The sequence below is a fragment of the Plantactinospora sonchi genome (assembly GCF_036422035.1).
Taxonomy (GTDB): domain Bacteria; phylum Actinomycetota; class Actinomycetes; order Mycobacteriales; family Micromonosporaceae; genus Plantactinospora; species Plantactinospora sonchi.
In genome coordinates this window covers 113,472-171,142 of record NZ_JAZGQK010000011.1, presented here as the reverse complement: position 1 = coordinate 171,142, position 57,671 = coordinate 113,472, and the positions used below count along the sequence as shown (strand labels likewise).

49 protein-coding genes and 1 pseudogene (2 of these 50 cut by a window edge) are annotated in these 57,671 nt (G+C 72.1%); 16 read left to right on the top strand and 34 right to left on the bottom strand.

Features of this window, described 5'->3' with window-relative positions:
• From V1633_RS13940 to V1633_RS13930, 3 genes are all read left to right on the top strand, one after another.
• Positions 1-178: the end of a DNA primase gene (locus tag V1633_RS13940; protein ID WP_331214701.1), read on the top strand. The gene continues 806 nt to the left of window position 1, outside the view; 178 of the gene's 984 nt are visible here — the last part of the coding sequence; its start codon lies beyond the left edge, outside the window; its stop codon occupies positions 176-178.
• A 37-nt stretch (positions 179-215) separates the two neighbouring features.
• Positions 216-2,579: a transposase gene (locus V1633_RS13935; RefSeq protein ID WP_331214700.1), complete on the top strand. Its 2,364-nt coding sequence runs from the start codon at positions 216-218 to the stop codon at positions 2,577-2,579.
• Between the two features lie 514 nt (positions 2,580-3,093).
• Positions 3,094-4,302 (top strand): ABC transporter substrate-binding protein, encoded by a 1,209-nt coding sequence (locus V1633_RS13930; RefSeq protein WP_331214699.1) that lies wholly within the window; start codon positions 3,094-3,096, stop codon positions 4,300-4,302.
• A gap of 486 nt (positions 4,303-4,788) precedes the next feature.
• Here the strand turns inward: V1633_RS13930 and V1633_RS13925 are convergent, their stop codons facing one another.
• The 5 genes from V1633_RS13925 to V1633_RS13905 all read right to left on the bottom strand — a co-directional run bounded on the left by V1633_RS13925 (position 4,789) and on the right by V1633_RS13905 (position 11,354).
• The gene (locus tag V1633_RS13925) at positions 4,789-5,349 is read right to left on the bottom strand and encodes a GTP-binding protein (protein WP_331214698.1); all 561 of its coding nucleotides are present in this window, start codon (positions 5,347-5,349) and stop codon (positions 4,789-4,791) included.
• Positions 5,350-5,376: 27 nt separating this feature from the next.
• Complete coding sequence (locus V1633_RS13920; protein WP_101371820.1) at positions 5,377-5,754, bottom strand: DUF742 domain-containing protein; 378 nt, start codon at positions 5,752-5,754, stop codon at positions 5,377-5,379.
• A gap of 107 nt (positions 5,755-5,861) precedes the next feature.
• On the bottom strand, positions 5,862-6,266 hold the full coding sequence (locus V1633_RS13915) for a roadblock/LC7 domain-containing protein (protein WP_331214697.1): 405 nt from the start codon (positions 6,264-6,266) through the stop codon (positions 5,862-5,864).
• Positions 6,263-9,727, bottom strand: coding sequence for a sensor histidine kinase (locus V1633_RS13910; RefSeq protein WP_331214696.1), 3,465 nt, complete (start codon positions 9,725-9,727; stop codon positions 6,263-6,265). The genes V1633_RS13915 and V1633_RS13910 overlap by 4 nt, the downstream gene beginning before the upstream one ends.
• Positions 9,728-10,277: 550 nt before the next feature.
• Entirely contained in the window at positions 10,278-11,354 is a 1,077-nt protein-coding gene (locus tag V1633_RS13905; RefSeq protein WP_331214695.1) for an adenosine deaminase, read from the bottom strand.
• Positions 11,355-11,565: 211 nt separating this feature from the next.
• Between V1633_RS13905 and V1633_RS13900 the strand changes: the two genes are divergently transcribed.
• Positions 11,566-12,453 carry a putative RNA methyltransferase gene (locus V1633_RS13900; RefSeq protein WP_331214694.1) on the top strand — a complete coding sequence of 296 codons (888 nt, stop codon included), beginning with the start codon at positions 11,566-11,568 and terminating at the stop codon, positions 12,451-12,453.
• Positions 12,454-12,567: 114 nt separating this feature from the next.
• On the opposite strand, the gene V1633_RS13895 is transcribed toward V1633_RS13900, so the two are convergent.
• The 9 genes from V1633_RS13895 to V1633_RS13855 form a co-directional block, all read right to left on the bottom strand.
• Positions 12,568-13,248 (bottom strand): DUF4272 domain-containing protein, encoded by a 681-nt coding sequence (locus tag V1633_RS13895; RefSeq protein ID WP_331214693.1) that lies wholly within the window; start codon positions 13,246-13,248, stop codon positions 12,568-12,570.
• Positions 13,249-13,455: 207 nt separating this feature from the next.
• Positions 13,456-14,736 (bottom strand): thymidine phosphorylase, encoded by a 1,281-nt coding sequence (locus V1633_RS13890; protein ID WP_331214692.1) that lies wholly within the window; start codon positions 14,734-14,736, stop codon positions 13,456-13,458.
• Positions 14,737-15,060: 324 nt separating this feature from the next.
• Positions 15,061-15,765, bottom strand: a complete 705-nt coding sequence (locus V1633_RS13885) for a cytidine deaminase (protein ID WP_331214763.1) — start codon at positions 15,763-15,765, stop codon at positions 15,061-15,063.
• Positions 15,766-15,795: 30 nt separating this feature from the next.
• The gene (locus V1633_RS13880) at positions 15,796-17,073 is read right to left on the bottom strand and encodes an ABC transporter permease (protein WP_331214691.1); all 1,278 of its coding nucleotides are present in this window, start codon (positions 17,071-17,073) and stop codon (positions 15,796-15,798) included.
• 8 nt (positions 17,074-17,081) lie between these two features.
• Positions 17,082-18,593, bottom strand: a complete 1,512-nt coding sequence (locus V1633_RS13875; protein ID WP_331214690.1) for an ABC transporter permease — start codon at positions 18,591-18,593, stop codon at positions 17,082-17,084.
• Positions 18,590-20,191: an ABC transporter ATP-binding protein gene (locus tag V1633_RS13870; RefSeq protein ID WP_331214762.1), complete on the bottom strand. Its 1,602-nt coding sequence runs from the start codon at positions 20,189-20,191 to the stop codon at positions 18,590-18,592. Before V1633_RS13870 ends, V1633_RS13875 begins: the two co-directional genes overlap by 4 nt.
• A 295-nt stretch (positions 20,192-20,486) precedes the next feature.
• Positions 20,487-21,551, bottom strand: coding sequence for a BMP family lipoprotein (locus tag V1633_RS13865; protein ID WP_331214761.1), 1,065 nt, complete (start codon positions 21,549-21,551; stop codon positions 20,487-20,489).
• A 360-nt stretch (positions 21,552-21,911) separates the two neighbouring features.
• Positions 21,912-22,253, bottom strand: coding sequence for a hypothetical protein (locus V1633_RS13860; protein ID WP_331214689.1), 342 nt, complete (start codon positions 22,251-22,253; stop codon positions 21,912-21,914).
• Positions 22,254-22,468: 215 nt separating this feature from the next.
• Positions 22,469-23,527, bottom strand: a complete 1,059-nt coding sequence (locus tag V1633_RS13855) for a hypothetical protein (RefSeq protein ID WP_331214688.1) — start codon at positions 23,525-23,527, stop codon at positions 22,469-22,471.
• Between the two features lie 100 nt (positions 23,528-23,627).
• Between V1633_RS13855 and V1633_RS13850 the strand changes: the two genes are divergently transcribed.
• Positions 23,628-24,245: a TetR/AcrR family transcriptional regulator gene (locus V1633_RS13850; RefSeq protein WP_331214687.1), complete on the top strand. Its 618-nt coding sequence runs from the start codon at positions 23,628-23,630 to the stop codon at positions 24,243-24,245.
• Between the two features lie 143 nt (positions 24,246-24,388).
• Positions 24,389-25,144, top strand: coding sequence for a DUF305 domain-containing protein (locus V1633_RS13845; protein WP_331214686.1), 756 nt, complete (start codon positions 24,389-24,391; stop codon positions 25,142-25,144).
• 12 nt (positions 25,145-25,156) lie between these two features.
• Here the strand turns inward: V1633_RS13845 and V1633_RS13840 are convergent, their stop codons facing one another.
• The 4 genes from V1633_RS13840 to V1633_RS13825 are packed head-to-tail and all read right to left on the bottom strand — an operon-like array spanning position 25,157 to position 30,954.
• A complete protein-coding gene (locus V1633_RS13840; protein WP_331214685.1) occupies positions 25,157-27,073 on the bottom strand; it encodes an alpha-amylase family glycosyl hydrolase in 1,917 nt (638 codons plus the stop codon).
• Entirely contained in the window at positions 27,070-27,966 is an 897-nt protein-coding gene (locus V1633_RS13835; RefSeq protein WP_407952016.1) for a sugar ABC transporter permease, read from the bottom strand. Before V1633_RS13835 ends, V1633_RS13840 begins: the two co-directional genes overlap by 4 nt.
• Before the next feature lie 26 nt (positions 27,967-27,992).
• Positions 27,993-29,699, bottom strand: coding sequence for an ABC transporter permease subunit (locus tag V1633_RS13830; RefSeq protein ID WP_331214684.1), 1,707 nt, complete (start codon positions 29,697-29,699; stop codon positions 27,993-27,995).
• Positions 29,700-29,706: 7 nt separating this feature from the next.
• On the bottom strand, positions 29,707-30,954 hold the full coding sequence (locus V1633_RS13825) for a sugar ABC transporter substrate-binding protein (RefSeq protein ID WP_331214683.1): 1,248 nt from the start codon (positions 30,952-30,954) through the stop codon (positions 29,707-29,709).
• Between the two features lie 254 nt (positions 30,955-31,208).
• Between V1633_RS13825 and V1633_RS13820 the strand changes: the two genes are divergently transcribed.
• A complete protein-coding gene (locus V1633_RS13820; RefSeq protein WP_331214682.1) occupies positions 31,209-32,315 on the top strand; it encodes a LacI family DNA-binding transcriptional regulator in 1,107 nt (368 codons plus the stop codon).
• Positions 32,316-32,495: 180 nt separating this feature from the next.
• The gene (locus tag V1633_RS13815; RefSeq protein ID WP_331214681.1) at positions 32,496-34,121 is read left to right on the top strand and encodes a glycoside hydrolase family 13 protein; all 1,626 of its coding nucleotides are present in this window, start codon (positions 32,496-32,498) and stop codon (positions 34,119-34,121) included.
• Here the strand turns inward: V1633_RS13815 and V1633_RS13810 are convergent.
• Entirely contained in the window at positions 34,112-35,152 is a 1,041-nt protein-coding gene (locus tag V1633_RS13810) for a helix-turn-helix transcriptional regulator (protein ID WP_331214680.1), read from the bottom strand. The genes V1633_RS13815 and V1633_RS13810 overlap by 10 nt on opposite strands.
• A gap of 106 nt (positions 35,153-35,258) precedes the next feature.
• On the opposite strand from V1633_RS13810, the gene V1633_RS13805 reads away from it, so the two are divergent.
• Positions 35,259-35,954 (top strand): alpha/beta fold hydrolase, encoded by a 696-nt coding sequence (locus tag V1633_RS13805; protein WP_331214679.1) that lies wholly within the window; start codon positions 35,259-35,261, stop codon positions 35,952-35,954.
• Positions 35,955-36,279: 325 nt separating this feature from the next.
• Here the strand turns inward: V1633_RS13805 and V1633_RS13800 are convergent, their stop codons facing one another.
• A complete protein-coding gene (locus V1633_RS13800; RefSeq protein WP_331214678.1) occupies positions 36,280-36,693 on the bottom strand; it encodes a nuclear transport factor 2 family protein in 414 nt (137 codons plus the stop codon).
• 71 nt (positions 36,694-36,764) lie between these two features.
• Positions 36,765-37,205 carry a MarR family winged helix-turn-helix transcriptional regulator gene (locus tag V1633_RS13795; protein ID WP_331214677.1) on the bottom strand — a complete coding sequence of 147 codons (441 nt, stop codon included), beginning with the start codon at positions 37,203-37,205 and terminating at the stop codon, positions 36,765-36,767.
• A 110-nt stretch (positions 37,206-37,315) separates the two neighbouring features.
• On the opposite strand from V1633_RS13795, the gene V1633_RS13790 reads away from it, so the two are divergent.
• Entirely contained in the window at positions 37,316-37,819 is a 504-nt protein-coding gene (locus V1633_RS13790) for a MarR family winged helix-turn-helix transcriptional regulator (RefSeq protein WP_331214676.1), read from the top strand.
• A 129-nt stretch (positions 37,820-37,948) separates the two neighbouring features.
• Here the strand turns inward: V1633_RS13790 and V1633_RS13785 are convergent, their stop codons facing one another.
• A complete protein-coding gene (locus V1633_RS13785) occupies positions 37,949-38,272 on the bottom strand; it encodes a tetratricopeptide repeat protein (protein WP_331214675.1) in 324 nt (107 codons plus the stop codon).
• A 113-nt stretch (positions 38,273-38,385) separates the two neighbouring features.
• Between V1633_RS13785 and V1633_RS13780 the strand changes: the two are divergent.
• Positions 38,386-38,586 (top strand): annotated as a pseudogene (locus V1633_RS13780) (DivIVA domain-containing protein); the annotation flags it as partial.
• Between the two features lie 310 nt (positions 38,587-38,896).
• Here V1633_RS13780 and V1633_RS13775 read toward each other — a convergent pair.
• From V1633_RS13775 to trpS, 4 genes are all read right to left on the bottom strand, one after another.
• On the bottom strand, positions 38,897-39,334 hold the full coding sequence (locus tag V1633_RS13775) for a hypothetical protein (protein ID WP_331214674.1): 438 nt from the start codon (positions 39,332-39,334) through the stop codon (positions 38,897-38,899).
• Positions 39,335-39,416: 82 nt separating this feature from the next.
• Positions 39,417-40,463 (bottom strand): YihY/virulence factor BrkB family protein, encoded by a 1,047-nt coding sequence (locus tag V1633_RS13770; RefSeq protein ID WP_331214673.1) that lies wholly within the window; start codon positions 40,461-40,463, stop codon positions 39,417-39,419.
• A gap of 65 nt (positions 40,464-40,528) precedes the next feature.
• On the bottom strand, positions 40,529-41,080 hold the full coding sequence (locus tag V1633_RS13765) for a 2'-5' RNA ligase family protein (RefSeq protein WP_331214672.1): 552 nt from the start codon (positions 41,078-41,080) through the stop codon (positions 40,529-40,531).
• A 124-nt stretch (positions 41,081-41,204) separates the two neighbouring features.
• Positions 41,205-42,230: a tryptophan--tRNA ligase gene (trpS, locus tag V1633_RS13760; RefSeq protein ID WP_331214671.1), complete on the bottom strand. Its 1,026-nt coding sequence runs from the start codon at positions 42,228-42,230 to the stop codon at positions 41,205-41,207.
• A gap of 217 nt (positions 42,231-42,447) precedes the next feature.
• Between trpS and V1633_RS13755 the strand changes: the two genes are divergently transcribed.
• The 3 genes from V1633_RS13755 (at position 42,448) to V1633_RS13745 (ending at position 46,188) form a co-directional block, all read left to right on the top strand.
• Entirely contained in the window at positions 42,448-43,152 is a 705-nt protein-coding gene (locus V1633_RS13755) for an RNA polymerase sigma factor (protein WP_331214670.1), read from the top strand.
• Positions 43,145-44,422, top strand: coding sequence for a beta propeller repeat protein (locus tag V1633_RS13750; RefSeq protein ID WP_331214668.1), 1,278 nt, complete (start codon positions 43,145-43,147; stop codon positions 44,420-44,422). The genes V1633_RS13755 and V1633_RS13750 overlap by 8 nt, the downstream gene beginning before the upstream one ends.
• Before the next feature lie 122 nt (positions 44,423-44,544).
• Positions 44,545-46,188 carry an SMI1/KNR4 family protein gene (locus V1633_RS13745; protein WP_331214667.1) on the top strand — a complete coding sequence of 548 codons (1,644 nt, stop codon included), beginning with the start codon at positions 44,545-44,547 and terminating at the stop codon, positions 46,186-46,188.
• Positions 46,189-46,241: 53 nt separating this feature from the next.
• On the opposite strand, the gene V1633_RS13740 is transcribed toward V1633_RS13745, so the two are convergent.
• Positions 46,242-47,291: a hemolysin family protein gene (locus V1633_RS13740; RefSeq protein WP_331214666.1), complete on the bottom strand. Its 1,050-nt coding sequence runs from the start codon at positions 47,289-47,291 to the stop codon at positions 46,242-46,244.
• Between the two features lie 188 nt (positions 47,292-47,479).
• Between V1633_RS13740 and galK the strand changes: the two genes are divergently transcribed.
• Both galK and V1633_RS13730 read left to right on the top strand, forming a co-directional pair.
• Positions 47,480-48,670, top strand: a complete 1,191-nt coding sequence (gene galK / locus V1633_RS13735; protein WP_331214665.1) for a galactokinase — start codon at positions 47,480-47,482, stop codon at positions 48,668-48,670.
• A gap of 228 nt (positions 48,671-48,898) precedes the next feature.
• Positions 48,899-50,011 (top strand): tetratricopeptide repeat protein, encoded by a 1,113-nt coding sequence (locus V1633_RS13730; protein ID WP_331214664.1) that lies wholly within the window; start codon positions 48,899-48,901, stop codon positions 50,009-50,011.
• 14 nt (positions 50,012-50,025) lie between these two features.
• On the opposite strand, the gene cysN is transcribed toward V1633_RS13730, so the two are convergent.
• From cysN to glmU, 7 genes are all read right to left on the bottom strand, one after another.
• Positions 50,026-51,315 carry a sulfate adenylyltransferase subunit CysN gene (cysN, locus tag V1633_RS13725; protein WP_331214663.1) on the bottom strand — a complete coding sequence of 430 codons (1,290 nt, stop codon included), beginning with the start codon at positions 51,313-51,315 and terminating at the stop codon, positions 50,026-50,028.
• Positions 51,315-52,226: a sulfate adenylyltransferase subunit CysD gene (gene cysD, locus V1633_RS13720; protein WP_331214662.1), complete on the bottom strand. Its 912-nt coding sequence runs from the start codon at positions 52,224-52,226 to the stop codon at positions 51,315-51,317. Before cysD ends, cysN begins: the two co-directional genes overlap by 1 nt.
• A gap of 149 nt (positions 52,227-52,375) precedes the next feature.
• Positions 52,376-53,221 (bottom strand): inositol monophosphatase family protein, encoded by an 846-nt coding sequence (locus V1633_RS13715; protein WP_331214661.1) that lies wholly within the window; start codon positions 53,219-53,221, stop codon positions 52,376-52,378.
• A gap of 143 nt (positions 53,222-53,364) precedes the next feature.
• A complete protein-coding gene (gene pth, locus V1633_RS13710; RefSeq protein ID WP_331214660.1) occupies positions 53,365-53,955 on the bottom strand; it encodes an aminoacyl-tRNA hydrolase in 591 nt (196 codons plus the stop codon).
• Positions 53,956-54,081: 126 nt separating this feature from the next.
• Positions 54,082-54,753, bottom strand: a complete 672-nt coding sequence (locus V1633_RS13705; RefSeq protein ID WP_331214659.1) for a 50S ribosomal protein L25/general stress protein Ctc — start codon at positions 54,751-54,753, stop codon at positions 54,082-54,084.
• 335 nt (positions 54,754-55,088) lie between these two features.
• Positions 55,089-56,069: a ribose-phosphate diphosphokinase gene (locus V1633_RS13700; RefSeq protein ID WP_331214658.1), complete on the bottom strand. Its 981-nt coding sequence runs from the start codon at positions 56,067-56,069 to the stop codon at positions 55,089-55,091.
• A 51-nt stretch (positions 56,070-56,120) separates the two neighbouring features.
• Positions 56,121-57,671: the 3' portion of a bifunctional UDP-N-acetylglucosamine diphosphorylase/glucosamine-1-phosphate N-acetyltransferase GlmU gene (gene glmU / locus V1633_RS13695; RefSeq protein WP_331214657.1), read on the bottom strand. 6 nt of this gene lie beyond the right edge of the window; the window shows 1,551 of its 1,557 coding nt (coding positions 7-1,557); the start codon falls outside the window, past its right edge — the gene reads right to left on this strand; it ends in the stop codon at positions 56,121-56,123.

Here is a 57,671-nt window from a genome sequence, read left to right as displayed (position 1 = left end):
GCTCTCGCCAGGCTCCAGCCTGGACGACCTCGACGAGGCGCTCCGGGCGACCGTCAGCGGCGGCCTGGGCGGCTTCCGGGGTCGGCGGCGGCTCAAGAAAATCGGGGCACAAACCGCAAGTCTCGGGTGGCGCACGATTATCGGCAAGATCTCTGCCGCTGTGGACTGGCGCGACTGACCCCTAACCAGGGAGCATCAGTCTTTGGCACACCCCTGTGTCTCGGGAGGAGGACGACGCCGTGGCGCTCGTGCGGGTGTACTGCGGTCTGGCCTCTGCGGATCCAGCGGGCGGGCCGGCTCCGGCCGGCGCGACGCTGACCTCCGCGGTGGTTGACGACGCAGGCAGGCTGCTCCATGTCTGCGAGATCACCGACGACCCCGCCGGTTACGCCCGGCTGGTCGCGGTGCTCGTGGAACGGGGCAGCGGACCGAGCGGCGCCGCCGTCGCGACCGACAGCGACGACCACGCGGTCACCTCGTTGCTGAACGCGGCGGGTCGTCCGCTGGCCATCGCGGACGACGACCTGGTCGACGACTTCGCCGAACGATTCGCCGACGACGAGTCGCCGGAGGAACGCGAGTCCGCGCCGGCCGAACGCCGGGCCGTCGGGCTCGCCCGGGCGCTGCAGGCCGGAGCGCTCTCGGCGACCACCCTGCCGCCGTCCCGGGACCTGTCCACCTTCACCCCGGTTCTCGCCGCCCACGCGGCCCTCACGAACGGCCGGCACGCCGCCGCGGTGGCACTGCGCGAGGTGCTCCGCGAGCTCTACCCGGCCGCGTTGCGGGCCTACCCGGATCCGGCCGAGCCGGTCTCACTGGCGGTGCTGGACGCACTTCCCGAGCCGGGCATGCTGAACGGCACCCGTGGCCGGGACGCGGCGACGACGGCCGACGCCATCGCCGCCCACCTCGCCGCGGACGGCGTCGCCGGAGCCGACACCCTCACCGAGGCCGTCACCGCGCTGCGCGTCGCCATCTCGGAGACGCCCCGGCGCGGTCCCGCCACCAACAACAAGGCGTTCACCGCCGCCTCCGCCGAGACCGTACGACAGGCCGTCGCGGCCGTACGCGCCTGCGACGCCGGCTGCGACGCCCTTGTCGCCACGTTGGCCGCCCGGGTCAGTTCCCCGCCCGACAGCGCCCGCCGGGCAGGGCGCCGGGCCGTCCAACCCGCCGCGCCGGCGCCCACCCCCGCGATGCACTCCGGGCCGACGCCCGACCGCGAGCCGGCACCCGGGCTGGGCCGTCGGAGCCGACACCAACCGATAGCGGCGAACGGGTCACCCGTCACCCCCCAGCCGCTGGGGCCGCCGCCGGTCGCGCCCTCGCCGGTCGCACCGCCACCGGTCGCCCCGTCGCCGGTCACTCCCGCTTCCGCGCCGCCGATGGCACCGGCCGCGTCGCTCTCCAGTCCCGCGCCGGTCTCCGGCCCGCCCCGGGGGGAGCCCCGCACCGCGCCGCCGTCGTCCGCACCGCCCGCCTGGCAGGGCGACACCGGGGCCAACCGACCGGTCTCCGCCCCGCCACCGCCGCCGCCGGGAATCACCCCGATCCCGCCCTCCCAGCGTGGTTCGATTCCGCCGGCCGAGGCCGGCGAGCCGTTCCGGGCCACGCTCACCACCGCGGCGATCAACAGCGCCCGGAACGAGCGTCAGCGGCCGACCGTGGTTCCGCCCCGGCCGAAGACAAACGGCGAACCCCGACCGGGCACCATCTCGGCGGCCGGGCTCACCGTCTCCGTCCCCGCCGCCCGGCCGGAGCCGGCCCCGGCACCCGGCTCACGGGCGAACTGGCCGCTGGTCAACTCGGGCGACGAGCACGACGACCTCGCTGCCGGCCCGGCCACGGGCTACCCGGCGTACGCCGGTGACCAGGCGGCCGATCGGGACGTACCCGGAAACCTGCCCACCAGCTCGGCGCCCGCCGACGGCCGGGTGACCCCGCCCTGGCAGGCGGACGACCTGCCGCCGGAACCGCCCGCGCTGCGTCTGGTCGAGCCGTCGCTGGCCGAGCGGACCCGGCACAACGGCCTGTCCACCGGCAACCTGCCGTTGCGGCGGCCGGAGGAGGAGCAGGTCCGGACCGAGCAGACGCCCCCGCCCGCCGCCCGCCGCAACGTGGAAGCCGGCCCGCCTCCGGTCTCCGAGGAGGGCGACGGCGACCTGCTGATCTTCGCCGCCGCGCGGTCGGCGTGGTTCACCGGCCACCCCGAGGACGACGAGGTCGAGTGGGCGTCCACGGCGGACAGCGGCTGGCGGGCGGCCGAGCAGGCGGCCAAGCCCTCGGTAGGTGCCTCGACCGGTGCCGGACTGCCCAAGCGGGTCCCCCAGGCCAACCTGGTGCCCGGCTCGCCGCTGCGCGACGAGCGGCCGCTGCGGATCGTCCGCGACGCCGCCCGGATCGCCGAGCACACGACCGGCTACTTCCGGGGTTGGCGGCGGGGCCAGGAGATCGGCGGCTACGCGGTCGGTGGCCGACCGGGCCGTGAGGCGGCCGGCGGCTGGGACTTCAGCCGGGACCACGAGGACCGCGCGGAGACCCCGGACTACGAGTACCGCTCGGCGGGCTACCGCTCCTGATCCCACGCCCGGTGTCCGGGCAGACATCGGACGGGCCGGTGCCGACGACGATCGTCGGTGCCGGCCCGTTTCGTGTCCGTCCGCTCCCCGTCGTGTCAGCCCGTTCTGGGTCCGCCCGTTCGGAGCCGGTGCCGGCCGTGTCGGGTCCGCGCGTTCGGGGTCGGGGTCAGCCCGTTCTGCGTCCGCCCGTTCGGAGTCGGTGCCGGCCGTGTCGGGTCCGCCCGTTTCCCGTCGGTGCCGGCCGTTTCGCGTTGCCGGCGGCCGGCGGAACTCCGGGAACGACTGCCGTCCCACGAGCGCCGGCTCGGCGGTGGGGTCGGGATCCACCGGTCGGACGAGCGGCGGTACCGGTCCGGCCAACACCGTTCAACTGACTGGCCAGTCAGCCCGATAGCCGCCCCGACCTGGTGTTTCTCGCCACACTGCGAGAAGTTGACGACGCGCCGCAGCGGTCGGGACCATACCGGCGGAACCACCGGCGACACCGGTGACCAGGCATGAAGGGCGGCAGCGGATGGCTGGACGGGCAGTCGGGGGTTGGACGCTCAGCCGACGTGGTCTGCTGGCCACGGCAGCCACCAGCCTGCTCGCCGCGTGCGGTCGTGACGAGGGGACAGGAATCCGACGCCCGGAGAATCCGGAGCTGGTGATCGGGGTCAACCTCGAACTCACCGGCGTGGGACGGTTCATGGGCCTGCTCCAGGAACGTTCGCTGCGGATCATGGCCGACACGCTCAACGAGACGCAGGTGCCGGTCGGCAACCTGCGCCGCACCATCCGGCTGGTCATCCGGGACAACAAGAGCGACCCCCGGGTCGCCGCCGACCAGACCGACGAACTGGCCACCCGCGAGAACGCGCACGCCATCGTCGGCGGCTGCCTCGCCGAAACCTCGCTGCGCATCATCCCGGCCGCCCAGCAGCAACAGGTGCCGTTCATCTCCTTCGCCGCAGCGGACAACCTCACCACGCCGCTCTCCGAACGGACGTACATCTACAAGCTCGCCCCGGACGCCCGCGACATGGCCCGGGCGTTGGCCGGGCTGATTCGCTCGCAGGGGCTCGAACGTGTCGGACTGCTAGCCGCGGCAGGGGCGCACGGCGATTCGGGCGTACGGGCCGTCACAGCGGCGCTCGAAAGCACCGACCGCACCCTGGTCGCCACCGCCCGTCTGCCGCGTACCGAGGGCGCCGACTGCGGCCCGGCGGCCGGGCGGGTGGTCGCGGAGTTCCCGGAAGCGGTCATCATCTGGGGAACCTCGCCGTTCTCCGCCGCGGCGGCCCGGGCGCTCCGGGAGACCGGCTACACCGGGGGAATCTTCTTCGATGCCGGTGCGGTCACCGAGGACACCCTCTCCGACCAGAACTCCGAGGCCGTCGAGGGCTCGTACGCCGTACACCCCATCTCGTTGAGCGGGTCGTCGCTGACCAACACCACCACGGCCGGGTTGGCCCGTCGGGACTTCGTCTACCGGTACCTCCACGAGCACGGCTCGTTCAGCGGATTCGCCCCGTACGGCGCGGACGCGGTACGACTGATCGCCGACGCGGCCCGGCTCGGCAAGAGCGTCGACCGGGGCCGGATCCGGGCCTATCTGGCCACCCAGGTTGTCGAGGGCATCGCGGGTGCGTACTCGTTCTCGCCGATCCGCCACGGCGGTATGGCAGCGGACTTCCTCGGCGTATTCACCGTCTCCAGTGGCGCCTGGAGCCGGGTTTCCTGAGCACAGGGCACACCGGACAGCGCGGGAGCGGCCGGAAGTTCCGCGGCTTCAGGAGACGACGGCGCCGAGCGGCGGCGCGGACCTGGACCGTCCGAACGGGATCCGGCGAGCGGACAGGGCGCCGGATCACCGACTCACGGGACCGTCCGAACGGGAACACCGGTGGGAGACGACGGCGCCGAGCGGCGGCGCGGACCTGGACCGTCCGAACGGGATCCGGTGAACGGACGTCGGCGCGGAGGTCCGAGGGCGGTCGGGATGCGGCGAGCGCCCGGGCAGCGTGAGGCCCGGAATGTCGACGGCCGGCGCGACGGGCACACCGGACCGAGGCGGTCACCCAGAGGAGTGCCGAGGCGACAGCGACCGGTGGAGCGGACCAGCGGCCACCGGCGTGGCCGGGACAGCCGGTACCGGACAGCCGGGGCACGACGGATAGCGCCGGCCACGGACGTGGGTCCCGGCGCGACGGTGAAGCGACCGCCTCGATCAGGCTGGCGCGACGGCGCGCGAGCGACGCATCGTCAGCACGTACTCGACCAGCGAGATGAGGACGTGCTTGGTCGACTCCCGGTTCCGGGCGTCGCAGGCGACAACCGGTACGTCGTTGGAGATGGCCAGCGCGTCCCGCACATCCTGCGGGTCGTGGTACTGCATACCGTCGAAGCAGTTGATCGCCACGAGGTACGGCAGCCGACGGTGCTCGAAGAAGTCGATCGCCGCGAAGCAGTCGGCCAGTCGACGGGTGTCCACCAGCACGACCGCACCGATCGCCCCTCGCACCAGTTCGTCCCACATGAACCAGAACCGCGTCTGGCCAGGGGTACCGAACAGGTAGAGGATCAGATCCCGGTCGATCGAGATTCGACCGAAGTCCATGGCGACCGTGGTGGTCGTCTTTCCCGGCACCTGCCGCGTGTCATCGACGCCCACGCCGGCGGACGTCATGATCGCCTCGGTGGTCAACGGCGTGATTTCCGAGACCGAGCCGACCAGTGTCGTCTTGCCGACGCCAAAGCCACCGGCGATGACGATCTTCGCCGATGTCACGCGCCGGGGGTTGGGCGGTGCGACATGTCAGAGCCTGCGAAGTCCACTCAGCACCCTCTCCAGCAGTTCAGTGCCCACCGCATCGTTTGAGTCGTCCAGAATCGTCGGTTCGTGCACCGCCACCAGGCCGTCTGCGGCCATGTCGGCGATCAGGACCCGAGCCACTCCGAGCGGTAACTGCATCCGCGCCGCGATCTCCGCGAGCGACTGCAGTCGACCATCACACAGCGCGGCGATGTATTGGTGCTCCCGGCCCTGGCCACCATTGCCGTTTCCGGCGGACCGACCGCGCACCGTCGTCTCGACGAGCGCCTCCAGTGCGATATCGAGTCTCGGCCGGGTCCGACCGCGGGTGACGGCGTATGGCCGCACCAGCGCGCCGGTCGGCTCGTCGCGTTCGGCCATCATCGCCGTTCACCCCCTTCTCGCCGTAGCAGAGACTCACACCGTGGAGTTCGTCGTCGTTCCATTGTCGTCGCACCGGCTGGCAGCGCTCACCAGCCGTGTACCGCCTAGCTCAGCATCCCCGCCGCGGCCCGGGGCGGCGGCGTCAACGCGTCACCAACCCGGTCGACGAGCAATGCCATTTCGTATCCGACCTGCCCGACGTCACAGCTCCGGGCGGCAAGCACCGCGAAGGACGACCCGTCCGAGATGGACATCAGGAACAGGAAACCATTGTCCATCTCGACGACCGTCTGCAACACCGCCCCACCCTCAAAGCAGCGTGCCGCTCCCTGGGTGAGACTGACCAGGCCGGACGCGATCGCGGCGAGTTGATCCGCCCGGTCGCGCGGCAGGTCCCGTGACGCCGCCAGGAGCAGACCGTCCGCGGAGACGGCGATCGCGTGGGCGACGCCGGGCACACGATCGGCGAAGTTGGCCAGAAGCCAACCGAGATCCTGCGTAGATGTCATCCTTCATGCTCCTTCTGGCCGCTTGCGTTCGCGGGGCCCAGATCGACCTGCCCGATCGACTGGTCGTCCGTCGGGTGCGTGCGGCCACGCTGCACCCCACGGTGGTACGCGGACAGCAGTCCACGCACCGCCTCCGGCGTACGACGTTGCACCGAGGTGGTCGGCTTCTCCACGGCTCCGGGAACCAGCTGGGCCATCGGCACCCGCTTGGGCAGACCGGTCGACGTGGTAGGGGCGTCGGGCGCCTTGGCCGCCGAAGTGGCCGCCATCGCTGCCCGCCAACCGTCGTCGGCCGCCGTCTGCCAGCCGCCACCGAGTGCCTCGCCCGGCCGGCCCGCACCATTGCTGTGGCCGGCGGTGGAACCGCCGCCGTTGGGACGCTGTCCCAGCGGCGCCGAGACGTTCACCATCGCTGCGTTATCTGTCGGTGCGCTCGACGTCCGCTCCGCGTCACGACCGGCACCTTCCGCCGTGGCGACCTGGCTGGCCGACGGGGTGGAAGCGGCACCGCTCTGCGAAGCGCTGGCCTCCTCGGGGGTCCGGCGGGTACGGAACCAGGCCGACTCCAGCTCGCGGAAGATCGGCAGTTCCATGGTCTCGTCCGCGAACTTCGGTCGAGCGTCCACAGTAGCCGGTGGTTCGGCCGAGGGCCGGGCCATCCGTGGCAGTTCCGCCGTCATGTCCAGCGCGGCAGCCAACCGTTCCGGTACGGGCGGCGCGGCGGTCTCCCGCTCGGGCGCGTTGACCGGGGGCCATGCCGGCGGCGCACCGGCGCCGGGCGCCTGGGTGGGCTGCGGCAGCGGTGGCGGTGGCGGGGCGGCGAGCGGGGCCGGCGGGGCGGCGAACGGCGACACCGGCGGGGTCGCCAGCGGTGGTACCGGGGTTGCCGGTGGAGTCGGCGTCGCCTGCACGGGCGGGGCGGAGACCGGCGGAACCGGCGGAGCCGTCAGCGGCGCCTGCGCGGCGCTCGCCGCGGCCTCCTGGGTGTTCTGGCGCTGTCGAGGAATGGTGAACCCGGACATCGTCGTGGTGTCGGTGGCCGGACCGCCCTCCGCACCCTGCTCCGTGGCTCGGCGCTGGGGCAGCGGTTCCACCTCACGCCCGTCGGGGACCCGCGGCGTGAAGGGGTCACCCCCGTTCAGGCCCGCTCGTGCACCGGTGAGGTCAGACCAGGCCGGCATGCTCCGCACCGAGTTCGGCGGGGTACCGGAGCGCCCACCGCCGTTCGTGGCCGGCTCGTAAGGCCGGACCGCCGGAGCGGTGTCCTGATCGGCCGGACGGGAGAACGGTGTCTCGGCAGGGCGGGGGAACGGTGTCTCGGCCGGCCGGGGGAACGACGTGTCGGCCGGGCGGGGGAACGCCGCCTCGGGGCCGCTCTCCAGCGCGAGCGGAGCGCCGAACGCGGGGCGTTGCGACGGCTGGTGCGGTGCCGGTGCGGCGGTCGGCAGGGCACCCGGCTGACCGGCCCGGCCGGCGAGCGCCCGGGGGATCAGCATCGCCGAGGGCAGCGTGACGTCCGCGACAGTCCCACGGTCGTTGCCGGCCCGCAGTTCGACCTGGACACCGTGCCGGGACGCCAGTCGCGCCACCACGACCAGACCCATCATCCGGGAGACGGTCACGTCCACCGCGGGTGGCTTGGCCAGCCGGTCGTTGAGGTCCTGCAACTGCTCCGCGGTGATGCCGATGCCACGGTCCTCGACGTACAGGGTCGCGCGGTCGCCCACCCGACGGGCTTCGACCAGCACCTGCGAGTCCGGCGGCGAGAACGCGGTGGCGTTGTCGAACAGCTCCGCCACCAGGTGTACGAGGTCGTTGACCGCCTGCGCCTGGACCTCGATGTCCCGGTCGACCATCCCGAACTCGATCCGGGTGTAGTGCTCGACCTCGGACTGCGCGGCGCGGAGCACGTCGATCAGGGCCGCCGGCTCGCGCTGTACCCGGGTCGAGTCGGCGCCGGCGAGAACGAGCAGGTTTTCGTCGTTGCGCCGCATCCGGGTGGCCAGGTGGTCGAGCTGGAAGAGTTCGGCCAGCCGGTCCGGGTCCTCCTCGCCGCGCTCCAGCCGGTCGAGGTGCCCGATCAGCCGGTCGACCAGGATCTGGGACCGACGGGCGAGGTTGACGAACATCGTCGAGACGGAGGCACGCAGTGCGGCCTGCTCGGCGGCGGTGCGGACCGCCTCCAGGTGGACCGCGTTGAACGCCTCGGTGACCTGGCCGAACTCGTCCTTGCTCCGGACCGGCAGCGGCTCGGCGATCTGGTTGGCCACCTGGACCGGGGACATCTGTGCGGTCAGCTGCGGGTCACGCAGTCGGGACACCGCGTGCGGCAGGCCGTGCTCGGCGACAGCCAGCGCGCCCTGCCGGAGTTCCCGGAGCGACCGGGCCATCGAGCGGGCCACCAGGTACGCGAAGAGGATGGCGATCAGCAGCATGCTGAGCAGCAGGCCGGTCTCCACGAACACCTGCTGCCGGACCTCGTCGCGCAGCACACCGGCCCGCTTGAGCACGTCGCCGTCGAGCCTCGCCTCGACCTCACGGATCAGCTGGGCGTTGCCGACCATCGCGGCGTCCCAGTCGTCCGCGTCGAACGGGGCGTCCGACATGCTCTCGTTGGTCTTGCCCCGGATCCAGCCGCTGTAGGTGTCGGCCTCGCGCTGGTCGGCGCCGGCGACCATCTGCTCGTAGAACTCGGCCTCGTCCCGGCTGGCGACCGCCTCGAAGCTCTGCAGTGCCTGCTGCTGACCGGTCTCGGTGGCGATGTAGTCGGTCCGCAGCACCGGGGTCAGTCTGTTGTCGATCAGCGCGCGGTGCACGACGATTCGACGCATCGACAGGTATTCCTTGGCCCGCGAGGTCGCGGCGGCGGCCCGCATCCGGTCGCCCAGGTTCGTGTCACCGGCGAGCTGCGACGCGAGGTCCCGCAGGTCGAGCAGCTCGTTGATCAGCCCCTCGTACGACTGCGCGGCGTCGGTCAGTTTGAGCTTCTCGTTGACGACCTGGCTACGGGTGCCGGGCAGGTCGATCAGCCCCTGGTCGATCCGGCCCAGCAGGGCGTCGAAGTTGGCCGGCACGTCGTCCAGCTCGGCCCGACGCTCCGAGTACGGCCCCTTGGCACCGTCGACCCGCTTGTGCACGTCGTTGTAGGCCTGGAGGTACTTCTGCCGGGGCGTCTCCGCCCGTGAGCCGAGCAGCAGGACCGCGCCCGCCCGCTCGTCCTGTAGGTCGTGCACGAGTTCGCCGGAGACCTGGGAGAGCGCGGCCAGCGTGTCGGCGCGATTGGCGTCCTCGAGCCGCTCCAGGTGGTCGACGATTCCCGTCGTACCGACCACCACGACCGCGATGGTCGGCGCGATCATGATCAGCCCGAGTTTCGACCAGATCGGCATGTCGCGAAGCCGACCGATCGGCGAGCGGAGACGCGACAGGACCGTTCCTGGTCTCTTGGGCCGCTTGCTCACGTCACCGCCTTCCCATCCAGCACCCTGTCATGGATCGAGGGCACCGCTGAACAACCGACCCGGCCGGGTCGGACCTCCGAGATTCCATCACGCCACAACTCAAAGAGAAAGCCCAGGTTGTCACCAACCGGGAGCGCACCGAAATGTCCCCGCGCTTTGACAGCGGTCCGTCTTTTAGGTGTCACCCAGCGTAGTCACATGCCTTGTTCGCGTACGTCCCCGTGGTTACCGCGGTGCAGACCGGAAATCGTTGTCCATTTCCAGACCCGAGGTCCCGCCCCGCAACGCATCGAACGTTACCGGAACCGCTGACACCCTACGCCCTCGCGTCCGTCGTGTGTGCCGGGCCCGACTGGTGGGATGCGGACCACGAGTTGACCCCGCCCACGGCGGAGGAACCTTGCCCCACAGGCCCCGACGACAAGGCCGAAGTGCCGGATTACGCACTCCATGCGGACCGCCGGACGAACGGCCGGCCGATCGCCGCTGACCGGATCGACGCCGACGCCGCCCGAAGGGCCACCGGCCCCTCGGGCGACCCGCCTCGGGATCAGGACAGCAGTTTGGCGTACGCCGGTTTGATCACCTCGTTGATGATGGCCAGCCGCTCGTCGAACGGAATGAAGGCGCTCTTCATCGCATTGATGGTGAACCACTGCAGTTCGGCGTAGCCGTAGCCGAACGCCTCCACGAGCAGGGCCATCTCCCGCGACATCGAGGTACCGCTCATCAACCGGTTGTCGGTGTTGACGGTGACCCGGAACCGGAGGTCCCGCAGCAGCCCGATGGGGTGCTCGACGATCGACGGCGCGGCGCCCGTCTGGACGTTGGACGACGGACACAGTTCAAGCGGGATCCGCTTGTCCCGGACGTACGCGGCCAGCCGGCCGAGCACCGGTTCCGCACCGGTGGTGATGTCGTCGACGATCCGTACGCCGTGGCCGAGCCGGTCCGCGCCGCACCACTGGATCGCCTGCCAGATCGACGGCAGACCGAACGCCTCCCCGGCGTGGATGGTGAAGTGAAAGTTCTCCCGCTGGAGGTATTCGAAGGCGTCCAGGTGCCGGGTGGGCGGGAAGCCCGCCTCGGCGCCGGCGATGTCGAAGCCGACCACCCCGACGTCCCGGTGCCGTACGGCGAGTTCGGCGATCTCCTGGGACCGGGCCGCGTGCCGCATCGCGGTGAGCAGGGTGCCGATCCGGATCGGCCGTCCGGCCGCCGCCGCCGCGGCACTGCCCTCGGCGAAACCGGCCAGCACCGCCTCCACCACCTCGTCCAGGCTGAGGCCCCGTTCCAGGTGCTGCTCCGGGGCGAACCGGACCTCCGCGTAGACCACACCGTCGTGGGCCAGGTCGAGCGCGCATTCGGCGGCGACGCGGTGCAGACCCTCCACCGTCTGCATCACCGCGACGGTGTGCGCGAACGTCTCCAGATAACGTTCGAGCGACCCCGAGTCGGCCGCCGCGACGAACCACCGGCCGAGTTCGTCCGGATCCGTGGTCGGCAGCGGGTGCCCCACCGCCTCGGCGAGTTCCACCACGGTCCCCGGCCGCAGCCCACCGTCGAGGTGGTCGTGCAGCAACGCCTTCGGGACCCTGACGATGTCTTCGTAACCGATTACCGCCATGTGCCGACATTAGTGGGCCGCCGCTGTCGTTTCCGGCACCGCCCCGGCACCTCCCCGCGCGGCTCCCTTCCCGGCCACGCCGCCAGCGGCCGGTATCACCGCCGGGACACCACCGGCCAACGGACCGGACACCGTCAGTGCCGCCGGCCGCGCGCTGCCGGGTCGCCGGGCACGGGTCACTGCCAGCCGGGACGCCACTATCGTGGTCGGGGTGCCTCCCGAGATCCTGCGGCACCTCCGCTGTCCGCTCTGCGGCCAACCACTCGCCCCGGTGGCCGTAGCCGGGCCGGTGGCCGCCGCGCTGCGCTGCCCGGCCGGACACAGTTTCGACATCGCGCGGCAGGGCTACGTCAACCTGACGGCGGGACGTTCCCCGCACTCCGGGGACACCGCCGCGATGGTGGCTGCCCGGGACGACTTCCTCGGCGCCGGCCACTACGACGTCATCTCGACCACGCTCGCCGCACTCGCCACCTCGGCGACGACCGCCGCGACCGCACCGGAGGGCGGCGCTCCGACGACGTACCCGGAACTGGTGGTCGACGCCGGAGCCGGCACCGGCCGGCACCTCGCCGCGGTGCTCGACGCCCTGCCCACCGCCACGGGCCTGGCCCTGGACGCGTCGAAGCCGGCACTGCGTCGCGCCGCCCGGGCCCATCCACGGGCCGGCGCCGTGCTCTGCGACACCTGGCGCCGCCTCCCGCTGGCCGACGGTGCCGCCGGCCTGCTGCTCAACGTCTTCGCCCCACGCAACGGCCCGGAGTTCCGGCGGGTGCTGCATCCACGGGGCAGCCTGCTGGTGGTCACCCCGGCCGCCGACCACCTGCGCGAACTGGTCGACGCACTCGATCTGCTCCGGGTCGACCCGGCCAAGGAGGAGCGGGTCGCCGGCAGCCTGGCGCCGCACTTCACGCCCGGCCCCACCACGGTACGGCGCGACACGCTGCGGCTCAGCCGGGCCGAGGTACGCACCCTGGTGGGGATGGGCCCGAGTGCCTGGCACACCGCCCCGGAACGGCTCGACGCGCGGGTCGACGCCCTGCCCGAGCCGGTGACGGTCACCGCGGCGGTACGCATCGCCGCCTACCAGCCCCGCTGACCACGGCCAGATCCGACGCGCGACAACCGCATCCCGGCCTGGTCGGTCCCCGGCCGGGACACCGACCCAGCCAGACCCCGACGCCGGCCTCGGGCGGTAGGGCCGACGCCGACCTCAGGTGGAGAGGTCGACCTCCTCCCAACCGGCCGGCGGGTCGTGGAACGGCCCCCGGAAGACCACCGCCCACTCCAACGCCCACCGCCGCTGCCCGATCGCGTTGCTGTCGATCATCCCGGGCAACCGGAGCCCCTGCCGCTCGGCCTCCAGGTAGGCCCAGTCCAGGCAGTAGTAGAGGTCGAGCACGGCGGCGACCTCCACCGCGCCCCGGGGAGCCGCCAGGGAGCGCGCCCGCCACTGGGTGAAGGTCTCCCCGGCCGGAAGGTTCGGCAGTCGCGCCATGAGGCGGTCGTCGGACGGCGCGGTCGGGTCGAGGTGCCGGGTCAGCCCGAGCACCCACGCCAGGGCGAAGACCGCGTCGTGGTGCAGTACGAACGACCGGTGGTCCCCCCGGTCGCCCGCCACGAACTGCCACTCCGGCGGCGTGACCATCTCCACCAGGTGCGAGCCGAGCAGCCAACCCATCCCTGCCTCGGCCGGCATCCCGAAGCACCGGGCCAGCACCAGGTGCAGTACGGCGACCCGGGCCTCAAGCTCGCCGGTGGGTCGCAACTCGACGGTGTCCCCCGGCTCCCACACCAGGGGAAACTGCTCCGGGGGCAGCGGCAGGCCCAGCCTGCTCAGCTCGGCCACGTTGGCCGCACGGACCGCCTGCGGGTCGGGAACGGGCACGCTCACAGCTGTAGATCCTGTCGGGTCAGGGTCCGTTCGGCGCGGCCGCGTCGTGACCCCGGGTGGATGCCCGGACCGACGTCGAACCGGGCCCGGTGGAAGTCTCCCGGCGACGGAGGATAACCGCTCGGCGGGGCCCGCCACCGGCCGCCCCGCCCGGCGTCGGCGCCCCTGACCGTCCGGCCGAGGACCCTGGCCGACCGGTCGAGGGAGCTAGCCGATCCGGTCGATGACCAGCGGCGTCACGGCCGGACGCTGACCCGAGACCAGCACCGCCGCGGCCGCTTCGGCCCGGGCCGCCGGGATCCGCTCCGGGTCGTCGGTCCGCAACTCGTACAGCGGGTCGCCGGCCCGTACCGGGTCGCCGGGTCGGCGGTGCAGCACCACCCCGGCGGCCGCGCTGACCGGGTCCTCCTTACGGGCCCGGCCCGCGCCGAGTCGCCACGCGGCGATTCCGATGCCGTACGCGTCGACGGCGGAGACGAAGCCGTCCCGGTCGGCCCGGACGACCTCCACCTCAGCGGCGACCGGCAGCGGGGCGTCCGGATCCCCGCCCTGGGCCCGGATCATGGTCCGCCACACGTCCATCGCCCGGCCGTCGCGCAGCGCCCGCTCCGGGTCGGCGTCCGGCAGCCCAGCCGCGGCGAGCATCTCCCGGGCCAGTGCGAGGGTCAGCTCCACCACGTCGGCGGGACCGCCGCCGGCGAGCACCTCCACCGACTCGGCGACCTCGACCGCGTTGCCGACCGTCAGCCCCAGCGGGGTCGACATGTCGGTGAGTAGGGCGACCGTCCGGACCCCGTGCGCGCCGCCCAGCTCGACCATGGTGCGGGCCAGCTCCCGGGCGTCCGACTCCGCCTTCATGAACGCGCCCGAGCCGACCTTCACGTCGAGCACCAGCGCCCCGGTGCCCTCCGCGATCTTCTTGCTCATGATCGAGCTGGCGATCAGCGGGATCGCCTCCACGGTGCCGGTGACGTCACGCAGGGCGTACAGCTTGCGGTCGGCCGGGGCCAGTCCCTCCCCGGCGGCGCAGATCACCGCGCCGACCTCGCGCAGCTGCGCGATGAACTCGGCGTTGCCGAGCGCGGCCCGCCAACCCGGAATCGACTCCAACTTGTCCAACGTGCCGCCGGTGTGCCCGAGCCCCCGACCGGAGAGCTGCGGTACGGCGGCACCGCACGCCGCGACCAGCGGAGTCAACGGCAGAGTGATCTTGTCGCCCACCCCGCCGGTGGAGTGCTTGTCCGCCGTCGGCCGGGAAACCCCTGACAGGTCCAGCCGCTCTCCGCTGGCGATCATCGCGGCGGTCCACCGGGCGATCTCGGCGGGGGTCATCCCACGCAACAGGATCGCCATCGCCAGCGCCGACATCTGCTCGTCCGCGACCCGGCCCCGGGTGTACGCGTCGACCACCCAGTCGATCTGCCCGTCGGAGAGCACCCCGCCGTCCCGCTTGGTCCGGATCACGTCGACCGCGGCGTACGCATTCACAGTTGTTTCCTCTTCCTCATGGTTCGCGCCGACCCACGGCGTCGTTCGTCAGGTACCGCCGGCGCGGCGTTGACCCCTGCCGGCCCACGGCCACCACGGGGGCCGGCCCCGGGGGCCGCGGCGCGGGTTACCCCCGGCCCCGCGGGGCGCCGGGCACGGCGGGCCCGGCTCCACCCCCGGACCTGGCACGGCGCGCCCCGCCCGACCCTCCGCGACCTGGCACGGCGCGCCCGGCCCAAACCCTCCGCGATCCGGCAACGTCCCCGACCGGACCAGCTGCTTCAGGCACCAGGCACCAGGCCGGAAAGCCCCGGCCGGGAGACCTCAGCCCGCCCAGCGCGCCGGGATCTCCGCCGGAGGCTCCCCCTCGCCGGCCCAGAACAGTGCGCCGTCGGCGTCGACCACCACCACCCGAGGCGTACGGGCCTGCGCCCAGGTGATCGCCTCGGCGACGTCGGTCCAGGTCGGCGCCTCCTCCAGCACCCCGGTCGGGGCACCCTCGGCATCGCCGGCGGCCCGCTCCCAGTAGCCGGTCCAGATCTGCCGGCCGCCAGACACGTCCGGGTGCAGGAAGACGGTGCCCCGTCCCCGCCAGGCCGCCAACGCCTCCGGCACGCTGGGAACCTTCGCCGAGGTCGCCATCGCCTCCAGGTCTTCCACCCCGAACGCGTGCGGCAGCAGTTCCGTCATCCGCAGCGGCCGGGGTTCCGCCTCGACCACGAGTGCCGGACCGCCGTGCTCCCAGAGCAGTTGCCGGCACCGGCCGCAGGGCATCAGGGGTGCACCGTTCGCGTCGACGCAGGAGAGCGCCACCAGTTTGCCGCCGCCGGAGGCGTGCAGCGCGGAGACCAGCCCGCACTCGGCGCAGAGCGTGACACCGTACGAGGCGTTCTCCACGTTGCAGCCGACCACGATCCGGCCGTCGTCGACCAACGCCGCCGCCCCGACCGGAAAGTTCGAGTACGGCGCGTACGCGTGCCGCATCGCGTCGGTCGCGGCGGCCCGCAGCTTGGCCCAGTCAATCTCCATCGTCACGCCACCATCCTGCCCCGCCGCTGGTCAGCCCTTGATGTAGGGCTTGCCGTCGGCGGCCGGAGCCCGCACCTTGCCGACCAGCCCGGCCACCGCGAGCAGGGTGGCGAGGTACGGCAGCATCGCCAGGAACTCGCTGGGGATGGTGCTGTTGATCGCGCTGAGGTAGGTGCCGAGCTGGTCGGCGAAGCCGAAGAAGAGCGCGGCCAACAGGGCACCGGTCGGGCTCCACCGGCCGAAGATCAGCGCGGCGAGGGCGATGAAGCCCTTACCGCCGATCATGTTCTTGGTGAAGGTGTAGAGCGCCAGGGTGTAGGAGGCGCCGCCGATCCCGGCGACCATGCCGGCGAGCAGCACGTTCCGGTAGCGCAGCGCCAGGACCTTGACCCCGAGGGTGTCGGCGGCGGTCGGGTGTTCCCCGACCGACCGGGTCCGCAGCCCCCACCGGGTCCGGAACAGCGCGACGTGGATCACGACCACCAGGATCAGTGCCAGGTAGAGGAAGATGTTGCCGCTGAACAGGGCCGGGCCGAGGACCGGGATGTCGGAGAGGACCGGGATCGGCCAGGCCTCGAACCGGGGTGGCTGGTTGTACTTCGCCGCGTCGGGCTGCATCAGCCGTTCGTAGAGGAAGCCGGTCAGGCCGACCGCGAAGAGGTTCAGCACGATCCCCATCACGACCTGGTCGACCAGGTACCGGATGGTGAAGATGGCGAGCAGCAGCGAGATCAGCGCGCCGCCGAGGGCGGCGGCGGCCAGGCCGAGCCAGGCGCTCGCGGTGAGCGTACCGACCAGGGCGCCGGCGAAGGCGCCCATCAGCAACTGTCCCTCGATCGCCACGTTCACCACACCGGACCGCTCGGAGAGCACTCCGGCCAGGGCGCCGAAGATCAGCGGCAGGGCGAGGATGAAGGTGCCCCGGACGATGTTCACCAGCGGCATGAAGTTCTGTCCGGCCGGCGCGGCCGAGACCTGCCAGCAGATGAACGAGAGCACCACGCCGGCGATCGCGACGCCGAGCAGCGGAGTGAACCAGCGCTTCGGCAACCCGACCAGCAGGGCCGCTCCGGCCGCCACCGCGACCAGTCCGAAGAGGATCGCGCCGACGGTCCCGTTCAGCGCCACCGAGGCGCCGCCGGCGTCCTCGCTGAGGGTGAACCGGGCGTCCGCGCCGGTGGCGAGGGCGCCGAACAGCACCGCGGCGAGGATACCGAGCAGCACCGCCCCGACGCCGACCTTGCGGTCGCGGGTCCAGAAGCCCGGTCGTACGGTGACCGCGACGTCCTCGACAGTCATCGTGGACATGGGGTGTGTCACCAGCCCTTCGCCATGCTCGTCTGCAGCCGGGCGGCGCGGGCGGCCCGGAGCCCGAAGATCGCCTTCACCAGTGCCGGTGCGGCGATGAAGATGACGATCAGCGCCTGCAGCACGGTGACCAGTTCCAGCGAGACGCTGGCGTACGACTGCATCCGGTTGCCGCCCGCCTGCAGGGCGCCGAAGAGCAGCGCGGCGAGTGCGACGCCCCACGGTCTCACCCGACCGAGCAGCGCGACCAGGATGCCGTCGAAACCGATCTGGGCGATGACCAGCGGGGTGAGCGCGGTGGCGGTGCTGCCGAGCACCATGTTCGCGCCGCCGAGACCGGAGAGCGCACCGGCGATCACCATGACCAGGACGTACGTCTTGGCGACGCTGATCCCGGCGGTCCGGGCCGCCTCCGGGTTGGCGCCGACCGCGCGCAGTTCGAAGCCGAAGGTGGAGCGGTTGAGCAGCCAGGAGACCGCCCAGGTGGCGCCGACCGCGAGCACGATGCCGAGGTGCACCCGCAGGTCGCCGCCGAGCAGTCGGGGCAGTTGGGCGGAGCCGTCGACGGACCGGCTGATCGCGTCGGTCCGATCGGAGGCGTGCACCCCGTTCTGCACGATGATCCAGGCCAGGAAGTACGTGGCGACGTAGTTGAGCATGATCGTGGTGATCACCTCGTGCGCGCCGGTCCGGGCCTTGAGGAAGCCGGAGGCGAAGCCCCAGAGCGCGCCGCCGAGGGCACCGGCGACCAGGGCCACGACCAGGTGTACGACCGGCGGCAGCGGCAGCAGGAAGCCGGCGAGCGCGGCCAGGATCACCCCGACCGTGGCCTGCCCCTGGGCACCGATGTTGAACAGACCGCCCCGGAACGCCAGCGAGACCGCCAGACCGGTGAAGACCAGCGGGGCGGTGTAGGTGAGCGTTTCCGAGATCGGGGCGAAGACCGGCTGCCAGCCGTTCGTGCCGCTGATCCAGCCGCTGACCGCCGCCGGGTCGACGATCGCGCCCTTGAACAGGTTGGCGTACGCGTCGCTGACCACCGCCCAACTGGAGTTGAGGGCGTCCTGGGGCCGGGCGGTGAAGTAGCTGAACGTGTGCAGCACGTCCGGGTCGGAGACGATGATCAGGATGGCGCCGATCACCATCGCCAGTACGACGGCGAGCACGGTGACGGCCACGGTGTTGGCCGACCAGAGATTGCGGACGAAGAGCTTCAGCAGCAACGACGCGCCGCCGTCCCGGTCGGTCAGCGGAGCGGCTCCGGCCGGCTGCGCCGGGTCGGTTCCATCCGCCGTCTTCGCCGGCTCGGCCCCACCAGCGGCGGACGCCGCGGCCTCGGTGCCACCAGTGGCCGGCGCCGCCGCATCGGCGGCCGGCTCGGCCGGCTCGACGGCGCCAGCGACGGGCTCGGCCGGAGCGGCGCCAGCGGTCCCGGTCACCTTCTCGGTTCCGGTCTCGGTCCCTGCTCCGTCGGGGTTCTCCCGGGGGGCGGGCACACCGGGGGTGTTGACGTCGGTCATCGGGTTTCCTCGCTACCAGGAACGTCGGCGCGGCCGGCCTCGTCGGCGGCCGGCGCGACCGGGTCGGCGGGCGACCCCGCCGGCTCGACAGGCGCCGCGACCGGGTCGGCGGGCGACCCGGCGGTTTGCTCCGGCACACCGGCGGACGGCTCGCCACCGGTGATACCGGCCATCAGGAGTCCGATCTCCTCACGGGGGGTCTCCGGACCGACGACGCCGATGATCCGGCCCCGGTACATCACGGCGATCCGGTCGGCGAGGCCGATCACCTCGTCCAGTTCACTGGAGACGAGCAGTACGGCGGTGCCGATGTCCCGCTCGTGGATGATCCGGCGGTGGATGAACTCGATCGAGCCGACGTCCACGCCCCGGGTGGGCTGGGCGGCCACGAAAAGCTTGAGCGGCCGGGACATCTCCCGGGCGATGATCACTTTCTGCTGGTTGCCGCCGGAGAGCGTACCGACGGGTGCGTCGGCCGAGGGGGTCCGGACGTCGAACTCGGGAATCCGCTCCCGGGCCGACGCGGCGATCGCCTCCGGCTTGAGCACCAGCCCGGCCCCGAACGGCGGCTGGTCGTAGATGTCCAGCACCAGGTTCTCGGCGACGCTGAACTCCTTGACCAGTCCGTCGACGCTGCGGTCCTCGGGGACGTACCCGACACCGGCCCGGAGCACCCGCTTGGTCGGCCAGCCGTCGATCCGGTCCCCGGCCAGCGTCACCGAGCCGCTGAGCAGCGGCCGCAGCCCCATCAGCGCCTCGATCAGCTCGGTCTGCCCGTTGCCCTGCACACCCGCGATGCCGAGCACCTCACCGGCGCGTACGGTCAGGTCCACCCCGTCGACCGCGCGCACCGACCGGTCGTCGTCCACGACCAGGCCCTCGACCTGCAACACCGGGGCGCCCGGCGTGGCGGCCGCCTTCTCCACGGTCAGGTTGACGGTACGACCGACCATCAGCGCGGCGAGTTCGTCCTCGCTCGCGTCCGGGCTGGCGGTGCCGACCGTACGGCCCCGGCGGATCACGGTGATCCGGTCCGCGATCGCCTTCACTTCCTTGAGCTTGTGGGTGATGAAGACGATCGACTTGCCGGTCTCCTTCAGCGCCCGCATGACAACGAGGAGTTCCTCGGTCTCCTGCGGGGTCAGCACGGCGGTCGGCTCGTCCAGGATCAGCAGGTCGACGTCGCGGGTGAGGGCCTTGACGATCTCGACCCGCTGCTGCACGCCGACCGGCAGGTCCTCGACGACCGCGTCGGGGTCGACCCGCAGGTTGTAGCGGCTGGAGACCTCGGTCACCTGGCGCCGGGCCCGGCGCCGGTCGAGGAAGCCGAGCAGGCCACCCCGTACCTGCTCGGCGCCGAGCATGATGTTCTCCGCCACGGTGAAGACCGGGACCAGCATGAAGTGCTGGTGCACCATGCCGATGCCGGCGGCGATGGCGTCGCCGGGGCCCTTGGCCCGCAACGGCCGGCCGTCGACCAGAATCTCCCCTTCGTCCGGCTGTAGCAGTCCGTACAGCACGTTCATCAGGGTCGACTTGCCCGCGCCGTTCTCCCCGAGCAGCGCGTGAATCTCTCCGGGCTCCACCGTCAGGTCGATGTGGTCGTTGGCGACCAGATCACCGAACCGCTTGGTGATGCCGCGCAGTTCGAGTCTCAGCGCAACCTCCAGGGAGTGCGGGGGGATGCTGCAGCCTAGCTGCTGGTAGGCCGGGTTGACAGGGGACCGTTCGGCGGTCGTGGCGGCCTGTTCGGCCGGTCGGTGGGCGGCGCGAAAACCGGCCGCCCCGACCCGGCGGAAAAGCTCCCTACCAGGGCCGGAGCGGCCGGATCGTCACTTTCAACGCCGGCCCGGCCAGCCGTCCCGGTCAGTGCCGGGACGACCGACCCGGTCGTCACTTCGGCTGGGCGGCCGAGCTGACCTTGACGGTGCCCGCAGCGATGTCGGTCTTGAGCTTCTCGACGTCGGCCTTCAGCTCCGCCGGAACCTTGCTGTCGAACTCGTGGTACGGGGCGAGCGAGACGCCGTTGTTGGCCAGGGTGCCGAGGTAGCCGGGGTCGTGGGCCAGCTGCTCGCCCTTGGCCGCCTTCACCACCGCGTCCTTCACCGCGTCCTTGATGTTCTTGACAACGGTGGTGACCAGCGCGGCGCAGTTCGGGGTGCTCTCGCAACCGTCGCTGTCCACCCAGATCGCCGAGTACTTGCCGCCGGAGGCCTGGGCGGCCGCCGTGGTGCCGAGTCCGGCGCCGCCGGCCACCGGCATGACGATGTCGGCGCCCTGGGCGACGAGGGCGTCGCTGACCTTCTTGCCCTCGTCCTGCTTCACGAAGCTGTTGGTGAAGGAGCCGTTCTGGCTGGCCTTGTCCCAACCGATCGCCTTGACGCTCTTGCCCTTGGCCTGGTTGTAGTGGGCCACCCCGTCGACGAAGCCGTCCATGAAGATGGTCACCGGCGGGATCTTCTCCCCGCCGTAGGTGGCGACCGTACCGGTCTTGCTCATCCCGGCGGCGAGGTAACCGGCCAGGAACGCGGCCTGCGCGGTGTCGAACTGCATCGGGAAGATGTTGCTCTCCGGCAGCTTGGCGTCCACGATGCCGAACTGCTGGTCCGGGTGCGCCTTGGCGATCTTGGAGGTGGCGTTGCCCATCAGCCCACCCACCGCGAGGATGAAGTCGCAGTCCTGGTTGACGTACTGGGTCAGGTTCGGCTCGTAGTCCGCCTCGGCCTTGGACGCCACGTACTTGATGTCGATATTGCTGTCGGCGGCCTTCGCCGCTTCCAGACCGGCCCAGGCCGAGGTGTTGAACGACTTGTCGTCGATGCCCCCGACGTCGGTGACCATGCAGGCGGAGTACTTGTCGGCCGCCGTGCCGCCAGCGTTGTTCTCGTCCGGAGCCTCGCCACACGCGGCGGCGCCGAGCGCGAGCCCGCCTACCGCGAGTACCGAGACGATCCGCATCCCACGCGCAGAGCGCAAGACGGTCTCCTTCCCATTGCACACCGCCCAGTGCGGTGGCAGCCCTTGTGCCGGCCTGCTGCGCTGCCGCCGGCGTCCCACGTTACGGACGGGAGCGTACGCCCGCACCAGTCCACCGGCCGACAATCGTGCCTGACTGTTGAACGCCCGTTACCCTTACGTAACTTCGGGGTGCCCGAGATCACTCAACGGTCCGCCCGATGCCGGACCGATCCTCCCGGGCGTCCGTTTTCCGCCGGTTCCGGCCTGCCGCAGGTGACGGGGGGTTGACCACCTGGGGTCATCGGGACCCCGGCGACCAGGACCGATGTGGCCGGTCCTGGTCGACGTACCGCCGGTGGGTCAGCGCCAGAAGACCGCGACCGCGGCGTTGACCAGCGTCAAGCCGATGATCGCGAGGAAGTGGCCCTTGTTGACCACCTCGCGCTTACGGGAGAAGAACACCATCACGAAGATCATCAGTGCGATCACCAGTTTGGTGGCCAGCTTGGCCGGCGACGGCTCGTCGCCGTTCCGCAGCGGCGCGGCGAGGCCGAGTCCGGTCACCAGCTGGATGACCGCACCCCAGAGCATCAGGGGGTTGATCCGCGTCCGGCCGGTGACGTACTGCCCGACCGCACCGCCGAGCAGCAGCGCGAAACCGATCAGGTGCGCGTAGAGGAGTATCAGTCGGAGAGGTTCCACGCCGCACATCCTGCCCCATCGATCACCGACCGGCCCGCCCGGAACAGCCGGCCCGGCCGAGAACGGGTTCAGGCGGCGCTGGATCCCGATCCGGAACGACCCGGACCCGGGGCCGGATCGCCCGCGACGGGATCAAGCCTGACCGCCCAGAGCGGGTGATCCGGCCCCGGGCCATCAAGCCCGCTCAGCCGCCACCCCCGGGCCATCAAGCCCGCTCAGCCGCCGGCCCCGGCCGTCATGCCCGACCGCCGGTCCCGCCCAGGGCCGTCCGGGGTGGCGGTCGCATCCGACCCCGGGCCGCTGGGCCCGAGCACCGGCCGGGCCCGTCCGACGCAGGTGAGCAGCAACCCGATACCGGCGTAGCCGGCCAGGACCAGCAGCGACGTGGTCGCACCGGCTCCGTCGAAGAACGCGGTCGACCGCAGCAGCGTGCCGCCGGCGCCGACCGGCAGCCACTGGCCGACCGCGCCCCAGGGCTGCGGCAGCAGTTCCGGCGCGGCGGAGACCGCCGACAGCGGGTTGCCGACCAGGAAGACCAGGACCGCGCCGAGACCGAGCCCGGCCCGGCCGAGTGTCGTGCCGAGCCCGGTCACGGTGGCCGCGACGGCCAGCGCGGTCAGCCCGATGGCCGCACCGTTGCGCGGGTGGTCGCCGGGCAGCACGCCGAGCCAGCCCTGCAGCACCAGCGGCCCGGCGACGCCGGCCAGCAGCCCGAAGCCGACCAGCCCGAGCAGCCGGGCGATCCGGCTGGTGACCAGGAGGGTGAGCAGGGCGCCGGCCAGCAGACTGGTCAGCGCGACAGGCAGGAACCCGGCGGCGAAGCCGGCACCCCGGGGGTCGTCCGGGTCGGCGGGGACGATCTCGACCACCCGGACCGGGCGGTCGGTCGCGAGCGCCCCGGCGGCCTGGGTGAGCAGTGCCGCGACCGTGGGACTGCCGCCGGTCACGGTGTGCAGGGTCGGTCCGTCCGGGCCGGCGACGAGGGCGGCGTACGCCTCGCGGTCGCGCAACGCCCGGTCGGCGGCCGGGCCGTCGGGCAGCCGGATGACGTCGAAGCTGCCCGGTGGCGCGGCGGCGGTCAACCGCCCGGCGAGTTGGTCGGCGGCCGGCGCCGGCCCGGCGACCACCACCGGCAGGTCCCGGGGGGCCAGGTCCGCGGCGGGACCGGCGAACAGGGGTACGAGCAGCGACTGCAGCAGCACCGCCAGGCCGGCGACCAGTACGGCCACCGCGAGCGGCGATCGGGGACGGGACAGGACGACGGGTCGGGTCATTCCCGGGCTCCTCTTAAAACGAATACTCGCTCTCTTAAAGCCCAGGTTCCTCCTCCGGGCGCCGCGCCGTCAAGAACGAATCCTCGTTTTACAATGTGGCGTGCCCCGCGTCTCCGACGAACACCTGGCCGCCCGGCGGCAGCAGATCCTCGACGCCGCCCGAGTCTGCTTCCTCCGCAACGGCTTCCACGCGACCTCCATGCAGGACGTGATCAACGAGGCCGGGCTGTCCGTCGGTGCGGTCTACCGGTACTTCCGCAGCAAGCACGAACTCGTCACCTCGATCGCCGAGTCGGTGCTCGACGGAGCGGACGAACTGTTCGAGACCCTCGCCAGGGCGGAGCCCCCGCCACCCCTGCTGGACGTGGTCGACAGGGCGCTCGAGTTCGTCGACTCCCAACTCGGGCCGGACGGCGCGTTCCGACTCGCCGTACAGGTCTGGTCGGAGTCACTGCGCGACCCGGTACTGGCCGACTTCGTCGCGCGGATGTACGCCGGACTCCGGTCCCACTACGTCACGCTCGCCCGACGGGCCGTGCACTCCGGTGAGCTGCCACCGGACGCCGACCCCGAGGCGGTGGGCGCGGTCCTGATCGGGCTGGTCCCCGGCTACGCGCTGCAGCGGCTGCTCTCCGCCGGGCCGGACCGCCACACCTACCTCGCCGGGGTACGGGCCATGGTGGACCCGCACCTCGGCCCCACCGGCCGGCACCGCTGACCTCGACGCCCCACCGGGCAGGACGCTTCCGGTCGACATCCGGTCGGGCTAACATCGGCCAACCACCGGGATCACAGCATACGATCTTGAGGGGAGAGCCCCGGCTACGCCGCGACCGGCCGGCGGCGGACGGGAGTCACGCTGTGTTGCCGAAGAACATGATCCGGGACGGTCGCTCGCGCGCGGTGCTGCTCGTCGTACTCGTCGAGGTGGCCGCGGTGCTGCTGGCCGGTGCCACCGCCCTCGTCGCCGGTGGCACGGACGAACCCGGTACGACCGCCCGCCCGGTCACGCCCACGACGAGCGCGGCGGCGCCGACGACGACCCCGCCGCCGGGCGGTCCGACGGCACCGGTCCTCCAGCCCGGCCGACCCGGCGAGACGGCCCAGGTGCTGGACCCCGGCCAGGTCACGCCCGGGGCCGGGCCGACGCACAACACCGCCGACCTCCGCTTCGTCCAGATGATGATCCCGCACCACGAGCAGGCCCTGGAGATGGCGGCCCTGGTCCCGCAGCGGGCCGGCAGCGCCGGGGTGATCGCGGTCGCCGACCGGATCAGGTCGGCGCAGCAGCCGGAGGTGGAGGTGCTGCGGAGCTGGCTGCGCGACCGTGGCTTCAACCCCGGGCCGACCGGCCACAGTGGCCACGACCCGCAGGCCATGCACGGGATGCAGACCCCGGAGGCGATGGCCGCCCTGGCCGCGACGACCGGCACCGATTTCGACCGCAGGTTCGTCGAGATGATGACCGAGCACCACCAGGGCGCCATCTCGATGGCGCAGGAGGTGCTGACCGCCGGGGTCAACCAGCAGATTCGGGAACTGGCCCGGAACATCGCCTTCGAACAGGCCGTCGAGATCAGCCGGATGCGCGAGGTCCTCGCCCCGCCGGCCCGCTGAGCGACTCCCGGGTCAGGACAGCCGCCACACCTGGAACGTCGGGCCGTCCCCGGGCAGCGTCACCACCCCGTCGCCGTCGGCGCGTACGGTCGGGGCGCCGCCGTGGAGGTTGTCGGCGTACCCGTGGTCGCCGGTCGGCAGGCCGCGCAGCCGTACCGGTGCTCCGGCGGCCCGGCGGGCGAGCACCAGCAGCGCCCCGCCCGGTGTCTCGCGGAGGAAGACCAGCGTGTCGGGGTCGACGTACGCCCAGCGCAGCCCACCGTGCCGCAGTTCCGGGGCGGCCCGGCGCAGTGCGAGCAACGACCGGTACGCCTCGAACGTCGCCAGGTCCCAGCTCTCCGGCCGGTGCCAGGGCATCGGGGTACGAGAGTCCTCGCCGTTCACCCCGGAGAGTCCGAGTTCGTCCCCGGCGAAGATCATCGGGGTGCCCGGCATGGTCGCGAGCAGCCCGACGGCCACCTCCTGACGGGCGGCGTCCCCGACCACGGTGCGGATCCGGGCCGAGTCGTGCGAGCCGAGCAACTGCCACGAGTGGACGTACGACCGCCAGGACACCAGTGACCGGAACGCGTTCATGGTCGCGACCATCGACCCGGCGTCCCGCCGTCGTATGCCGCCCGGCACCCCGAGGAAGTTCGGCAGTGTGACGCCGCCGGAACGGTCGCCGTCGACGGTGCCGTGACCGTCGGCCGCCCCGCTGTCGTCGGCGCGCAGCCAACTCCACACCGGGTCGGTGAACCCGGTGTAGTTCATCGTCCCCTGCCAGCCGTCCCGGTCCAGGTCACCGGTGTGGTCGTGGCCGTGTTCGGCGACGACCAGCCCGTCCGGTCGGGTCGCCACCACGGCGGCCCGCAGCAGTGCCGCCACCTCGTGGGTGTACGCGTCTCGGCCGCGTCGGCCGGTCATGTTCGCCACGTCGACCCGCCAGCCGTCCAGCCCGTACGGCGGGAGCAGCCAGCGCCGGAGCACCGCCTCCGGTCCCTCGGTGAACCGTCGACGCAGCTCGGCGCTCCCCCAGTTGAGCTTCGGCAGCGTCCTGACGCCCTTCCAGCACTCGTAGTCGCCGGTGACGTCGTCGAGGTAGTACAGCTCCCGCTCCGGTGCGCGCACCGCCGAGGAGGCGCCGACGAACCACTCGTGTCCGTCACCGGTGTGGTTGCTGGTGATGTCGCCGAGCAGGCGCCAGCCCCGGGCGTGCACCGCGTCGGCGAGCCGGGCCAGCGCGGCGTCGCCGCCGAGCAGCGGATCCACCCGGTCGAAGCTGGCCGCGTCGTACCGGTGGTTGGAGCGGGCCGGGAAGAACGGAGTCAGGTAGACGGTGTTGACGCCGAGCCGGTCCAGGTGGTCCAGCCGTTCCGCGATCCCGTCCAGGTCACCGCCGTAGTACTGGTACGGCGTCTCGGGCCCGCTGCCGACCACCGGGGTCCGGTCCCAGTCGCAGGGGATCGCCCAGTCCGGCAGGGCCCGCCGGGCGGACCGGGCCGACCGGGCGAACCGGTCCGGGAAGATCTGGTAGACGACCGCGTCCCGGGCCCAGGCCGGCGGCGGGTCGTACGCCACCAACCTGAAGTCGGTGCTGTCCGGTACGTCGTGGCCGACCACGCCGAGCGCGGTGAGCCACCGGTTGCCGCCCGGCTCGTCGAGCAGGAAGCGGTAGTTGGTGACCGGGTTGCGGACCTCCACCTCGGCCCGCCACCAGGTGTCGCGGCCGGCCCGCCGGTCGACCGTCGCGGCGGCGAAGTGCGGCTCGCCGTCCGGGGTGGTCCGGACGAAGACCCGCCGGACCGGCGCTCCGACTGGTACCCGGACGAACACGTCGACCGTGTCGCCGAGCGTCGGGGCCTGCTCCGGCACGTACCGCGCCGAACCGTCGTGGTGCGGCAGGTCCAGCAGGCCGGCGGGGTCCGGCGGCCCGTGCCCGCCGCTCATCCCTTCACCGCCCCGGCGGCGAGACCGGAGACGATGTAGCGCTGCAGGAACTGGAAGAGCAGCACGGTCGGGACCGCGGTCAGCAGGGTGCCGGCGGCGAAGATCCCGAAGTTGTTGTTCCGCTCCCCGTCGATCAGCCCGTACATGCCGACGGCGAGGGTCTTCGACCCGGTGTCGGTGAGGAAGACGCTGGCGACCAGGAACTCGTTGATCGTGGTGATGAAGGAGAGCAGTGCGGTCACCGCCAGGATCGGCGTCACCAGCGGCAGCATGATCCGGAAGAAGATCTGGGCGTGTGTGGCACCGTCCACGGTGGCCGACTCGTCGATCTCCTTCGGCAGGGTGTCGAAGAAGCCCTTCATCAGCCAGGTGTTCGCCCCGAGCGCGCCGCCGAGGTAGACCAGGATCAGTCCGAACGGCGTGTTGAAGCCGACCTCGGGCCACAGGTCGGTGACCGTACTGAAGATCAGGAAGATCGCCACGATCGCCAGGAACTGCGGAAACATCTGGATCAGCAGCAGCGACAGCAGCCCCACCCGGCGACCCCGGAAGCGCATCCGGGAGAAGGCGTACGCGGCGAGCGCGGAGAGGAACACCGAGGCCGCCGCCGCCAGCCCGGCGATCAGCACCGAGTTGAGGAACCAGCGGCCGAACGCGGTCCGGTCGAAGAGGTTGACGAAGTTCTCCCCGGAGACGCCACCGGTCGGCACCAGCCCGGTCGAACTGAGCGTGCCGAGCGGGTTCAGCGCCGCGGAGACCACGAAGACGATCGGGAAGAGGCTGAACCCGACGGCGAGCAGGGCCACCAGGTGCCGCCAGCCGACCTGACGCAGCCAGGACCGGCGGGGACGCCGGCTGCCGGCGGGTGGACCGACGGTCGAGGTGGCGGCCACGGGACGGCCGACCGGGGGCGCTGCGGTCACGAGTAGACCTCCTCCTGCTGCCGGGTCCGCCGGAAGGTCACCGCCGAGATGACCGCGACCAGCGCGAAGATGAAGATCGAGATCGCGGCGGCGAAGCCGTACTGGGCGCCCTGCCCGCCGAACGCGAGCCGGTAGGTGTACGTGATGAGCAGGTCGGTCGCGCCGATCGTGCTGTTGTCGGCGGGGAACGGCGCGCCCTCGGTGGTCAGGTAGATCGCGTTGAAGTTGTTGAAGTTGAACGCGAACGACGCGATCAGCAGCGGGGAGAGCGCGACCAGCAGCAGCGGCAGGGTGATCCGCCGGAACGACTGCCAGGGGGACGCCCCGTCGACCGAGGCCGCCTCGGTCAACTGCGCCGGTATGGCCTGCAACGCGCCGGTGGCCACCAGGAACATGTACGGGAAACCGAGCCAGAGCTGCACCAGGATCACCGCTGACCGGGCCGACCAGGTGCCGCCGAACCAGTCCACGTGCCAGCCGAACAGGTTGTTGATCAGGCCGAAGTCGGCGTTGAACATGTCCCGCCAGACCAGCAGCATCGCGAACGACGGCATCGCGTACGGCAGGATCAGCAGCACCCGGTAGAGGTTGCGGCCCCGCATCCGGGGCGAGTGCAGCACCAGCGCGCAGAGCAGCCCGAGTGCGAACGTACCGCCGGCCGAGGCGACCGCGAAGAAGAGGTTCCAGAGCAGCGTACGCAGGAACGGGCCGGAGATGTCGGGGTCGGTGACCACCCGGGTCAGGTTCTGCAGGCCGACGTCGACCTTCCAGCCCTGGGCCAGCCGTTCCCCGTCGGCGGCGACGAACGCGCCGAGTTCCCCGTCGGCGGTCCACGTCTTGCCGCTCTCGCGGTCGCGGACGCAGTCGCAACCCGCGTCGTACGCCCGCAGTGCCCGGCCCTCGTAGGCGCGGGAGAGCCCCGAGGAGCGGATCGCGCCGCCGGCCGTCGGTACGGCGAAGTTCGTGATCTCCTCGCTGCGGGCGCCGGCCTGCCCGATGGTGAGCAGGGTGTAGCCGTCGGCGGCGGTGACCCGGCCACCCGCCGCGACCGTGACCTCGTCGGTCGGGAGCTGGCGCAGTCCGCTGGCGTCACCGGCCGAGACGGCGCCGGTGGCCGGGTCGGTGACCAGGAAGACCAGTGGGCCGGTCGCCGGGTCGCCGGTGGTGGCGACGGCGAGGCTGTATTCGGTGGAGCCGGGTACCTGGGTCACCGAGGCGGTCTGGATCGCGACGATGGCGTCCTGTTTGCTGCCCCGGTGCCCGTCGCCGAAGTTCGTGAAGGCGGTGCTCGCCGTGTAGAGCACCGGGAGGACCTGGAACGCCAGCAGGAGAAGGGTGCCGGGGACCAGGTACTTCGCCGGGATGTGCCGCCGGGTCAGGTAGAGGTAGCAGAGGCCGGCCGTGGTGCCGACCAGGATCGCCAGCCCGACCCACGCCTCGGCGTCGACCAACGGGAAGGCCGCCCAGGCGGCGATTCCGATGGTCAGTCCGAGCAGGACCACCTTGACGACGAGCCCGGTCACGGTGGTGCCGGACGCGCCGGCCGGGCGGCCCGGCCGACGATCCGCCGGCCCGCCGTGCGGCTGCCGACCGGCCGACGTGCCGTCGGTGTCGTGGCCCGGTCCGTCGGTGTCGTGGCCCGGTCCGGCCCCGTGGTGCGGGGCCGGCTCGGCCGGCCCCGCACTGAACTCACGGTTCTCCATCGCCTGGCTACTTGATCTGGCCCGCGATGGTCTTGCCGGCCGAGGTGATCGTGTTGGCCACGTCGGCACCGCCGATCACCGCTGCCTCAGCCTTGCCGAACGGGTCCCAGACCGCCGCCATCGCCGGGATCGCCGGCAGCACGGCACCGTTCTTCCCCGCGTCCAGGAATTTCGCCAGGTCCGGGTCGGTCCCCTTGACCTGGTCGAGGGCCGCGGTCAGCGCCGGCGGGCGAGGGTCGGCCTGGTAGAGCGCCACGGCGAGGTCCGGCGTGGAGACGTAGTTGGCGACGAACTCCTGCGCCACGGCCTTGTTCTGGCCCTTGGCCGCCACGTAGAACGCCTGCACCCCGACGAACGGCTGGGCCTCCTTGGCCCCGGCGAACCCGGGCACGGCGGTGACGTCGTAGGAGATGCCGGCCTTCTTGACGTCGCTGGTCGCCCACGGGCCGGAGACCAGGTAGGCGCACTTCTTGCCGGTGAACAGCGAGATCGAGTTCTCCGCGGTGATCGAGCGCTTCAGCACGCCCTCACCCTTCTCGCCGAGCGCCGCGATCTTCTTGAACGCGGCGACCGACTCCGGGGTGCCGACGCCGAGGTTCTTCGGGTCGTAGTCGCCGTTGCCGCTGGTGCCGAAGAGGGTGCCGCCGGCCGAGCTGTACAGCGGGTAGATGTGGTACGCGTCGCCGTTCTGCCCCACCTGCAGGCAGAGCACCTCGCTGACCTTCTTCTCGGCCTTGAGCCGCTTGCCGGTGGAAACGAGGTCCTCGATGGTCGCCGGGGCCTCCGGGGCCAGCTGGGTGTTGCGGATCAGCGCCAGGTTCTCCATCGCGTACGGCACGCCGTACGTCTGGCCGCTGAAGGTGACGGCCTTCATGGCGACCGGGTTGAAGGCGCTCTTCTGCGTGGCGGCGAGCTGCACCGGCTCGATCGCGCCGTTCTGGACCAGGTTGCCGATCCAGTCGTGCGCGCCGACCACGACGTCGGGACCACTGCCCTGCTGGGACGCGGTGACGAAGTTGGTCTGCAGGACGTCGTTGGCGATCGCCTGCACCTCGACGGTCACGCCGTTGGCCTGGCCGAACTTGTCGGTGAACGGCTTGAGCGCGGCGGTGCGCTTGTCGTCGGCCCAGATCACCAGCTTGCCGCCGGTGGCCTTCGGGGATTCGGAGGTGGCGGGCTCGCCGTCACCGCCGCAGCCGGCAGCGGCCAGCGCCAGGGCGAAGACGGCGACCACACCCGCGGTACGGATGCGCATCGGTACTCCTGTCAATCATGACCGGCCCGCCGCTCGCGGCGACCGGCCGAGTGGGGGAAACTCTTGACTTGTTCCATCCGGCGTCGGAACCGCGCCGCTGCCGCTCGTGACCGCTGCTGCTGCGGGGTGTCTGGACTGCCGCGTGGTGCCGGGACGTGGGGCTGCGTGTTGCCGGGACGTTAGCAAGACGTTGCAGCCAATGGAAGAGCTTGCAGGCTCTACGCAAGAACTTGCCGATAAGTTAAAGTTCGGCCATGCGCGCACGACTGGCCGACATCGCCGCCCAGGCCGAAGTGAGTGAGGCCACGGTGTCGCGGGTGCTCAACGACCGCCCCGGGGTGGCACCGGAGACCCGGCAGGCCGTGCTGACCGCGCTCGACGTGCTCGGCTACGAGCGGCCGGCCCGGCTGCGCAAGCGCAGCGCCGGCCTGGTCGGGCTGGTGGTGCCGGAGCTGGAGAACCCGATCTTCCCGGCTTTCGCCCAGGTCATCGAGTCCGGGCTGGCCCAGGCCGGCTACACCTCGGTGCTCTGCACCCAGACGCCGGGCGGGGTCACCGAGGACGAGTACGTCGAGATGCTGCTGGACCGGCAGGTCTCCGGGATCGTCTTCGTCTCCGGTCTGCACGCCGACACCTCCGCCGACCACGCCCGGTACCGGACGCTGATCGCCCGGCCACTGCCGGTCGTACTGGTCAACGGGCACGTACCGAACATCCCGGCGCCCTTCGTCTCCTGCGACGACCGGGAGGCGGGCGAACTCGCCGTGGCCCACCTGGTGGCGCTCGGCCACCGCCGGATCGGCCTGATCACCGGCCCCGGCCGGTACGTGCCGGTGCAGCGGAAGGTGGCCGGTTACAAGGCCGCGATGAAGCGGCTGGTCGGCCTGGCCGACGAGGAGCTGGACACCCTGGCCGAGCTCTCGCTGTTCGGTGTGGAGGGCGGCGAGGTGGCCGCCGCCCGGCTGCTCGACCGGGGCGTCACCGGTCTGGTCTGCGGCTCGGACCTGATGGCGCTCGGCGCGATCCGGGCGGCCCGGCAGCGTGGCCTGTCGGTCCCGGCCGACCTCTCCGTCGTCGGGTACGACGACTCGCCGCTGATGGCCTTCACCGATCCGCCGCTGACCACCATGCGGCAGCCGGTCACCGCGATGGCGGTCGCCGCGGTACGCGCCCTGGTCGACGAGATCAACGGGCACGCCGCCCCGCACTCGGAATACACCTTCCGCCCTGAACTGGTGGTCCGTGGCTCCACCGCGGTCGCGCCCGACCTGGGTCGGCGGGTGTCGGCCGCGCCGGACCCGGCCGGCGCCCCGCCGACCGCGCCCCAGCCGGCCACCCCCGAGCTGGCGCTGCCGGTCTGACCCGCCGACCGGGGCCCGATCCGGCCCTCCCGCAGGTGAGCCGACGACGCGGACAGTGCCCGGTCGTCTTGCGCAAGATTTGCTTGACTCTTGCAACAACCGCCCGGCATCCTGCACTGGCGATCGCCGCGTGCCGGCGCGACGCGGAACCCGCACCGACGAGGAACGGAACGACCCCTCATGAGCCTGCAGCCCCCGCCGCCCCGTTCCGCCGACGACTGGTGGCAGTCCGCCGTCGTCTACCAGGTCTACGTCCGCAGCTTCGCGGACGCTGACGGGGACGGCGTCGGTGACCTGGCCGGTGTCCGGAGTCGACTGCCGTACCTGCGGGACCTCGGGGTGGACGCGCTCTGGCTGACCCCGTTCTACCGTTCCCCGATGGTCGACGGCGGCTACGACGTGGCCGACTACCGGGACGTCGACCCGATGTTCGGCACCCTCGCCGACTTCGACGCGATGATCACCGACGCGCACGCGATGGGCCTGCGGATCATCGTCGACATCGTGCCGAACCACACCTCCGACGCCCACCCCTGGTTCCAGGCGGCCCTGGCCGCCCGGCCCGGCTCGGCCGAACGGGACCGCTACCTGTTCCGGGACGGCCGGGGCGAGGCCGGCGAGCTGCCGCCGAACGACTGGGAGTCCATCTTCGGCGGTCCGGCCTGGACCCGGGTGCCGGACGGGCAGTGGTACCTGCACCTGTTCGACCCGGCCCAGCCCGACCTGGACTGGCGGCACCCCGAGGTCCGTGCCGAGTTCGAGGAGGTCCTGCGGTTCTGGCTGGACCGTGGGGTGGACGGGTTCCGGATCGACGTGGCACACGGGATGATCAAGGCTGAGGGCCTGCCGGACGTCGGCTTCGGCAAACTGACCACCGGCCAGCCCCAGATCGAACTGCTCGGCAGGGGACGGCTCCCCTACTTCGACCAGGACGAGGTGCACGACATCTACCGTGCCTGGCGACCCATCCTGGACAGCTACCCCGGCGGCCGGATGGCGGTCGCCGAGGCGTGGGCCGAGACCCCGCAGCGGCTCGCCCGCTACATCGGGCCGGAGGAGCTGCACCAGGCGTTCAACTTCGACTTCCTGGACGCGACCTGGTCGGCCGACTCGTTCCGGAAGGTGGTCGACACCGCCCTGGCCGAGGCCGCGATCGTCGGGTCGCCGACCACCTGGGTACTGTCCAACCACGACAAGCCCCGGCACGTCACCCGGTACGGCGACGGCGCGCTGGGGCTGCGTCGGGCCCGGGCCGCCGCCCTGCTGATGCTCGCCCTGCCCGGCTCCGCGTACCTCTACCAGGGTGAGGAGTTGGGCCTGCCGGAGGTGCTCGACCTCCCCGACGAGCTGCGCCAGGACCCGGCCTTCCCGCGTACCGGGCAGAGCCGGGACGGCTGTCGGGTGCCGCTGCCGTGGAGCGGTGACGTACCGCCGTACGGCTTCGGGCCGGCCGCTGGCGCACCGGCCTGGCTGCCGGCCCCGGTGACCTGGCGGGCGCTCTCGGTCGCCGCCCAGCAGGGCCGGCCGGAGTCGACCCTGGAGCTGTACCGCGCGGCGCTGCGCCTGCGGCGTGACCTGCCGGCGGCGGCACAGGTGGAGTGGCTGGCGACCGAGTCGGACGTCCTCGCCTTCCGCCGTACCGGCGCCACCGACGGCCTCGGCCTGGTCTGCGTGGTCAACCTCGGCGGCACCCCCGTACCGACCAGCGGGTTCGGGGTACCGCTGCTGACCAGCGCCGCGCTGGTCGACGACGGGGACGGCCCGCTGCTGCCGGTCGACGCGGCCGGTTGGTTCCGTCAGTCCTGACCCGTCGGCGCGGCGCGCCCACCGGATTCCCGCCCGGGCCCGCCCCCCGGCTCCGCCGCGAGCGTCGCCGGGGGTTGGTCGGCCAGGGCGGCGACGAACCGCGCCGTGAGCGCCGCGAACGCGGTCCGCAACTCCGGCCCGCCCTCCACCCGGAAGGCGAACGGCAGGGTCGGCAACCACTCCTGCGCGTACATCTCCGGATTGCTGGTGCTGCCGAGGAGCACACAGCCGTCCCCCGAGGGTTCGAGCCGTCCCATCGGCGGCCGGATCCACGGGGCGACCTCGGCCGGTGACGCGTCGAAGACCACCCGGGTGGTGAACTCCCACCCGGTACCCAGGTTCTCCTCCAGCACCGCGACCGGGTCGAGGTCGTCGGGCGGGGTGAACTCGTCCGGGGTCTGCCGGGCCGCGCGCATCCGGTCGATCCGGTACGTACGGATCGCGTCCGCGCGTCGGGAGTGGCAGAGCAGGTACCAGCGCCCGTGCCGGGTGACGACCGCCCACGGGTCCACCTCGGCCTCCCACTCGTTGCCGGCCCCGCTCCGGTAGCTGACCCGCACCCGGCGTCGGGCCGCGACGGCGGCGACGAGTGTGCTGGTGGTCGCGGGATCCGGCCGGGCCGGGTACCGGTCGGGTGCGGCGGAGGCGTGCTCCCGCAGTACGGCTGCCTGACGGCCGACGCCCTCGGGCAGGGCCTGGATGACCTTGCCCAGGGCGGCCCCCACCGGATCGTCGACGTCGCCGGCCCCCGGATGTCCGTCCAGCGCCGCCATCACCAGGCCGAGCGCCTCGTCCTGGGAGAAGACGACCGGCGGCAGCCGCGTCCCGCGACGGAGTCGGTAACCGCCATGGCGCCCCCGCGCGGACTCGACGGGAATGCCGGCCTCCCGGAGGATCCCGACGTACCGCCGCGCCGCCCGCTCCGTGACGCCGAGTCGCCCGGCGAGTTGCTCCGCCGTGGTGCCGGGGCGGCTCTGGAGGATCTCGAGGGTACGCAGCGCCCGTGCGGTGGGACTGAGTTCGGTGGACACCCGGGAACCCTAGACGCTCCGGGAGCTTAACCGGCAGTGGATCGTCCGGAATCGGGGTTACCGTGTGCCGCGACCGGGCGATCGTACGAGAGAAAGAACGATAATCATGGACATCCTGCTCATCGGCGGCCTCTGGCTCGACGGATCGGCCTGGGACGACGTCGTGCCCGCGCTCGAACAACTCGGCCACCGCCCGGTGGCGGTCACCCTCCCCGGCCAGGGCGACGGGTCGACGTCCGCCACCCTCGACGACCAGGTGGCGGCCGTGCTCGCCGCCGTGGACGCGGTGCCGGAGCGGCCCATGGTGGTCGGGCACTCCGCCGCCTGCACCCTCGCCTGGCTGGTCGCCGACGCGCGCCCGGCGCGGGTCGCCAGGGTCGCCCTGATCGGCGGCTTCCCGTCCGCCGACGGGGCACGCTATGCCGACTTCTTCCCGGTGGAGAACGGCGTGATGCCCTTCCCGGGTTGGGGTCCGTTCGAGGGGCCGGACGCCGCAGACCTCGACGAGCAGGCCCGGCAGGCGATCGCCGCCGCCGCGCACCCCGTACCAGAGGCGGTGGCCAAGGGGGTGGTACGGCTGCGCGACGAGCGCCGGTACGACGTACCGGTCACGCTCGTCTGCCCCGAGTTCACCCCCGCCCAGGCGCAGGAGTGGATCAACGCCGGCGACCTGCCCGAACTCGCGAAGGCCAAGCACCTCGACTTCGTCGACATCGACTCGGGGCACTGGCCCATGTTCACCAGGCCGGTCGAGCTGGCCCAGCTCCTCGCCACGGTCGCCACGGTCGCCACCACCGCCTGACCAGCGCGGCCCGGGACGGCGACCGGATGGGCAAGCTGGACGGGCGGCGAACTCAGTGTCCGACCCGCAGCACATCGTCAACGACCAAGACTGTCGTGGACAAGGCGGCCCGCCGGCACGACGTTCATCGACGTGGTGTCACCGGAGACGGTCAGAACCGCTGAAGGTGCAGCTTTGTGACGGGCCGGGCGGGATGACGTCGGCGTACGGACCCACGTGCACAACCAGGTACGTCTAGCCGTACATCGTTGTGCACCTGAACCCGTACGCCGACAGATGATGTCCGCCCGGCCCTTCGTGAACGTGGACCTTGGCCTTCGAGAGGTCAGGTGTCGCGGGTCCAGGCGGGCGTGATCCGCTGTTCGCGGATTCGCCAGCCCGTCGGCGTCCGTACCACGGTGCCGGCCAGTCGCAGGCCGCCCGTAAAGTGGGGTGCTTGGCCGTCGCGGTAGTAATACACCAGCGAGTTCGCCGAGACGGCCGCTTCGTCGCCGTCGATGTCGACCAGCAGGTCGGTGGTCGTGTGCTGGGCGTGCTGTCCCTCGACGTCGCCCTTTCGCATGAAGCTGACGACGTTGTCGATGCCGCGGAGTTCGCCTCCGCGCGGGGAGTGCACCGTCACATCGTCGGTGAAGACGGTGTCGGCGTCCTCCCACCGCTTCTCGTCGAGCAGGAGCGCGAAGCGGGCGAACAGGTCGGCAATCTCGATGCGGTCGGCGATCAGTGTGTCTGTGGACATGGCATCCTCTTTCATTCCGGACGGCGGCGATGTTGTCTTGGGTCAGGTGGCGGGTTCCGAAGACGAAGGGTTCAGTGGCCGGCCAGCTCAGCGTTGGCCCTGTCCAGGACGATGCCCAGGACGCGGCCTGCGGTGGCCAGGTCCTCGGCTGGCAGGTCGCCCCACAGTCGCTGGGTGATCGGGCCGATCGCGGTGCGGACCTGCGTCCAGCGCGCCTGCCCTTCGTCGGTGACCTGGACGCGGCCGTCGTCGCCGCCGCGCAGGAACCCCGCGGCGGTCAGCTCGGTGATGCGCTCGGCCACCGACGCCGGGCTGAACTGGGTGGCACCGGCGACCCGGCGGATGAGCTCGGCCCGGTCGATGGTCCCGCCGCTGACCACGGTCAGGGTGAGGGTCACCCACTGGGGTTCGGTGATGCCGGTCCCGGCGAGCTGCCGGTCCAGGATCGTGTTGAGCGCCTTCTCGATCTGGCCGATGAGCGCAGTACCGAAGGCGCGTGTCGTGGCCGTCATGACGGTCTCCAAGTCCGTTTATCCGTCAAACGTTCATCCATCGAACGTTTATGACGGAAACGAACGTACATCGTTAGTCCGACTAACACAACCCCGGTATGATCAGCGTCATGACCAGCACAGCCGAAGCTGCGGACATGCCCGATGACAGCGGGATCAAGACGCCGGACAGACTGCGCCGACGGGCCAGCCGCCTGCTGTCCCATCTGACCGCTCAGTCGGACCGGCTAATGAGCGAAGGGCTGGCCAAGGCCGACGCCCGCAGGTGGCACTACGCCGTGCTCGCCTCGTTGCAGGAGTACGGCCCCGGCAGCCAGGCGACGCTGAGCCGGCGCACCGGCATCTACCGCAGCGACATGGTCGGCGTTCTCAACGAACTGGCCGAGCGTGGCCTGGTCGAGCGGGCACCGGATCCCGCCGACCGCCGCCGCAACGTCATCACGATCACCGCCCAGGGCCGCCGGCATCTGCGCCGCCTGGACAAGGTCTTGGACGACCTCCACGAAGAGCTGCTCGCCCCGCTGCGTTCCGCCGAACGCGACCAGTTCGTGCAACTACTCACCCGCCTCCTGGACCACCACACACAGCAGGCACCCGAGCCACCGGTTCCCTGACCCCGGCATCACGCGGTGGTCGTCGAGCGCCCGGTTCGCGTAGGCCCGGCGTGTGCTCACGCGTGGAAGAGAGCCGGCGCTCCCGCCCTACGCGACCGACTGGAGGGCGCCGCCGCCCGCACCAAGTCCTCAGGCGGTGACCAGACCGGGTCGGTCGCCGGTCTCCACGACGATCTCGACGGGCCAAAACCCACAAGCCAGCCTGCGGGCGCGGTCGAGCACCGCCAGCGACCCGTCCAACTCGCCCAGCCACCTCAGGTTGCTGGCGTACTGGCACAGGCACCGGCGCAGGACGTCGCCGTCGAGGCCGAGGGTGAGCGCCCGCTCGTAGTAGCCGCGGGCGGTCTCCTCCTGGCCCGCGGTGTCGTAGGCGCCACCCACCTCGTACACCAGGACGGGATGGTCAGGGTGTTCAGCGAGCAGCGCCTGGAAGTAGGCGATCGTCGGCGCCATATTCGCCCGGTCGCGCTGGTCGTAGCCGCGCTGGATCGCCTCGGCCAGTATCTGGACCGGCCCGGTGGTGTCGGTCAGGACCGTCTTCGACCGGGTCCCGTTACGGACGCCGGCTGGGTCCGCACCTGGTCCGGGCCGTGACGTTCGGCGTACGTCGCTGGCGCGACCTCGACCCCGATCAGGTGTACGCGTTCCTGCGTCGGGTCGCCGACGAGATGGACCGGCTACATCGGGAGGCGGCGACGGCCAGGACGGAGGCGGAACGGATCCGGCAGGGGCTGCGGCAGTGGCAGTCCCGGCACGGCGGCTGCCGGCACACCGACCCGTCGCGCCCGGACCGGCCGCCGAACGTCGAGCGGCCACCGGAACAGCGGTCGGAGGACAGGCGGCACCAGCGGGGCCAGGGACGACACAACGGCGGGCACTGGTGACCGGGCCACGCTGGGTGGTCCACCTGCCGACCACGATCACCTCGTACGTCGCCGCCGTCGGCCTGGTTGCCGCGCTGCGCGACTCGCTCGGCCATGTTGACGTACTCGACTTCGGGGAGGTGACTCTGCCGCCGACCCGTCCGACATCCCGGTGCCTGTGCCTCCGACCGGGAGTGACCGGCGACGCGGCGGGTCAGCGATTCCCGGTGAGCAGGGCGGCGATCCGGGCGAAGCCGGCGCGTACCTCCGCCTCGGAGGGCGGTGTCTGCGGCTGTGCCGGCCGGCGGGTGGACTCGCCGACGTCGGTCTCGGTGATCAGGTCCTCGAAGTCGCCGTAGAGGCTGGCGTCGTCGAGCTGCGCCGCCTCCTCCTCGGCGGCCCGCTGGGCGGCGGTGATCTCGGCCCGGATCTCCTCGGCGGAGGCCTTCGGCAGCAACGGCTCGACCACCGCCATCAGCTCCTCGTCGGCCACCACCGACTCGGCCAGCGCGAGCGCGTGGACCCGCTCGTACGGGCCGCAGACCACCGGTTCCCACTCGTCCACGTCGTCGAGCGGCCCGAAGGTGATGATCCAGGGCAGGTCGAGGATCGGCGAGTCGTCCGGCAGTTCCAGTGTCACGAGTGCGCCCACGCGACTCATCATGACGGCGACCTACCGACGATTCGCCCCTTTTGCCGGAATAGCCCTCCGGGATCGCTTCTCGCTTCGATGATCACCCTGCGTCATCGTCCCGCCGATCCGGCGACCTGCCGGGCGGACGGCGCTCCGGTGACCCGCCCAACGGACGACGTTGCGCTGCCTCGCCCGGCGGAAGGCCCGGCGGCGCGACCGGCGGAAGGCCCTCCGGCGTCTCCGCCGACGGCCGGCACTCCGGGTCGGCCGGGTCGGTGACCGGTTCACTGCCGGCCAGGTCCCGGACCCGCCCCTGCCGGCTGGTCGCGGCCAGCGCCGCACCGAAGACCAGCAACTGGTTCAGCAGATAGAGGTAGATCAGCAACGCGACGGCACCGGCCACCACCGTGTACGCCGGATTGCGCTCCCACCGCATCACGTAGTACCGGCCGACCGAGTTCAACAGCGTGATACCGAGCGCCACCACCAGTACCGGGAGCAACCACCGCCGGAAACTCATCCGCAGCCGCGGTACGGCGATCAGCAGCGCCGAGGCGAGCAGCACGTTCACCAGGAACGCCAGGAACCAGCTGGAGATCAGGAGGCCGACCGACCGGGCCCCGAACAGCCAGCTCAACAGCGACTCCAGCACGTCCACCGCGCCCAGCGAGAGCCCGAGCAGGACAAAGATGCCGAGCAGGATCGCCAGGTCGATGAGCTGCCGGAGCAGGAAGTAGCCCGGATGCTGGTCCAGCCCGTGGATCAGCCGCTGCGACGAGCGGATCGACTCCACCCAGCCGATCCCTGTGATCACCAGCAGGATCAGTCCGATGATCCCCGGTCGCCGGCTGGCCTGCCGGATCTGCTCCGGGTCGACGAACGGCAGGTTCCGGTGGATGAAGTCCACCACCACCCGCCCGCTGTCCGGGCTGTCCCCGAGCAGCGCACCGAGCACCGTGTACGAGACCAGACCCAACGCGAAGACCGCGAAGAAGCCGTAGTACGCCATCGCCGCCGCGAGCCGACCACCGAGCAGGTCCGTGTACCGCCCTGCGGCCCGGGCCAGGAGGTCGAACCACGGCGACCGTCGACGGCGCTCGGTCAGCCGACGGTCGATGCCGGCGAGCACCCGTGCGAAGGCGTTCACGCCGTCATCCTCGCCCATCCGCCCGCGCTCCGGGGGGAGCCGCGACGGCAGACGCGCTGACGGGATCAGCAGCCGAGCGGGAAGTCCCGGCGGGGCTGCCAACGGGCGTCGCCGTGGTGCGAGAAGAGGGTGAACCGCTCCACCTTGAAGACCGCCGAGAAGTCCGCCAGGTCCTCGTACACCTGGTCCAGGGCCTCGGGGGCGACGTCCTGGGCGACCGTGACGTGCGGGTGGTACGGGAACCGGCTCTCCCGCTGCAGCTCGGGCGCCGCCCCGATCGCGCCGGCCAGCAGCTCACACTCGCTGATCCCGGCCGCGACCACCACGAACACCACGTCGGTGACCGGCCGGAACGTCCCCGTCCCGCGCAGGTGCAGCAGGTACGGCTGGTGCGCGGCGGCCACCGCGGCGAGGTGCCGCTCCACCGCCGGCAGACTGGCCACCGGTATGTCGGTCGGCCCGAGCAGCGTCAGGTGGGCCGGCACGTACGCCGCCTGCGGGTCACCGGCCTCCGCCCGTCGCCGGGTGAGGATCCCGCACCACGGCTCCGGCACGTCCACCGCGATCCCGACCCGGGTCATCGAACCGGGGTCCTGCGATCCGTCCGTGACAACCATCCTCCGCTCCACACTCCGCCGACCGGCACCGCCGACCGTCGAACCACGTCCGCCGGTGACGTCCCCTCCCCGGCCGGGCCGCCGATTCGACGGCGTCCCGGCGCTGACGGACGTCGTACTCCAGCTAGTTGTTGGGTACGCCGGGCAGGAAGCCGATCCGGTCGTACGCCTCGCGCAGCGTCACCGCGGCGACCGCACGGGCCTTCTCCGCGCCGACCGCCAACAGTTTGTCGAGCTGCGCCGGGTCGTCCAGGTATTGCTGCGTCCGCTGCCGGATGGGCTCGACGAACTCCGCCACCACCTGACCCAGGTCCTTCTTCAGGTCGCCGTACCCCTTGCCGTCGTACGCCTGGACCAGGTCGTCGATGGTCCGGCCGGTCAGCGCGGCGTAGATGGTGAGCAGGTTGGAGATGCCCGGCTTCTGCTCCGGATCAAAAATGATCTCGCGGCCGGTGTCGGTCACCGCCGACCTGATCTTCTTCGCCGAGCGGGCCGGCTCGTCCAGCAGCTCGATGATCCCGGCCGGCGACGAGGACGACTTGGACATCTTCGCCGTGGGATCCTGCAGGTCAGTGATCTTGGCGGTGTCCCGGATGATGTGCGGCGCCGGCACCGTGAAGGTCGGCCCGAACCGGCTGTTGAACCGCTGCGCCAGGTCGCGGGTCAGCTCCAGGTGCTGCCGCTGGTCCTCGCCGACCGGCACCGCGTCGGCCTGGTAGAGCAGGATGTCGGCGGCCTGCAGGATCGGGTACGTGAACAGCCCGACACTGGACCGGTCGGCGCCCTGCCTCGCCGACTTGTCCTTGAACTGGGTCATCCGGCTCGCCTCGCCGAACCCGGTGATGCAGTTCAGCACCCAGGCGAGCTGCGCGTGCTCGGGCACCTGGGACTGGACGAAGAGGGTGCACCGGTCCGGGTCCAGGCCGACGGCGAGCAGTTGCGCCGCGGCGAGCCGGATCCGTTGGCGCAGCGTCGCCGGCTCGTGCCCGGCCGTGATCGCGTGCAGGTCGACCACGCAGTAGACGGTGTCGTGGGTCTCCTGCATGGTCACCCAGTTGCGTACCGCACCGAGGTAGTTGCCGAGGTGGAACGAGTCGGCGGTCGGTTGGATCCCGGAGAACACCCGGGGCCGGGCAGGAACGTCGGACATGCCGGCAATTCTGACAGCACGCCCGGGACCCTGTCCCGACCGCCCTGTGCCAAATCCGGCTCGGTCACATCGGCTCGCCGGACGGCGGGAACCGGACCGTACCGTCCCGACTCGTAGCCTGAGACAACGGTCGGTCGGCCGGGTCGGGACACGGCGGTCCGCCGGGTCCGGCCCGGGCGGACCGGGGCGGGTGCGACCCGACCGGAGAGGACAGCGTTTGGCACGGGACCGGGACGGGCGCGGGGCGGACCGTGGCCGGGCGGCGGTGGACGAGGCGATCGGCGAGCTGTACCACGCCTGCTACCGCCGGCTGGTCGCGCAGGTCTACGCGTTCACCACCGATCTGACCGAGGCGCAGGACGTGGTGCAGGAGGCCTTCGCGCGGGCGATCGCGCGGCCGGGCGGGCTCGCCGACGTGGACAACCCGGAGGCGTGGCTGCGGACCGTCGCGGTGAACGTGGTCCGGCGGCGGTGGCGGCGACGCCAACTGCTGGACACCATCCTGCTCCGGGACCGTCCGCTGAACCGCCTGGTCGCGACCGCGCCCGGGCCGGAACGCACCGATCTGCGGGAGGCGCTGGCCGGACTGCCGGTCGGGTATCGGGAGGTGATCGTGCTGCACTACTTCGCCGACCTGCCGGTCGAGGAGGTGGCGGCGCTGCTCGGCGTACCGACCGGGACGGTGAAGTCCCGGCTGTCCCGGGGACGGGCCGCGCTCGCCGCCCGGCTCGGCGACTACCACGGACTCGGCGAGCCGGCGACGAGCCCGCCGGCGTCAGCGGACGGGACTCCGACGACACACGCGGGCAGGACTTCGACGACAAACACGAGCGCGGCGCCGTCGACCGGACCGGCGGTGCCGAGAACCGGACCGACGGCCGGGGTACGGCGGGCGGGAACGACCGGGGTGAACCATGGCTGACCGGGAGACGACCCTGGAAGTACGGCTGGCGCGGGGCCGGACGGAGTTGCTGGAGAGCATCGACCAGCCACCGTTGGCCCGGATCCACGACCGGGCAAGCGCCCGGCGTCGGCGTCGGCGGGCCGTGGTGACCGGTGGCGGCGGTCTGGCGCTGCTCTCCGTGCTGGTCGCGGCAACACTGGTACTCCAGCCCTGGACGACCGGGCGGACTCCGCCGCCGGTCGCCGAACCGGCGCCGGACGTGGTGGAGACCCCACCCGGCGGACCGGTATACACCGGGGCCGGCATCACCATCAACGGGCTCACCGAGCCCGGCGTCGAATACGTCCCCGGCACGATCGCCGACGTCGAGTTCGTCGATCCGGACCACGGCTACCTGCTGGCCGGCTGCCCCGCCACGACCCCCTGCCCGGCCACCGTCGCCCGCACCTCGGACGGTGGTCTCACCTGGCAGCGGGTCGAACTGCCCGCCGACAGCGCCGGCCGGACCGACCTGGAACTGAACGCCTTCACCGGAGGACAACTGCTGGTCACCGGGGCCGACCGGGGGTACGCCTCCGCCGACCAGGGCCGGACCTGGCGACCCGTCGACTCCGGCGAGCCCGACGACCTCGTCCCGCCGACCGGCGACACCCTGTTGCGGGCCGGGGCGGGCGGCGGCCGCTGCGGTCTCGACGTGGAGGTCCGGCGGCCGGGCCAGCCCCGGGCCGTTGCCCCGCCGACCCGGCCCGATCTCGACGTCTGCTGGGTCGCCCCGGCGGCCACCGCCGACGGTGCCTGGTGGACCGGCGGCACCCGCGACGGGCGGCCGGCGGTCGCGACGACCCGGGACCGGGGAGCGCACTGGCGCACGGTCGGGTTGCCCGGCGCGCCCTCCCTCGCCGGGTCGACCGGCACGGTGGAGGTGACCGGCCTGGGCAGTCAGGCGTACGCGGTCGTGCTCGGCGCCGACCGCAGCCTGCGGGCGCTCTACCACTCGGCCGACGGCGGCCGGAGCTTCGCCCGGGTGGCCGCCGACGGTGGACCGGACCGGCTGGCCGGCGAGGCGGTGCCGCTGCTCGACGGCCGGCTGCTGCTCACCGGCGGCAACGGGTACTGGTACGTCAGCGCCGACGACGGCGTCACCTTCACCAGGGCCGAGGGAAACCTCCCCGCCGTCGGCAGACTCGCCCGCACCCCGGCCGGGTACGTCGCCTACAACCTCTTCGGCACCAACTGGGCGGCCTACTCCGCCGACGGCGCCACCTGGCGCAAACTCCAGATCAACTGAGCGCGGTCCCGGCTGCGGCCACCGCCGCTCTCCTCGCCCCCGACCCCGACCACCGTCCGCTGCCCGGGCCGTGGCCGTGTCGGACCCGGTCATTACCGTCGCACCGGACCGAGGGAGCTGAGATGGACGATGTCGCGAGTCGGGTACGCGAACTGGCCCGGGTGTTCGCCGGCGGCCGGTTGCCGGTGATGCAGGCGCTGTGCCGGCGCGGCCACCTGTCGCTGCTGGAGTTCGACGGCGCCGGCCGGCGTACGTCCAGCGGACGGTCCGGGGAGCTGTTCGCACTGCTGGGTGAGGTGGAGAAGCTGTTGCGGCCGGCCGCCGAACAGCGATGGTTGGTGATCGAGTTGCGCCTCGACGGTGCCGGCGGATACGAGTTCCGGCACACCTTCGAGCTGGACACGGTGTCGCCGACCCAGCTCGTGCTTGATCCCGACCACCGGCATCCGGGTCACCCCCGGCATCCGATGCCGGCACCGGCCGGGGTCGCGGTCGTCGACCGCCCGACCGACCCCACGGTGCTCGCGACCGTACGCGGTCTGGTCGACGAGTTCGTGGCACGTCACACGGCACGACACGGCCGGCCGCCCGAGTTCGACGCCGGGTACTCCGAGGAGGAGATCCTCGCCGCCGAGTCCGCGCTCGGGCTGCGGCTGCCCGAGGACCTCCGCGCCCTGTACCGGACGGTCCGGGACGACTCGAAGTGGAACGACCTGCTGGGTGGGCAGTCGTTGCTGCCACTGGACGAGGTGGTGGCCGAACACCTGGACGGCGTCCCCGGCTCGTACGGCTGGGACGACGACCTGTTCACGGTGAACCCGGTGGTCTTCGAGTCGTACCCGGCCGGGCGGGTGCGGCGGATCTCCCGCAGCGACTGGTGGGTCACCATCGCGACCGACTGTTCCGGCAACTGGTGGGCGGTCGACCTGGACCCGGCTCCGCAGGGCACGCCCGGCCAGGTCATCGAGTACGGTCGCGACCTCGTCGGGCCGGTCGGCTACCGGGCCGAGTCGGTCAGCGCCCTGCTCCGGCACGCGGTGGACGCACTCGCCGGTGGTACCGACCACGGCCCGCGGCGTCCGGTGACCGGACAGCCGGCGACGGTGCCCCCCGACACCGCCGGAAAGAAGCCCCGGGACAGGGTTCCCGGGGTTCACGTCACCGCGCGGTACAGCGGTGGGATCGACCTCGGTGACCGCCCGGTCGAGGTGGTCGTGGCCGGTTTCGACGATCCGCTCGCGATCCAGGCTCTGTATCTGAACAAGGGCGACTTCGTCGACCTGGCCGGCCTGGCACCGCTGGGCAACCTCCGGAGGGTCTCGATCAACCACGTCGCCCGGGTCGACCTGGCCCTGCCCCACCAGCTCCCGGTGGAGGCGCTCTCGGTGGACGCCACCGTCAGCACCGGCCTCGCCGGGCTCGCCGGCCACCCGACGCTGTGGCAACTCAGGCTCAGGAACCTCACCGAGCCGGTCTCGGTCGCGCCACTGGCGACCCTGCCCGCCCTCAGCCACCTCGATCTGTCCGCCGTCGAGGTCACCGACCTGCACCTGCTCGCCACCCTGCCCCGGCTGCGCGTGCTGGAACTCAACGACCGTCAGTGGCGGTATCTCCGTGACCACGGTGGGCTGCCCGCCGCGCTCGCCGGCGCGGTGTTGTCCGCGCACACCTCGCTGCTCGACGCCCTCGACTGGTCGGCCTGGCTGCGTGGCACCGGCCCGGTCGGTTCCGTCGCCGCGCCGGTCAGCGGAACGCTCGGCGGGTAGCCGGGGCACCGGTCCGACACCACCGGGCGGGTGGGCCGGCCGGCGGGCCACGCTCAGCCGGCCGGTGCCCCGTCGCCGTCGTCGCCGGTCGTCCGGGCGGCCGGCACGTTGACGGAATGTTCGGGTCCCGGGACCCCGACGACGGCGACCCGGGCCACCCGCCGGCCCTCGACCGTCACCACCCGCAGCAGCCAGCCGCCGTCCGGCCGGCCGCTGCCGGTACCGGCGACGGCACCCCGGGCCGGAGCAGTCTCCGCCGAATCGCCGGGGACGGTGACCTCGTCGCCGGTGAGCGGCAGCCGACCCAGTGAGGCCATCACAAAGCCGCCGACCGTCTCGTACGGGCCGGGTGGCAGGGCCACTCCGGTGCGCTCGGCGAAGTCGGCGAGGTTGAGTCGACCGTCCACCTCGGCCGGCCGGCCCACCGGCGTCGGCTCCGGTACGACGTCGTACTCGTCGTGGATCTCGCCGACGAGTTCCTCGATCAGGTCCTCGAGGGTGACGATGCCGGCCGTGCCGCCGTACTCGTCGATCACGACGGCGAGGTGGTGACCCTCCCGGCGCATCTCGGTGAGGGTGGCGAGGACCCGTTTGGTACCGGGCACCTTCTTGACCTCCCGGAGGAGTTCGCCGACCGTCTCGCAGGGGTCGTCCTCGGGCCGCAGCAGCACGTCCCGCAGGTGCACGAAGCCGATCACGTCGTCGTGGGTGCCGTCGACCACCGGATACCGGGTGTGGGTCTCGGTCCGGACGAGCTGGGCGGCTTCCTTGAGGGTCAGCCGGGCGGCGAGGAAGACCACCTCGGTGCGGGGCATCATCACCTCGCGGACCATCCTGGCCCCGGAGACCAGCACCTCGTCGATGATGCGCCGCTCGACCGGGTCGAGCAGGGTGTTGGCCGCGACCAGGTCACGGAGTTCCGCCTCGCTGATCCGTTCCCGGCCGGCGGTCGGACTCGCGCCGAGCAGCGCGGTCACCAACCGGGTCGACGCGTCCGCGGCCCGCACCACGATCCGGGCCAGGCCGCGGGCCAGCGGCCCCGGTTGCCTTCGAGGACGCCCCGGCGGTCTGCGCCGGGGCCCGGTACTGCCGGACTCCCGCATGTCAGAAATGGTAGACACCGACGACGCTCGGCGCCGGTAACCCGGACGTACCCGCTGCGGGTCGATGTGCGGCTCTGTTCAGAATTGGCGGAACATGGTGGAATGCTCCGGGCAGTCGGCCCGGGACCGCCGGTCCCCAACCGGACAATCCGATCAGGTCAGCACCGGACGATCATGGAAGGGTAGCCGTGACAGAGGAACGCGCCGCGACGGGCCGGCCGGAGACGTCGGTCACGGCTCGCGCCACCGCCGGCTTCATCGAGGCGTACGGCGAGAAGCCCGCCGGGGTGTGGGCGGCGCCCGGCCGGGTCAACCTGATCGGCGAGCACACCGACTACAACGACGGCTTCGTGCTGCCCTTCGCGCTCCCCCGGCGTACCGTCGTCGCCGCCGCACCCGACTCGGGACGCCGCTGGACGGTCTGGTCGGAGCAGGCCGACGAACGGGTCGCGTTCGGCCGGGCCGACGCCGCCGAGCCCGGCCGGGTGACCGGCTGGGCGGCGTACGTCGCCGGGGTCGTCTGGGCGCTGCGTGAGGCGGACCACGACGTACCGGTCGCCCGGCTGGCGATCGCTTCCGACGTGCCGCTGGGCGCCGGACTCTCCTCGTCGGCGGCGTTGGAGGCGGCGGTCCAGGCCGCCCTGCTGGACCTCGGCGACCTCACGGTGCCGGTGGCGGACCGCCCCGGCCTGGCCCAGCGGGCCGAGAACGGTTACGTCGGCGTACCGACCGGGATCATGGACCAGTCGGCCGCGATCCGCTGCCGGGCCGAGCACGCGCTCTTCCTCGACTGCCGGTCGCTGGCGGTCGAGCACGTGCCGTTCGACCTCGGCGCCGCCGGACTCGCCATCCTGGTGATCGACAGCCGGGCGCCGCACCGGCACGTCGGTGGCGAGTACGCCGCCCGCCGCGCCGCCTGCGAGTACGCCGCCGCCACGCTCGACGTACCCGCACTGCGCGACATCGCGGTCGACCACCTCGACTCCGCGCTGGCCCGGCTCGACGACCCGGTGGTCCGTCGACGCGTCCGGCACGTGGTGACCGAGAACCAGCGGGTGCTGGAGACCGTCGACCTGCTCCGGGCCAACCGGTTGCCCGAGATCGGGCCGCTGCTCACCGCCTCGCACGCCTCGATGCGGGACGACTTCGAGATCACCGTGCCGGAGGTGGACACCGCGGTCGAGGCGGCCCTGTCCGCCGGGGCGTACGGCGCCCGGATGACCGGCGGCGGCTTCGGCGGCTGCGTCCTCGCCCTGGTCGACGCGGCGGCCACCGACACCGTCACATCCGCGGTCACCGAGGCGTACGCCGAGCGTGGCTTCGCCGCCCCCGACTTCTTCACCGCGCTCCCCGGCGCGGGAGCCGAACGTCTCGGCTGACCACCCGGAGCGCTCACGATCGCCACTCCTCGTGCGGTGGACGGGTGACGCCAGCTGACATCCCTGGAGGCGGCGGGCCCGGCAGATTCAGGGCGAACGGCGGCAAGAGGCCGCGACGCTGGTCAGATCCTCGCCGCCCTGGCCGGGTTGTCCGCCGGACGGACACCCGTGCACCCGTCCCGTCGATGATCGATAGGGTGTCGCCGCGAACCGGACCGGGGAGGCGACATGAGCGATACCGGGGTGGCCGTCCAGCAACGGGCGTTGGCGCTGATGCAGGTCGGCCGGTACGCCGAGGCGGCGGACGTGCTGCGCGGCCTGCTGGCCGAGCGGCCCGAACACGTCGGGGCGATGATCCATCTGGCCCGCTGCCACCGGGAACTCGGCCAGCTCGCCGAGGCCATGCGCGTGGTGGACCGGGCACTCGGCTTCGCCGCCACGCAGGAGCCCCTGCTCACCGAGAAGGCCCGGATCCTGCTCGCCGCCGGCCACCCGGGACACGCGGCCAGCGCCGCCCACCGCGCGCTGGAGCACGACCCGCGCTCCTGGGCGGCACACGGGTTGCTGGCCGAGGCCCTGCTCGCCCTCGGCAACCCGACCCGGGTGGTGGTCGCCCGCCGGTACGCCGACACCGCCCTGGAACTCGCCCCGCACGTGCCCGACGTACACCTGTTGGACGCGCGGCTGCACGCCCGGATGGGTCGGCTCCGGGCCGCCCGCGCGGCCTGCGGGCAGGCCCTCGCGCTGGAGCCGGGGTACGAGCCGGCGCTGCGCCAGCTCGCGCTCCTGGACGCCCGCCAGGACCGTACGGGACGGGCCGCGCGCCAGTTCACCGCCGCCCTGGCCGTCGACCCGTCGCGGGCCGACGGCGCCGCCCCAGCGTACGAGGCGATCGTCGCCGCCCTGTGCTGGCGGTTGTTCGACGTGCTGGCACTGGCCGGTCTCGCCCTTCTGGTGCTGTTCACACTGCTCGGCGACGGGGCGACGCCGGCCCGGCTGGCCGTCGCCGTGGCGGTGCCCCTGGTGGTCGCCGGCTGGGCCGCGCTGACCTGGCGGCGGCAGCCGTCGGCGCTACGGGGGCAGCTACGCCGACAACTCCGCTCGACCCCGGTCGTGGTCTGCCTGCTGCTCACCCTGGCCGTCGCCGCCGGGCTGGTGCTCAGCGCCGTCGTCCCGGTGCCGGGCGGACTGCTGCTCGTTCCGGGATACCTGGTCTTCGCCTTCCGTGGCTGGCGCCAGCTCCAGCGCCGTACCGGCCCGGCCGTCCGCTGGCTCGGCTACCGGATCTGGAGCCGCCTCGCCGCCCGTACCACCCTGTCGGTCCCCGGCCGGTCGAGCTGACCGGACGGGTACGTTCAGCCGGCCTCGACGATCATGCCCGCGCCGACCGTACGGTTTGTCGTCTCGTCGATGATGATGAAACCGCCGGTGGTGCGGTTGCGCCGGTACTCGTCGGCGAGCAGCGGCACCGTGGTCCGCAGCCGGACCCGGCCGATCTCGTTGAGCCGGAGTTCGTCGGCGGATTCGTCCCGGTGCAACGAGTTCACGTCGAGCCGGTAGTGCAGGTTCCGGACCACCGCCCGGGCGGCCCGGGTGGTGTGCTTGATCGCGTACCTGCCACCGACCCGTAACGGCCGGGTCTCGTCCATCCAGCAGACCATCGCCTCGATGTCCTGGGCGACCGCCGGGGCGTTGTTCGGCCGGCAGATCAGGTCACCCCGGGAGATGTCGATCTCGTCTTCCAGCCGCACGGTGACCGACATCGGTGGGAACGCCTGCTCGATCGGCCCGTCGGCGGTCTCGATCGCGGCGATCCGGCTGGTGAACCCGGACGGCAGCACCATCACCTCGTCGCCCGGCTTGAGCACCCCGGAGGCGACCTGCCCGGCGTAGCCGCGGTAGTCGGTGACCGTGGTCGACTGCGGCCGGATGACGTACTGCACCGGGAACCGGACGTCGACCAGGTTGCGGTCCGAGGCGATGTGCACGTGTTCCAGGTGGTGCAGCAGCGACGGGCCCTCGTACCAGGGGGTGTTCGCGGAGCGGCTGGCGATGTTGTCGCCGTGCAGTGCCGAGATCGGGATGACCGACAGGTCGGGCGCCTCCAGCTTGGCGGCGAACGCGGTGAACTCGTCGGCGATCCGCTCGAAGACCTCCTGCGACCAGTCGACCAGGTCCATCTTGTTGACACAGAGCACCAGGTGCGGCACCCGCAGCAGCGAGCAGAGGAAGGCGTGCCGGCGGGACTGCTCCACCAGGCCCTTGCGGGCGTCGACCAGGATCAGCGCCAGGTCGGCGGTGGACGCCCCGGTGACCATGTTCCGGGTGTACTGGATGTGCCCGGGAGTGTCGGCGATGATGAACTTCCGCCGGGGGGTGGCGAAGTAGCGGTACGCCACGTCGATGGTGATGCCCTGCTCCCGCTCGGCCCGCAGCCCGTCGGTGAGCAGCGCCAGGTTGGTGTACTCGTCGCCCCGGGCCGTGCTGACAGCCTCCACCGCTTCGAGCTGGTCGGTGAAGAGCGACTTGGTGTCGTAGAGCAGCCGGCCGATCAGCGTGGACTTGCCGTCGTCGACACTGCCTGCGGTGGCGAACCGCAGCAGGTCCATCGCCCGGGTCTCGGCGGGGAGCACGGTGGCGGTCATCAGAAGTACCCTTCCCGCTTGCGGTCTTCCATGGCGGCCTCGCTGACCCGGTCGTCGCCCCGGGTGGCACCGCGCTCGGTGATCCGGGTCGCCGCGACCTCCTCGATGACCCGTACCACGGTGTCCGCCTCGGAGCGGACCGCGGCCGTGCAGGAGGCGTCGCCGACGGTGCGGTAGCGCACCTGCGCCACGAACGGGGTCTCCCCGGCCCGGGGCCTGATGAACTCGTTGACGGCGTAGAGCATGCCGTCCCGTTCGACCACCTCGCGCCGGTGCGCGTAGTAGATCGACGGCAGGTCCAACCGTTCCCGGGCGATGTAGTGCCAGACGTCCAGCTCGGTCCAGTTGGAGAGCGGGAAGACCCGGATCGACTCGCCCGGATGGTGCCGGCCGTTGTAGAGCGCCCAGAGTTCGGGGCGCTGGTTCTTCGGGTCCCACTGGCCGAAGTCGTCCCGGAAGCTGAACACCCGCTCCTTGGCCCGGGCCTTCTCCTCGTCGCGGCGGGCGCCGCCGAAGAGCGCGTCGAAGCGGTACTTCTCCACCGCGTCCAGCAGCACCGGGGTCTGGATCCGGTTCCGTACGCCGTCGGCCGGCTCCCGTACCAGTCCGGCCTCCAGCGCCTCCGGCACGCTGGCCACCACCAGCTGCAGCCCCATCTGGCCCACCCGCCGGTTCCGGTACGTCAACACCTCGGGGAAGTTGTGCCCGGTGTCGACGTGCATCACCGGGAACGGGATGCGGGCCGGCGTGAACGCCTTCTCGGCGAGCCGGAGCATGACGATCGAGTCCTTGCCGCCGGAGAAGAGCAGCACCGGGCGTTCCAGCTCGGCGACCACCTCACGGATGACGAAGATGCTCTCGGCCTCCAGCGCGTCCAGATGCGACACCCGGTACGCGGCCGGCTGGCTCATGACGACGCTCCGCCGCGCGCGTCGCCGTGAGGCTCGTCCGCACTGAACCCGCCGATTCGCTCGCTGCGCCCGCTCATGCCACCGCTCCGCCGCGCTGCTTGTCCATCCGATTCCAGACCTTTCCGATCGGTCAAGTCAAGAGACCCGACCTAGGGTACCCGGAGGTGGTGCTGCAGCGCTGCGAGCAACCGGGAGGCAAGATCCTTACGGCACACCACAAGGTCGGGGAGCCGGGGATCGGCCTTGTTGTATTCCAGCGCGGATCCATCGATACGGGAAGCGAAGAGTCCGGTGGCCGTCGCCACAGCAACCGGTGCCGCCGAATCCCACTCGTACTGGCCGCCGGCGTGGACGTACGCGTCGACCTCGCCACCGATCACGGCGGCGATCTTCGCGCCGGCCGATCCCATCGGCACCAGCTCGGCGTCGAGTTCCTCGGCGAGGTCGGCGAGGAACGCCGGAGGACGGCTGCGACTCGCCGCCAGCCGGATCCGCCGACCGGCCCCGTCCGCGCCGCTCGCCACCGCGAGTTTCAACGGCGGGTACGCCGGCGGCTGGTCGGTGGCGAGCACCCGGTGTTGCGCCGGCAGCCCGATCGCCCCGCCGACCAACCTGTGCGGGCTCCCCGCCCGGCGGGCCCAGAGCGCCACGTGCACCGCCCAGTCCGACCGGCCCTCCTCGGCGAACTCCCGGGTGCCGTCCAGCGGGTCGATGATCCACACCCGGTCGGCCCGCAGGCGTGGCGCCACCGTCGGCTCCGCACCGGCGGCCCAGGCCAGCCGGGAACCCTCGTCCTCCTCGGACAGCACCGCGTCCGCCGGTCGCCACCGGGCCAGTTCGGCACGGAGAAGGTCGTGCGAGAGTTTGTCACCGGCCGCCTTCAGCGCGCCCGGATCGGTGTACCCCAGCTCGGCCCGCAGGTCCAGCAGCGCCTGGCCGGCCCGAGCGGCCAACCAGCGGGCGAAGGCTCCGTCGATCACGGGCGGCGCGGCCATCAGCGCGCTCCCGGTACGCCGGCAGCACCGGCCGTCGGATACCGCATGGTCACTGTCAGCCTCCTCACCCGCGGCAAAAGACTACCGGCCGTACGGGTCGGAGAAGCGGCTCAGCGGTCCGCCACACCGGGCGGTCCGTACGCTCAGCCGCCGTGGTACGCGTTCTGCGCCCACTCCAGGCCCCGGGTGACCACCGACTCCACCACGTCCGCCGCGCGGTCCACCAGGAACTCCAGCTCCTTGCGCTCGACGGAGGAGAAGTCGGAGAGCACGAAGTCCGCCGGGTCCTGCCGCCCCGGCGGGCGGCCGATGCCGAACCGGACCCGCAGGTAGTCCTTCGTCCCCAGCGACTTCGACATCGAGCGGAGCCCGTTGTGCCCGCCCTCGCCCCCGCCCAACTTCACCCGCAGCTGCCCGTACGGGATGTCCAGCTCATCGTGCACCGCGACCACCTGCGCCGGCGGCACCTTGTAGAACTGCGCCAGTGCCGCGACCGGACCGCCGGAGAGGTTCATGTACGTCAGCGGTTTGATCAGCACGAGCTTGGGTCCACCCAGCCCGAGACGCCCCTCGGCCACCTCCGCGACCGACCGGCGGTGCCGGCCGAACTTCGCCCCGATCCGGTCGGCGAGCAGGTCGGCGACCATGAAGCCGACGTTGTGCCGGTGCCGCGCGTACTCCTTGCCGGGGTTGCCGAGTCCGACCAGCAGCCACGGCTGAACCTCGTCCGCCATGTCCTTCTCCCTGTACTGCCGTCCCGGGCACCGCGCCGCCTGCCGACGGTCCGGGAACTCGGCGCCGCGCGGTACGGAAACAGGCGCCCCCGAACGGTCCGGGGGCGCCTGTCACACCGATGTCGGTCAGGCCTGAGCCGGAGCCGCCTCGCCCTCGGCGCCCTCGGTCTCGGCACCCTCGCCCTCGGCGCCGGCCTCCTCCTCGGCCTCCTCGGTCGGCTCCTCGCCGGCCTCGGCGGCCATCTGCTCCGCGGTCGGCGCGGCGGTCACGAGCGCGATGAGCAGCTCCGGGTCGGCGGCAAGCTCGACGCCCTGCGGCAGGCGTACGTCCGCCGCCGTCACCTGGGAGCCGGCCTCGAGGCCCTCGATCGAGACCTCGAAGCCCTCCGGCAGGTGGGTGGCCTCGGCGGTCACCGAGAGCGTGTTGTTCTCGTGCACGACCAGGGTGTCCCGGGCCGCTTCGCCGGTGAGCTGGACCGGGACGTCGACGGTGACCTTCTCGCCACGCCGGACCAGGATCAGGTCGATGTGCTCCAGGGTGTCCTTGATCGGGTCACGCTGGATGGCCTTCGGCAGGGCGAGGGCCTGGGTGCCGTCGCTGATCTCGATCGCGAACAGCTGGTTGGCGCCACCGTGCCGGATGGCGGCGGCGAACTCACGCGCGGGCAGCGCGATGTGCTTGGGCTTCTCGCCGTGGCCGTACAGCACGGCGGGCACCTTTCCGGCCCGGCGGGTACGACGGGCACCACCCTTGCCGAACTCGGTACGGGGCTCGGCGCTGATCTTTACCTCGGACACGGGAAGACTCCTGATACGGTCACTGCGGCGCTACGTCGGCTGGCGATTGGCGGTGCTGGGCGAGGGGCTCGCTGGGGCGCTTGCGTGGTGACCACTGCCCGGAGCACCGCGTCGATGACGGTACGTCCGTGCGGCGCTTTGCTCAGCGGCCCGCAGGGCACCCTCGCCGTGGCAACCGCACCAGTCTACCCGAACCACGATCCGGGCTTCAGGCGGTCCCCACCTGGCCAGCCTGTCGTCGCAGGAATCGCGAAAAGGGATCGGTCCGGACCGGGTCACAGCGGCGCGGACCGCACCTCCGGGACCGGGAAGGTCCGGACCGCCCGAGGCAACGGTCAGCTCAGGCCGCCGAAGAGGGTCGTCACCGACCCGTCGTCGAACACCTCACGGATGGCCCGGGCCAGCAGCGGCGCGATCGACAGCACGGTGATCTTGTCGAGTTGCTTCTCCGGCGGCAGCGGGAGCGTGTTGGTCACCACCACCTCGCTGATCCGGCTGTTCTTCAACCGCTCGGTCGCCGGGTCGGAGAGCAGCGCGTGGGTGGAGGCGACGATCACATCCGCGGCCTTCGACTCGTGCAGGATCTCGGCCGCCTTGCAGATGGTGCCACCCGTGTCGATCATGTCGTCGACGATCAGGCAGACCCGGCCCTCGACGTCGCCGACCACCCGGTTGGCCACCACCTGGTTCGGCTTCAACGGGTCACGGGTCTTGTGGATGAAGGCCAGCGGGCAACCACCCAGCCGGTCGGTCCAGCGCTCCGCCACGCGTACCCGGCCGGAGTCGGGTGCCACCACGGTCATCGGCCGGCCGGCGTACTTGCGCTGCACGTACTCGGCGAGGATGTCCATCGCGAACAGGTGGTCCACCGGCCCGTCGAAGAACCCCTGGATCTGCGCGGTGTGCAGGTCCACGGTGAGAATGCGGTTGGCGCCCGCCGTCTTCATCAGGTCGGCGACCAGCCGGGCCGAGATCGGCTCCCGACCCCGGTGCTTCTTGTCCTGCCGGGAGTACGGATAGAACGGCAGCACCACGGTGATCCGCTTGGCCGAACCACGCTTCAGGGCGTCGATCATGATCAGGGTCTCCATGACCCATTTGTTCACGCCGTGTGTGACGGACTGGACGACGAAGGCGTCGGAACCACGTACCGACTCCTTGAAGCGCACAAAGATCTCGCCGTTGGCGAACTCGTACGAGTCGGCGGGCGTCGGCGCCACGCCGAGCACCTCACCGATCTCCTTTGCCAGCTCCGGAAATCCCCTGCCGGAGAAGAGCATCAGACTCTTACGATTTTCGGCGACGATGCTGCCCATCGGCTCGTCTGCTCCCGTTTGTCGGTGGGTCACCCGGCGTTGGGCCAGAGACTATTCGGTTGCAGTATCCCCCGCCGCCGGGTCGCTGCCACCCGCAACGGACGGCCCGTGGAGTGCCTCACCTTCACTTGCGCCGCCCGCCTCCCGTGCGGCACGCTCCGCCGCCTCGGCCGACCTGGTGCCGGCGCGGCGCCGCAGCACCCAGCCCTCGATGTTGCGCTGCTGGGCCCGGGTGACCCCGAGCGCCCCCGGTGGTACGTCCGCGGTGATCGCACTCCCCGCCGCCGTGTACGCCCCGGCGCCCACCTCGACCGGGGCGACCAGGCTGGTGTCGCAGCCGATGAACGCCGCCTCACCGACGACGGTGCGGTTCTTCGACACCCCGTCGTAGTTGACGAAGATCGTGGCGGCCCCGATGTTGGCCCGGGCCCCGATGGTGGCGTCCCCGACGTAGCTCAGGTGCGGCACCTTGGCCGCCTCGCCGATCTCGGAGTTCTTCACCTCGACGAAGGTGCCGACCTTCGCCTTGCGCCGCAGTGTCGCCTCCGGCCGCAGGTACGCGTACGGCCCGACGCTCGCCTCCGGGCCGATCTCCGCGCCGACCGCGTGCGTCCGCAGCACGGTGGCGCCGGCCCCGACCGTGGTGTCGACCAGGGTGGTGTCCGGCCCGACAGTGGCACCCGCGCCGACCGTGGTCAGCCCCTGCAACTGGCTGTTCTGGTCGACCACCGCGTCCCGGTCCAGGGTGACCGTGACGTCGATCCAGGTGGTGGCCGGGTCGAGCAGGGTGACGCCGGTCCGCATCCAGCCCTCGTTGACCCGGTCGCGCAGCAGCCGGCGCAGGGCCGCCAGTTCCACCCGGTCGTTGCAGCCGAGGGTCTCGACGGCGTCCGGTGCCAGGTGCACCGCCACCGTCTCGCCGGCCGCGACGAGCAGACCGAAGACGTCGGTCAGGTATTCCTCGCCCTGGTCGTTGTCACTGGACAGCTTGCCCAGCGCGTTGCGGAGCAGGGCCGCGTCGAAGGCGTAGATGCCGGCGTTGATCTCGCGCACGGCGCGCTGGGCGGGGCTCGCGTCCCGTTCCTCGACGATCTGCTCCAGCCGGCCGTCCCGCCCCCGCACGATTCGGCCCAGCCCGGTCGGGTCGGCGACCTCGGCGGCCAGCACGGTCGCCGCCGCTCCGGCCGACTCGTGCGCGGCGACCAGCCCGGTGACCGTCTCCGGGCGCAGCAGCGGCACGTCGCCGTTGAGCACGACCACGGTGCCGGCGGACTCCGGCACGCTCTCCAGGGCGGTGCGCACCGCGTGGCCGGTGCCCCGCTGCTCGGCCTGCAACACCGGTTCGGCGTCCGGGCTGATCCCGGCCAGGTGGGCGGTCACCTGGTCGGCGCCGTGGCCGACCACCACCAGGGTGCGGTCCGCGGCCAGCGGCCCAGCCGCAGCCAGGACGTGGCCGAGCAGGGTACGGCCCAGCATCGGGTGCAGCACCTTGGGTAACGCCGACTTCATCCGCTTGCCCTCACCGGCGGCGAGGACGACGACGGTGCGGAGGCGGGGCTGGGACACGAGGTTGCTCCCGTCGGGACGAGTGGCAGTCTGCGG

Coding starts and splice junctions, on each gene's coding strand:
- V1633_RS13930 (WP_331214699.1), top strand. CDS start 3,094: ATGGCTGGACGGGCAGTCGGGGGTTGGACGCTCAGCCGACGTGGTCTG.
- V1633_RS13920 (WP_101371820.1), bottom strand. CDS start 5,754: ATGGCCGAACGCGACGAGCCGACCGGCGCGCTGGTGCGGCCATACGCC.
- V1633_RS13915 (WP_331214697.1), bottom strand. CDS start 6,266: ATGACATCTACGCAGGATCTCGGTTGGCTTCTGGCCAACTTCGCCGAT.
- V1633_RS13905 (WP_331214695.1), bottom strand. CDS start 11,354: ATGGCGGTAATCGGTTACGAAGACATCGTCAGGGTCCCGAAGGCGTTG.
- V1633_RS13885 (WP_331214763.1), bottom strand. CDS start 15,765: ATGGAGATTGACTGGGCCAAGCTGCGGGCCGCCGCGACCGACGCGATG.
- V1633_RS13880 (WP_331214691.1), bottom strand. CDS start 17,073: ATGTCCACGATGACTGTCGAGGACGTCGCGGTCACCGTACGACCGGGC.
- V1633_RS13875 (WP_331214690.1), bottom strand. CDS start 18,593: ATGACCGACGTCAACACCCCCGGTGTGCCCGCCCCCCGGGAGAACCCC.
- V1633_RS13865 (WP_331214761.1), bottom strand. CDS start 21,551: ATGCGGATCGTCTCGGTACTCGCGGTAGGCGGGCTCGCGCTCGGCGCC.
- V1633_RS13855 (WP_331214688.1), bottom strand. CDS start 23,527: ATGACCCGACCCGTCGTCCTGTCCCGTCCCCGATCGCCGCTCGCGGTG.
- V1633_RS13840 (WP_331214685.1), bottom strand. CDS start 27,073: ATGAGCGGCGGGCACGGGCCGCCGGACCCCGCCGGCCTGCTGGACCTG.
- V1633_RS13830 (WP_331214684.1), bottom strand. CDS start 29,699: ATGGAGAACCGTGAGTTCAGTGCGGGGCCGGCCGAGCCGGCCCCGCAC.
- V1633_RS13825 (WP_331214683.1), bottom strand. CDS start 30,954: ATGCGCATCCGTACCGCGGGTGTGGTCGCCGTCTTCGCCCTGGCGCTG.
- V1633_RS13820 (WP_331214682.1), top strand. CDS start 31,209: ATGCGCGCACGACTGGCCGACATCGCCGCCCAGGCCGAAGTGAGTGAG.
- V1633_RS13815 (WP_331214681.1), top strand. CDS start 32,496: ATGAGCCTGCAGCCCCCGCCGCCCCGTTCCGCCGACGACTGGTGGCAG.
- V1633_RS13805 (WP_331214679.1), top strand. CDS start 35,259: ATGGACATCCTGCTCATCGGCGGCCTCTGGCTCGACGGATCGGCCTGG.
- V1633_RS13800 (WP_331214678.1), bottom strand. CDS start 36,693: ATGTCCACAGACACACTGATCGCCGACCGCATCGAGATTGCCGACCTG.
- V1633_RS13795 (WP_331214677.1), bottom strand. CDS start 37,205: ATGACGGCCACGACACGCGCCTTCGGTACTGCGCTCATCGGCCAGATC.
- V1633_RS13790 (WP_331214676.1), top strand. CDS start 37,316: ATGACCAGCACAGCCGAAGCTGCGGACATGCCCGATGACAGCGGGATC.
- V1633_RS13785 (WP_331214675.1), bottom strand. CDS start 38,272: ATGGCGCCGACGATCGCCTACTTCCAGGCGCTGCTCGCTGAACACCCT.
- V1633_RS13765 (WP_331214672.1), bottom strand. CDS start 41,080: ATGGTTGTCACGGACGGATCGCAGGACCCCGGTTCGATGACCCGGGTC.
- trpS (WP_331214671.1), bottom strand. CDS start 42,230: ATGTCCGACGTTCCTGCCCGGCCCCGGGTGTTCTCCGGGATCCAACCG.
- V1633_RS13750 (WP_331214668.1), top strand. CDS start 43,145: ATGGCTGACCGGGAGACGACCCTGGAAGTACGGCTGGCGCGGGGCCGG.
- V1633_RS13745 (WP_331214667.1), top strand. CDS start 44,545: ATGGACGATGTCGCGAGTCGGGTACGCGAACTGGCCCGGGTGTTCGCC.
- V1633_RS13740 (WP_331214666.1), bottom strand. CDS start 47,291: ATGCGGGAGTCCGGCAGTACCGGGCCCCGGCGCAGACCGCCGGGGCGT.
- V1633_RS13730 (WP_331214664.1), top strand. CDS start 48,899: ATGAGCGATACCGGGGTGGCCGTCCAGCAACGGGCGTTGGCGCTGATG.
- cysN (WP_331214663.1), bottom strand. CDS start 51,315: ATGACCGCCACCGTGCTCCCCGCCGAGACCCGGGCGATGGACCTGCTG.
- cysD (WP_331214662.1), bottom strand. CDS start 52,226: ATGAGCCAGCCGGCCGCGTACCGGGTGTCGCATCTGGACGCGCTGGAG.
- V1633_RS13715 (WP_331214661.1), bottom strand. CDS start 53,221: ATGGCCGCGCCGCCCGTGATCGACGGAGCCTTCGCCCGCTGGTTGGCC.
- pth (WP_331214660.1), bottom strand. CDS start 53,955: ATGGCGGACGAGGTTCAGCCGTGGCTGCTGGTCGGACTCGGCAACCCC.
- V1633_RS13700 (WP_331214658.1), bottom strand. CDS start 56,069: ATGGGCAGCATCGTCGCCGAAAATCGTAAGAGTCTGATGCTCTTCTCC.